This is a genomic window from Streptomyces ardesiacus (assembly GCF_003112575.1).
Taxonomy (GTDB): domain Bacteria; phylum Actinomycetota; class Actinomycetes; order Streptomycetales; family Streptomycetaceae; genus Streptomyces; species Streptomyces ardesiacus.
Genome location: NZ_BEWC01000008.1, coordinates 165,185 through 222,855 on the forward strand (window position 1 = coordinate 165,185; position 57,671 = coordinate 222,855).

General features: G+C 73.4%; 43 protein-coding genes and 2 pseudogenes (2 of these 45 running past the window's edge). 18 read left to right on the forward strand and 27 right to left on the reverse strand.

Annotated elements, in window-relative coordinates; translation table 11 throughout:
* The 9 genes and pseudogenes from Sdi02f_RS25870 to Sdi02f_RS25910 all read right to left on the reverse strand — a co-directional run.
* Positions 1-79 (reverse strand): annotated as a pseudogene (locus Sdi02f_RS25870) (GH12 family glycosyl hydrolase domain-containing protein) (its annotated part extends 701 nt beyond the left edge of the window); the annotation flags it as partial.
* A 227-nt stretch (positions 80-306) separates the two neighbouring features.
* Positions 307-1,332 (reverse strand): LacI family DNA-binding transcriptional regulator, encoded by a 1,026-nt coding sequence (locus tag Sdi02f_RS25875; RefSeq protein WP_108934112.1) that lies wholly within the window; start codon positions 1,330-1,332, stop codon positions 307-309.
* Between the two features lie 34 nt (positions 1,333-1,366).
* A complete protein-coding gene (locus Sdi02f_RS25880) occupies positions 1,367-3,301 on the reverse strand; it encodes an SWIM zinc finger family protein (RefSeq protein WP_108934113.1) in 1,935 nt (644 codons plus the stop codon).
* Positions 3,298-7,128 (reverse strand): vWA domain-containing protein, encoded by a 3,831-nt coding sequence (locus tag Sdi02f_RS25885; RefSeq protein ID WP_108934114.1) that lies wholly within the window; start codon positions 7,126-7,128, stop codon positions 3,298-3,300. Before Sdi02f_RS25885 ends, Sdi02f_RS25880 begins: the two co-directional genes overlap by 4 nt.
* Positions 7,129-7,132: 4 nt before the next feature.
* On the reverse strand, positions 7,133-8,302 hold the full coding sequence (locus Sdi02f_RS25890; protein ID WP_030401796.1) for an ATP-binding protein: 1,170 nt from the start codon (positions 8,300-8,302) through the stop codon (positions 7,133-7,135).
* A gap of 52 nt (positions 8,303-8,354) precedes the next feature.
* Entirely contained in the window at positions 8,355-13,580 is a 5,226-nt protein-coding gene (locus Sdi02f_RS25895) for a hypothetical protein (protein WP_108934115.1), read from the reverse strand.
* A complete protein-coding gene (locus Sdi02f_RS25900) occupies positions 13,577-14,431 on the reverse strand; it encodes a DUF4132 domain-containing protein (protein ID WP_053663220.1) in 855 nt (284 codons plus the stop codon). Before Sdi02f_RS25900 ends, Sdi02f_RS25895 begins: the two co-directional genes overlap by 4 nt.
* 123 nt (positions 14,432-14,554) lie before the next feature.
* Positions 14,555-15,637 carry a DNA polymerase III subunit beta family protein gene (locus tag Sdi02f_RS25905; RefSeq protein WP_031081814.1) on the reverse strand — a complete coding sequence of 361 codons (1,083 nt, stop codon included), beginning with the start codon at positions 15,635-15,637 and terminating at the stop codon, positions 14,555-14,557.
* Positions 15,638-15,811: 174 nt separating this feature from the next.
* On the reverse strand, positions 15,812-16,396 hold the full coding sequence (locus Sdi02f_RS25910; protein ID WP_053638176.1) for a DinB family protein: 585 nt from the start codon (positions 16,394-16,396) through the stop codon (positions 15,812-15,814).
* 288 nt (positions 16,397-16,684) lie between these two features.
* Between Sdi02f_RS25910 and Sdi02f_RS25915 the strand changes: the two genes are divergently transcribed.
* The gene (locus Sdi02f_RS25915; protein ID WP_382210659.1) at positions 16,685-17,518 is read left to right on the forward strand and encodes a serine hydrolase; all 834 of its coding nucleotides are present in this window, start codon (positions 16,685-16,687) and stop codon (positions 17,516-17,518) included.
* A gap of 127 nt (positions 17,519-17,645) precedes the next feature.
* Here Sdi02f_RS25915 and Sdi02f_RS25920 read toward each other — a convergent pair whose 3' ends face one another.
* Together Sdi02f_RS25920 and Sdi02f_RS25925 are read right to left on the reverse strand one after the other, a co-directional pair.
* Positions 17,646-18,575 carry a M56 family metallopeptidase gene (locus tag Sdi02f_RS25920; protein ID WP_108934116.1) on the reverse strand — a complete coding sequence of 310 codons (930 nt, stop codon included), beginning with the start codon at positions 18,573-18,575 and terminating at the stop codon, positions 17,646-17,648.
* On the reverse strand, positions 18,572-18,943 hold the full coding sequence (locus tag Sdi02f_RS25925) for a BlaI/MecI/CopY family transcriptional regulator (RefSeq protein WP_031081806.1): 372 nt from the start codon (positions 18,941-18,943) through the stop codon (positions 18,572-18,574). The genes Sdi02f_RS25920 and Sdi02f_RS25925 overlap by 4 nt, the downstream gene beginning before the upstream one ends.
* A 116-nt stretch (positions 18,944-19,059) precedes the next feature.
* Between Sdi02f_RS25925 and Sdi02f_RS25930 the strand changes: the two genes are divergently transcribed.
* From Sdi02f_RS25930 to Sdi02f_RS25940, 3 genes are all read left to right on the forward strand, one after another.
* On the forward strand, positions 19,060-19,746 hold the full coding sequence (locus tag Sdi02f_RS25930) for a DedA family protein (protein WP_030401788.1): 687 nt from the start codon (positions 19,060-19,062) through the stop codon (positions 19,744-19,746).
* Entirely contained in the window at positions 19,743-20,348 is a 606-nt protein-coding gene (locus tag Sdi02f_RS25935; RefSeq protein ID WP_030401787.1) for a phosphatase PAP2 family protein, read from the forward strand. The genes Sdi02f_RS25930 and Sdi02f_RS25935 overlap by 4 nt, the downstream gene beginning before the upstream one ends.
* A 195-nt stretch (positions 20,349-20,543) precedes the next feature.
* A complete protein-coding gene (locus Sdi02f_RS25940) occupies positions 20,544-21,209 on the forward strand; it encodes a fasciclin domain-containing protein (RefSeq protein ID WP_031081805.1) in 666 nt (221 codons plus the stop codon).
* A gap of 72 nt (positions 21,210-21,281) precedes the next feature.
* Here the strand turns inward: Sdi02f_RS25940 and Sdi02f_RS25945 are convergent, their stop codons facing one another.
* The 3 genes from Sdi02f_RS25945 to Sdi02f_RS25955 all read right to left on the reverse strand — a co-directional run bounded on the left by Sdi02f_RS25945 (position 21,282) and on the right by Sdi02f_RS25955 (position 23,616).
* Positions 21,282-22,451, reverse strand: coding sequence for a Gfo/Idh/MocA family protein (locus tag Sdi02f_RS25945; RefSeq protein WP_401514209.1), 1,170 nt, complete (start codon positions 22,449-22,451; stop codon positions 21,282-21,284).
* 68 nt (positions 22,452-22,519) lie between these two features.
* A complete protein-coding gene (locus tag Sdi02f_RS25950; RefSeq protein WP_053663228.1) occupies positions 22,520-22,786 on the reverse strand; it encodes a hypothetical protein in 267 nt (88 codons plus the stop codon).
* A gap of 386 nt (positions 22,787-23,172) precedes the next feature.
* Entirely contained in the window at positions 23,173-23,616 is a 444-nt protein-coding gene (locus Sdi02f_RS25955; protein WP_051783433.1) for a winged helix-turn-helix transcriptional regulator, read from the reverse strand.
* 118 nt (positions 23,617-23,734) lie between these two features.
* On the opposite strand from Sdi02f_RS25955, the gene Sdi02f_RS25960 reads away from it, so the two are divergent.
* Positions 23,735-24,640 (forward strand): aldo/keto reductase family oxidoreductase, encoded by a 906-nt coding sequence (locus Sdi02f_RS25960; protein ID WP_053638327.1) that lies wholly within the window; start codon positions 23,735-23,737, stop codon positions 24,638-24,640.
* 139 nt (positions 24,641-24,779) lie between these two features.
* Here Sdi02f_RS25960 and Sdi02f_RS25965 read toward each other — a convergent pair whose 3' ends face one another.
* Positions 24,780-26,309 carry a YncE family protein gene (locus Sdi02f_RS25965; RefSeq protein ID WP_108934118.1) on the reverse strand — a complete coding sequence of 510 codons (1,530 nt, stop codon included), beginning with the start codon at positions 26,307-26,309 and terminating at the stop codon, positions 24,780-24,782.
* A gap of 765 nt (positions 26,310-27,074) precedes the next feature.
* Between Sdi02f_RS25965 and Sdi02f_RS25970 the strand changes: the two genes are divergently transcribed.
* The 6 genes from Sdi02f_RS25970 (at position 27,075) to Sdi02f_RS25995 (ending at position 34,855) form a co-directional block, all read left to right on the forward strand.
* Positions 27,075-28,076: an Lrp/AsnC family transcriptional regulator gene (locus Sdi02f_RS25970; protein WP_030401780.1), complete on the forward strand. Its 1,002-nt coding sequence runs from the start codon at positions 27,075-27,077 to the stop codon at positions 28,074-28,076.
* A gap of 145 nt (positions 28,077-28,221) precedes the next feature.
* Positions 28,222-29,172 carry a polysaccharide deacetylase family protein gene (locus Sdi02f_RS25975; RefSeq protein ID WP_108934119.1) on the forward strand — a complete coding sequence of 317 codons (951 nt, stop codon included), beginning with the start codon at positions 28,222-28,224 and terminating at the stop codon, positions 29,170-29,172.
* Entirely contained in the window at positions 29,169-30,497 is a 1,329-nt protein-coding gene (locus Sdi02f_RS25980) for an MFS transporter (protein ID WP_053663233.1), read from the forward strand. The genes Sdi02f_RS25975 and Sdi02f_RS25980 overlap by 4 nt, the downstream gene beginning before the upstream one ends.
* Positions 30,488-31,321 (forward strand): SDR family NAD(P)-dependent oxidoreductase, encoded by an 834-nt coding sequence (locus Sdi02f_RS25985; protein WP_108934267.1) that lies wholly within the window; start codon positions 30,488-30,490, stop codon positions 31,319-31,321. The genes Sdi02f_RS25980 and Sdi02f_RS25985 overlap by 10 nt, the downstream gene beginning before the upstream one ends.
* Positions 31,318-33,552: a 2-dehydropantoate 2-reductase gene (locus Sdi02f_RS25990; RefSeq protein WP_108934120.1), complete on the forward strand. Its 2,235-nt coding sequence runs from the start codon at positions 31,318-31,320 to the stop codon at positions 33,550-33,552. The genes Sdi02f_RS25985 and Sdi02f_RS25990 overlap by 4 nt, the downstream gene beginning before the upstream one ends.
* Before the next feature lie 265 nt (positions 33,553-33,817).
* Positions 33,818-34,855, forward strand: coding sequence for a DnaJ C-terminal domain-containing protein (locus Sdi02f_RS25995; RefSeq protein ID WP_108934121.1), 1,038 nt, complete (start codon positions 33,818-33,820; stop codon positions 34,853-34,855).
* 41 nt (positions 34,856-34,896) lie between these two features.
* On the opposite strand, the gene Sdi02f_RS26000 is transcribed toward Sdi02f_RS25995, so the two are convergent.
* Together Sdi02f_RS26000 and Sdi02f_RS26005 are read right to left on the reverse strand one after the other, a co-directional pair.
* Positions 34,897-36,369 carry a sensor histidine kinase gene (locus tag Sdi02f_RS26000; protein WP_055468190.1) on the reverse strand — a complete coding sequence of 491 codons (1,473 nt, stop codon included), beginning with the start codon at positions 36,367-36,369 and terminating at the stop codon, positions 34,897-34,899.
* Positions 36,356-37,036 (reverse strand): response regulator transcription factor, encoded by a 681-nt coding sequence (locus Sdi02f_RS26005; RefSeq protein WP_053638170.1) that lies wholly within the window; start codon positions 37,034-37,036, stop codon positions 36,356-36,358. The genes Sdi02f_RS26000 and Sdi02f_RS26005 overlap by 14 nt, the downstream gene beginning before the upstream one ends.
* A 128-nt stretch (positions 37,037-37,164) precedes the next feature.
* On the opposite strand from Sdi02f_RS26005, the gene Sdi02f_RS26010 reads away from it, so the two are divergent.
* Together Sdi02f_RS26010 and Sdi02f_RS26015 are read left to right on the forward strand one after the other, a co-directional pair.
* Positions 37,165-38,739 (forward strand): glycosyltransferase family 39 protein, encoded by a 1,575-nt coding sequence (locus Sdi02f_RS26010; RefSeq protein WP_108934122.1) that lies wholly within the window; start codon positions 37,165-37,167, stop codon positions 38,737-38,739.
* 491 nt (positions 38,740-39,230) lie between these two features.
* Positions 39,231-39,767 carry a hypothetical protein gene (locus tag Sdi02f_RS26015; protein ID WP_234319718.1) on the forward strand — a complete coding sequence of 179 codons (537 nt, stop codon included), beginning with the start codon at positions 39,231-39,233 and terminating at the stop codon, positions 39,765-39,767.
* A gap of 58 nt (positions 39,768-39,825) precedes the next feature.
* Here the strand turns inward: Sdi02f_RS26015 and Sdi02f_RS26020 are convergent.
* From Sdi02f_RS26020 to xylB, 6 genes and pseudogenes are all read right to left on the reverse strand, one after another.
* A pseudogene (locus Sdi02f_RS26020) lies at positions 39,826-40,140 on the reverse strand (transposase); the annotation flags it as partial.
* A gap of 186 nt (positions 40,141-40,326) precedes the next feature.
* A complete protein-coding gene (exaC, locus tag Sdi02f_RS26025; protein WP_030401771.1) occupies positions 40,327-41,850 on the reverse strand; it encodes an acetaldehyde dehydrogenase ExaC in 1,524 nt (507 codons plus the stop codon).
* 136 nt (positions 41,851-41,986) lie between these two features.
* The gene (locus Sdi02f_RS26030) at positions 41,987-43,282 is read right to left on the reverse strand and encodes a GAF domain-containing protein (RefSeq protein WP_234319697.1); all 1,296 of its coding nucleotides are present in this window, start codon (positions 43,280-43,282) and stop codon (positions 41,987-41,989) included.
* 93 nt (positions 43,283-43,375) lie between these two features.
* Positions 43,376-43,981, reverse strand: a complete 606-nt coding sequence (locus tag Sdi02f_RS26035) for an N-acetylmuramoyl-L-alanine amidase (RefSeq protein WP_030401769.1) — start codon at positions 43,979-43,981, stop codon at positions 43,376-43,378.
* Positions 43,982-44,375: 394 nt separating this feature from the next.
* A complete protein-coding gene (locus tag Sdi02f_RS26040; RefSeq protein ID WP_031081793.1) occupies positions 44,376-45,584 on the reverse strand; it encodes an ROK family transcriptional regulator in 1,209 nt (402 codons plus the stop codon).
* 251 nt (positions 45,585-45,835) lie between these two features.
* Positions 45,836-47,281: a xylulokinase gene (gene xylB, locus Sdi02f_RS26045; RefSeq protein WP_108934123.1), complete on the reverse strand. Its 1,446-nt coding sequence runs from the start codon at positions 47,279-47,281 to the stop codon at positions 45,836-45,838.
* A 157-nt stretch (positions 47,282-47,438) separates the two neighbouring features.
* Here xylB and xylA point away from each other — a divergent pair, with 157 nt between their 5' ends.
* Positions 47,439-48,602 (forward strand): xylose isomerase, encoded by a 1,164-nt coding sequence (gene xylA, locus Sdi02f_RS26050; protein WP_030401766.1) that lies wholly within the window; start codon positions 47,439-47,441, stop codon positions 48,600-48,602.
* Positions 48,603-48,798: 196 nt separating this feature from the next.
* On the opposite strand, the gene Sdi02f_RS26055 is transcribed toward xylA, so the two are convergent.
* Together Sdi02f_RS26055 and Sdi02f_RS26060 are read right to left on the reverse strand one after the other, a co-directional pair.
* Positions 48,799-50,067, reverse strand: coding sequence for an SWF or SNF family helicase (locus Sdi02f_RS26055; RefSeq protein WP_108934124.1), 1,269 nt, complete (start codon positions 50,065-50,067; stop codon positions 48,799-48,801).
* Entirely contained in the window at positions 50,064-52,892 is a 2,829-nt protein-coding gene (locus tag Sdi02f_RS26060; protein ID WP_245962244.1) for an SCO1167/SCO6262 family helicase, read from the reverse strand. Before Sdi02f_RS26060 ends, Sdi02f_RS26055 begins: the two co-directional genes overlap by 4 nt.
* Positions 52,893-53,216: 324 nt before the next feature.
* On the opposite strand from Sdi02f_RS26060, the gene Sdi02f_RS26065 reads away from it, so the two are divergent.
* Positions 53,217-53,399, forward strand: a complete 183-nt coding sequence (locus tag Sdi02f_RS26065) for a tail-anchor membrane protein (RefSeq protein ID WP_031033852.1) — start codon at positions 53,217-53,219, stop codon at positions 53,397-53,399.
* A gap of 100 nt (positions 53,400-53,499) precedes the next feature.
* On the opposite strand, the gene Sdi02f_RS26070 is transcribed toward Sdi02f_RS26065, so the two are convergent.
* Positions 53,500-54,423, reverse strand: coding sequence for a hypothetical protein (locus Sdi02f_RS26070; protein WP_108934125.1), 924 nt, complete (start codon positions 54,421-54,423; stop codon positions 53,500-53,502).
* A gap of 230 nt (positions 54,424-54,653) precedes the next feature.
* Between Sdi02f_RS26070 and Sdi02f_RS26075 the strand changes: the two genes are divergently transcribed.
* Complete coding sequence (locus Sdi02f_RS26075) at positions 54,654-55,559, forward strand: oxygenase MpaB family protein (RefSeq protein ID WP_108934126.1); 906 nt, start codon at positions 54,654-54,656, stop codon at positions 55,557-55,559.
* A 59-nt stretch (positions 55,560-55,618) separates the two neighbouring features.
* Here the strand turns inward: Sdi02f_RS26075 and Sdi02f_RS26080 are convergent, their stop codons facing one another.
* Positions 55,619-56,218: a class I SAM-dependent methyltransferase gene (locus tag Sdi02f_RS26080; RefSeq protein WP_108934127.1), complete on the reverse strand. Its 600-nt coding sequence runs from the start codon at positions 56,216-56,218 to the stop codon at positions 55,619-55,621.
* Between the two features lie 153 nt (positions 56,219-56,371).
* Here Sdi02f_RS26080 and Sdi02f_RS26085 point away from each other — a divergent pair, with 153 nt between their 5' ends.
* Positions 56,372-57,151, forward strand: coding sequence for an MHYT domain-containing protein (locus tag Sdi02f_RS26085; protein ID WP_108934128.1), 780 nt, complete (start codon positions 56,372-56,374; stop codon positions 57,149-57,151).
* A 59-nt stretch (positions 57,152-57,210) separates the two neighbouring features.
* Positions 57,211-57,671, forward strand: the start of a protein-coding gene (locus Sdi02f_RS26090; RefSeq protein WP_108934129.1) for a sensor histidine kinase. The gene runs 2,131 nt beyond the window's last position; only the first 461 of its 2,592 coding nucleotides appear in the window; it begins with the start codon at positions 57,211-57,213; its stop codon lies beyond the right edge, outside the window.

The window sequence follows — 57,671 nt, forward strand, 5'->3', positions numbered from 1 at the left end:
GGGCGGAGGCCGTGAAGGCCGCGCCCAGGGCGCCCAGGAATCCGCGTGAGGGGCGGGGGCGGAGCCGTAACTGTCCCATGGGGCCTCTCCAGGGGTGCGGGGGTGGGGGGAAGAGGGCCGGTGCGGGAGCGCTCCCAACTCCCCACTGATGGGAGCGCTCCCACTCACCGGTTGATTGAGGACTGTAGGAGCGGTTCATGTTCCTGACAAGACTGTGCGCGCCGGCATTGTCGAACGAACTTCGAAGCCGCAGGTGGGGAGGCGGAAGTCGGGCCGCCCGGGAGCGCTCCCGGGCGGGTGGATCGATCAGGCCGAGTCCCGGATCACCAGTTCGGTACGGAGGATGAGGTGCCGCCAGGCGACGGGAGACTCCTCCATCTCCTCCTGCAGCAGCCGCACCATCGCGCGGCCGATCTCCTGCAGCGGCTGGCGGACCGTCGTCAGCGGCGGGTCCGTGGGGCGGTCCGGGTGGAAGTCGTCGAAGCCGATCACCGCGACGTCCTGCGGCACCCTGCGGCCCGCGGCGCGCAGCGCGTTGAGCGCCCCGGCGGCCAGCGTGTCCGAAGCGGCGAGAACCGCGTCGAGTTCCGGGTGCCGGGCGAGCAGGGCGGTCATCGCCCGGTGCCCGCTCACCTCCGTGAAGTCGCTCGCCTCGACGACCAGCGACGCCCCGGCCGCCACCCCCGCCGACTCCAGTGCCTCCCGGTACCCGCGCAGACGGCACTGGGCGACGTACATGTCGAGCGGCCCGGTGACGGCGCCGATCGTGCTCCGGCCGGCGTCCAGCAGATACCTGACCGCGCCGCGCGCACCGCCCGTGTTGTCCGCGTCGACATACGTGACGCTCTCCTCGCGGGAACGCCGTCCCAGCATGACGGTGGGCAGTCCCGCCTCGGCGAGCATGTCCGGCAGCCGGTCCTTGGCGTGCACGGACATGAGCAGCACCCCGTCGACCCGGCCGCCGCGCGCGTACTCCACGAAGCGGCGGCGCTCGGTGTCCGAACGGACCAGCGTGAGCAGGAGCTGCGCCGGGGTGTCGGTGAGCGCGTCGCCGACGGCGTGGACGACCTCGGTGAAGAACGGCTCCCCGAACAGCCGCCAGTCCGGTTCCGTCATCACCAGTGCGACGGCGTCGGCGCGGTGCCCCGCCAGGGAACGGGCCGCGAGATTCGGGACGTACCCCAGTTCCGCGATGGCCCGCTGCACGGCGCGGCGCGTCGAATCCCGAACGCCCGCCGCGTTGTTGACGACCCTCGAGACGGTGCCCCGGCCCACGCCGGCCAGGGCGGCCACCTCCTCCAGCGTCGGCGTGCCGGGACGCTGCCTGCCCATGTCCGCCCGCCTTCCCCCACGAGATCGTCCGATACTACGGTGATCCGTCCCGGCCCGGCGGGGCGATCGCGGGGCCGGGGCCGGTTCGGGGGCGGTCGGCAGGTGCGGGCTCGGGAAGGCCCACCCCCCAGGCGGCGGCGCACAGGGCACGGTCGACCTCCTCCGTGTACAGGGCCGCGCCGAGCCACGCCCGGGCGAAGCGTCCGGTGTCGGCGGGGAGCAGCCGGCCGAAGGGGTCGCGTGCCCGCTGCGCGGCGGTGTCGTGCAACTCGGCCAGCAGCTCACCGGCGGTGCCGAGGCCGTACCGGCGCAGGCGCGCGGCCTCGGACTCCCGGCTTCCGGGGAAGGCGAGCACGCGGCGTCCCCCGGACACGGCCTGGTGGACCCGGCGCCGCAGCAGATGCACGGGAGCCTCGTCGGCGGCGGACGCCGGCTGCGCGACAGGTGCGCTCCGGGCGCCCGGTGCGGTGCCCGGCGCCGGAGTCGCGGGCAGGTCCGCACGCCGGAGCCGGTCGAGACCGAGGTCGACGTGGGCGTCCGGATCGGTCGGGTGGCTCGCCGCCAGCAGCAAGGCGCGGGGGAGCGGTGCGGGCGTGAGCCGGGCGACCACACGCAGCCGGGTGCCCCGCGCGGACGCGAGGAGCGCGAGGAGGCGGAGGTTCTCACGGTGGGGCAGGGCCGGGTCGTCGTGGGCCGCGGCGAGCCGGACGGCCAGGCCGTCGCAGTCGGCGAGGAGACACGCGCCCGCCGCCTCCTGGACCGTGCCGACGACGGTGATGTCGAGGAACAGCAGGTCCTGGCCGTCCCGATCGTCCCCCGGCTTCCGCACGGCCGCGTCGTCGGCGCTGGGCAGGCCGACGTCGCCGGCCAGCGCCCGGCCCACCTGCTCGGCCACCGGCACCGCCCACAGGCGGTCGAGCGGCTCGGCGTGCCACGACGCGCCGGAGGCGCGCACGGCCCGTACGCCCGCCCCCGCCCCCAGACGTCCCGTCGGGGAGACCGTCGCCCCGGACACGGCGAGACCCGCGCGGGACAGCTCACGGGGCGTCAGGGCGGTGTCGCCGACGCGTACGGCGCGGTCCGCCGAGCCCATGGCCCGGTCGGCGCCGCCCGGCGCCACGTCCGGAACCGTGCAGAGCCGTCCGGAGGCGTCGCAGGTCCAGGTGACGGTGCCCGCGTAACCGGTCGTCGTCAGGACCGGCTCGGCGAAGAGTCCGTACAGGCGCAGTGATCCGTCCGGCGCGTACGGCTGCCGCACCCGGCCGCACAGCGCCGCGAGTTCGGGCCCCGTGGCATCCGGGAGACGGTGGGCGAGGAACAGGACGTCGCGCAGGGCTGCGGTGAGGTCGCTCAGGCGGTGCGCGGGGTCGGCGCCGCGGGCCGCTCGCAGCGCCGTGACCACGGCGACGGCACGCCCGGCCGCGCGCGGCAGTCCGGCGAGCCGGGCGGTGTGCGCGGCCCGCAGCAACTCGGCCTGCAGCACGGCCCCGGCGCCGTCGATGCCGGCCTCCAGCACCGCGGCCGCCGCGTCCCGCAGGGCCACCGCGGCGGCGCGCTGGGCCGGGGTGGCCGATGCGGGGACGGGGCCGCCGGCCGGAGCGGGGCCGGGGGCAGGGGCGGGGCCGGTGGCAGCGGCGGGAGACGGGGCCGACGGCGGCGCCGGCTCCGGGGATTCCGCGGGGTCGGCGACCGGGGCCGCCGACGCCGCGGCGGCCCGGTGCAGGCAGTCCGGCGCGAGCAGACAGCCGCAGCGGATCGCCTCGGCCCGGGTCACGACCCCGCCGGGAGCGTGCAGTTCGAGGTCGGTGTCGTCGTCCACCGCGACGCGTACGACGTCGCCCTCCCGGACCACGGGCCGCCCGCCGATCTTGGCGACCCCCGCGTCCAGCCGCTTGCGCAGCCTGGGGGAGAGTGCCGCGACCAGCTGGGCGGTCACCGCGGGACTGACCGGCGGAAGGTGCGGGCTCATGCGATCTTCTCCCCCACCCAGCGGGCCAGTTCGAGCGGACTCAGCGCGGCGACCGGCATGCCCGCGGCGACGAGCTGCCCGGCCACCCCGGTGGAGTAGCGGGGCCGCCCCGCGTCGTCGAGGCTCGCGCAGCCCAGCAGGTGGCAGCCGGACCCGACCAGGGCACGGACCTCGGCGAGCAGCCCGCCCAGCGGAAAGCCCTCCTCGAAGTCGCTGACGACGACCACGAGGGTGCGGGAGGGCACGGTGACGAGCGTGCGGGCGTGCCGCAGCCCCGCGGCGATGTGGGTGCCGCCGCCCACACTGACCTCGAGCAGCAGCGACAGCGGGTCGTGCACGTGGTCGGTGAGGTCCATGACCTCCGTGGAGAAGGCCAGGAAGTGCGTGGACAGCGTGGGCACGCCCGCCAGCACCGACGCGGTGAGGGCGGCCCACACGGTAGACGCCTCCATGGAGCCCGACACGTCCGTGACCAGCACCAGCCGCCAGTCGGCGGCCCTCCTGGCCCGGGTGCGGAAGACGGGGTGCTCCGGGACGACCCTGACGGTGCCGTCCGGACCGCGGTGCGCCGAGGCCAGGTTGGCCCGCAGGGTGCGGGGCAGGTCGAGGCCGCCGCCCGGGCGACGGCTGGGGCGGGGGACCACGGTGCCGTGCAGCGCGGGGCGCAGCCGCGTGGCCAGCTCCCGGGTCAGCCCCTCGACCAGGCGCCGCACGAGCGGCCGGAGGGCGGCCAGCCGTGCCTCCGGCAGGCCGCCCGCGTGCCGGAGCACGGTGCGCAGCAGGTCTGCGGAGGGCCGCACGCCGTCCGGGTCGAGTTCGGCCAGGACGTCGGGCCGGCCCGAGGAGGCCGCGGCCGCCAGCACCTCCTCGCGGACGCCCGGCCCGAACAGCACCGCCAGCTCCTGCGACCACTCGCGCACACTCGGATAGGAAGCCTCCCGCCCGCCGCCCGCACCGATGCGGCCGGGCCCGGTCGCATCCCCCCGGCTGCCCTCGCCGCGCCCGCTGCCGTACAACTCGTCCAACGCGGTGGCCGGCGCGGCCGCCGCGGGGGACAGCCGGTCGGTACGGCGGCCGAGCACGAGCCGCCAGCGGTCCTCGGGGCCGAGGTGGCGATCCGCGGCGCCGGCGTCCGGGGCGGCGACGAGCGCGGCGGCGACGGGTGCGGCGCCGTCGTCGCGGTCGGGTTCGTCGGCCGCGGCCCCGTCCGGGACCGCGGCAGCTGGGAGCAGACCGAGCCCGCCGAGGAGGGTTCGGGCCGCGAGGTCGGCGCGGGTCCACAGGGCGAGCGCCGCTGGATCCACCCCACCGGTGTCGCCCGTCCGGTCGACGTCCAGGCGCTCCTCGACGACGGAGAGGAGCCGGTCGCGGGCGGCCGGACTGAGCGTGTCGAAGCCGCCGCGCAACGCCGGCAGCCGGTCGAGGAACTCCCGGTCGGCCAGCTCCGACACCCGGTCGAGCAGCGGCTCCAGCGCCGGGGCCGCCGACTCCAGCAGCGGGCCCGCGGCCGTCAGCAGCCCCGTGAGCCGGGCGGTGAGCGCGGCACGGGACGCGCGGTCGCGTGCCGCGTCGACCCAGGACGCGGCGCGTTCGCCGAGGACGTCGGGGTCCTCGTGACCGAGGAGCACCCGGACGGCCCCGGCGGCGCCGCGCATCAGCGGTGAGCCCTCCCGGGCCAACCGGGCCAGCGCGTCGGTCAGCCGGACGCCGCCGAGCACGTCCGCGCGGTGGGCCAGCTCCAGCAGGGCGTGCGCGTCCGCCGGGTCCTCCGCCCCGCCGAGCCCGTCGACCTGGCGCACCGCCGCAGCGGTGAGGAGCTCGGCCACGGCGCCGGCCCGGAGCGCCCGGTCCTCGTCGGCGCCCAGCCCCGGAACGTGCCCCGCCCGCAACCGGTCGAGCAGACCCAGACCGTCGAGGAGTTCGGGCAGCGTGGCCGCACCGGGCAGCACGTCGGCGGTCTCCGCCAGCCGTGCGTCCGCCAGCTCCGGCAGCCCGCACTCGGCCGCCTGCCGGAGACCGTCCAGGGTCTGTGCGGCGGTCGGTCCGCCGTCGTCCCGCTCCGCCCGAAACCGCTCGCGCAGGACGCCCTCGGCCGCCTGGGCGGGCGTGACACCGTGCACGCCGACCGCGGACAGCATCGCCTCGGTGGCCGGGGTCCAGCGCATCTCCCACCGTGTCGTCAAGGTCTCGGCGCCGCCCGTACCGACGACGCCGCGCGCCTCGGCGTACGGCACGCCGCACACAGTCAGGCGGCGCAGCAGCAGGTCGCGTGCGCGGTCGAGGCCGGAGCGCAGGGGGTCGAGCCGCAGCTCCCGGACTGTCCCGGCCGGCCCCGTGGTGCCCGACGCGAGGGTCCCGCGTGCGGCGCCGTTCGTCCCCCGCGTGCCCGAGTCCGCCGACGCCGGGCCGGGCAGCCCGAGGGCCGCCAGCTCCGCCTCGACCGCCGGAGCGAGGCCGCTGCGCGGCGCGCCCGGCGCGGGACGGCCGCTGCGGGTACCGACGAGGACCTGCTCCATCGCCCTGGCGACGGCCCGTCCCCTGCCGTACGGCTCACCCTGCGCGAGTACGGTCTGCACCGCCTCGACCAGCTCGCCCCGGCCCGCCGCGGGCAGACCGCGCAGCCGCGCCAGGTCCGAGGCCAGCCGCACGATCTCCCGCGCGTCCGCGGGCCCCGACGGATGCCCGAGATCGCGCAGCGCGGCACACACCCGTACGGCGGCGTGGGCCAGCGCCTCCTCCAGCGCGCCCGGATCACCGGCCGTCCGCAGCACCAGGTGCTGCCACTCGGGGTCCCGGATGCCCGCGGGGTACCCGGACCGCTCGTCGAGAAGGGCGTACGTGTACGGGATGAGGGACGTGACCCACCCGGGCCCGTCGGCCGCCGCGGCCCTCTGCCCAGGCGTGACGGAGCCGCCTCCTCCGGGTCCGGCCGCCGTGGCCGGGGAGAGCAGTGCCGGCGCGTGGAACGCGCCCACCACCAGGGCGGCCCGTGCTCCGTCCGCGGTGGCGGCGGCCAGCCGGGAACGCATCCACGCCTCACGCCGCAGATCCAGCCCGGGCACGCCTGTGGAGGCGGCGGCCTCCTCGCGCAGGGCCCACCCGGTCAGGAGCGCGGCACGGCGCAGCGCCTCCGGGCCCGAACCCGGAGCCGTCGCCTCGACGAGGCGGTCCCACAGGTCCTCGCCGGGACGGCCGGTGAGCCTCGCCCGCAGCGCCGTGGTCAGCCCGGCACGGTCCGGGGCCACGCCGCCCGCACGGCCCGGCTCCGGCACGGTGGGCGCCGTCCCGGAAACGGGTGCCGAACCGGTCTCGGGTGCCGTGGAGGTCCCGGATGCCGTGCGGTCCCCGGGTGCCGTGTCCGGCGCGGACCCGGGGCGCGGGACGCGGGGCCCTGAGTGCGTCCCCTCCCGCCAGGCCCGGTCGGCCAGCGGCAGGTCGCAGGCGACGACCGGGACGCCCTGCCGGCAGGCCCAGCGCACGGCGGCCAGCTCCGGGGAGAAGTCGGCGAACGGATAGAAGGCGGGCCCCGCCCCCTCCTCCGCGCAGGCCGCGGCCAGCGCGACCGGCGCCCGGGTCTCCGCGTGGCCCAGCCAGGGGAGCCACTCCTGCATCTCGGCCGGCAGCTCGACCAGCAGCACGTCCGGAGCCGCCCCGTCCAGCAGCGCGGGCACGGCCGCGGCCAGGGACGGAGCATGATGGCGCACACCGATGAGGAAGGGCGCCGAGGCAGCGGTGAGCGCTGCCACCGCCTCGTCCGCCGACAGCGGCCGGGAGAGGGAACGGGCGCCGGGGGAGGAGGGGCCGGGAGAAGCGAGGGAGGGGGACACGGCCTCAGCCCTCCAGGACCGTGCGCAGGTCCCACAGGGTGCGCCAGGTGGCCGAACCCTGCTCCGCGCGGCGCCGGACCGGGCCGTCCCAGTACCCGCGCAGCCGGGCCGCGTCGGCGGGATCGTCCTTGCGGACCACGCCGAGGAGATGCCCGGGCAGCAGCCCCAGCACGTCGCGGTCGCCGGGGAAGTAGGCCGCGGCGAGCGCCAGCGCGCCCGCGACCGACACGGCCTCCGCGGTGCTCATGACGGTGGAGGGGCGTTCGACCTCCCAGCCCTCCGCCGACCGGCCCTCGCGCAGGTCGCGGAAGGCGACGACCAGTGCCTCCAGGACCGCCTCGTCGACCTGGAAGGGCGCCCCCGCCCGCTCGACCGAGGCCCGTGCCTGGCTGCGGACCAGGGCGGTCTCGGCGTCCAGGTCCGGGATGGGGCCGACCGTCTCGAAGTTGAAACGGCGCTTGAGCGCGGCGGACATCTCGGAGACGCCCTTGTCGCGGAGGTTGGCGGTGGCGATCAGGTTGAAACCGGGGGCGGCGTGGGCCAGGGCGTCCTCGGTGCCCGAGAGCTCGGGCACGGCGATGCGCCGCTCGGAGAGCAGGGAGACCAGGGCGTCCTGCACCTCCGGCAGGCAGCGGGTCACCTCCTCGACGCGGGCGATGCCGCCCCGGGTCATCGCGGTCAGGACCGGCGAGGGCACCAGTGCCGTCCGGCTGGGGCCCTGGGCGAGCAACAGGGCGTAGTTCCAGCCGTACTTGAGCTGGTCCTCCGTCGTACCCGCCGTGCCCTGCACCACCAGCCCGCTGGTGCCGCACACGGCCGCCGACAGCAACTCGGACAGCATGGACTTGGCGGTGCCGGGCTCGCCGACGAGCAGCAGACCGCGTTCCCCCGCGAGCGTGACGACACACCGCTCGACCAGCGCCCGGTCGCCGACGAACTTGCCCTCCACCACCAGCCGGCGCGGCACCCCCTCGGGCGCCTCGGCGCCCTCGGGCAGGCTCAGGGCACGGCCGTCGCTGCCCATGACGAAGGTGACCACGGCACGGGGCGTGAGCCGCCAGGCCGGCGGGCGCGGACCGTCGTCGTAGGCGGCGAGGAAGGCCAGTTCGGACGCGTAGCGGTCTTCCGGCGGCACGATCTGGCGGGTGCTGTCGGGGGAGAGGGTGGTGGTCATCGACGGATCTTCCGGTCGGGACGGGCAGCGGTCACAGGGGCTTCGTGCGGGGTCACCGGCGGCGTCCCCTGCGCGTGGCACGGGTGGTGAGCTCCTCGTACGCGGGCGCGTCCTGGGAGCGCACCCGCTCCCAGGCACGGGTGAACAGCTCGGGTACCGGGAGCAGCGGAACCGCCCGGAAGCCTTCACCCACCCGGTAGAGACCCTCCTTCCACGTCTCCACCGGCAGAGCGGGCGACTTGAGGTCGAGCCAGCCGCAGGGCAGGAAGAGGGAACGGCCGGCCCGCGGCCGTCTGGCCTCGACGACCAGCCCCGTGGCGGCGAGTTCGGCCCGGGCCTTCTTCGCGCGCGCCGGCCGCCAGCCGGTCCAGCGGGCGCAGTTGCGGTCGGTCGGGTCGGGCAGGGCGAGCAACTGCAGGTAGAGCGCCGCAGCGTCCTCGCTCAGACCGTGCGCCGTCGCCACCTCGGTGACGAGCGCCGGAACGCTGAGCGTGGGGTCCTGGGCGTGTCCGGCGGCCCCTTCGGGAACCGGACCGGCGGCGAGGCTCCGCGACAGGTCACCGCCCAGGACGGTGCGCAGGGCGCGCATCCCGGAGGCCCGTGCCGTGCCCACGAGCCCTTCGACCAGCCCGAACACGGCGTCGTCCGGGCCGGTGAGGCCGGCCGGGCGCACCAGGACGGTCTCCCTGTCGCCGTGCCAGGGGCGCAGGACGAGGGCCTCACCGACCCGCGTCGTGCCGTCCGCGTCGGCGCCGCCCGCGGCGGGCAGCCCGTACGCCTTGCGGATCTCGGCGGCGGTGGTGCCTCCCTTCTCCGTCCACTCCACGTCCAGGTCGAGCAGCAGACCCGGGTCGGTCAGGCGGCGGCGCAGCGCCGCCAGACCGTCGGGCAGGGCCGCACGCAACGGGTGGCCGTGGGGAAGGGCGTAGGCGAGCGCGGCAAGGGTGTCGACGGCGCCGGTCAGCGCGTGACGGCTGGGCACCGCGGCGGGGTCCTCCGCGACCAGCCGTCCGTTCTCGTCCGGCCGTTGGACCGTGGTGCGGCTGAGCCAGGGCGTGCGTGCCGGGTTGAGCACCGCCTCGGCGGACCCGACCGGCAGGCCGTCGAGTGTGGCGGCCAGGTCCTCGGGCACGCGGACGAGGGAACCGAGCCGCTCGGCCCAGGCCCGGCCGACGGCCTCCGTGTCCGGTCCCACCGTCCACAGCGCACCGGGGTCGTCGGGCAGCAGGGCGCCGACGAGCGCCGCCCGGTCCGCGGCGGGGAGCGGGCTCAGCATGCGGTTGCCCGCGTCGAGCTGACGCGGCTTGAGCCCGGCCGTGGCCAGTGCGCCGGGGTCGAGGCGATCCGGTTGCCCGGCGAGGAGCACCGTGGCCTGGAGCGGTCCGAGGCCCCCGCGGGTGGTCGCCGCGAGCGCGGCGGGTGCCTCGGGCTGCCAGGGTGCGGCTCCCTTGTCCCGGGTCAGCCGGGTGAGTGCCGCCAGTGTGTCGGCCGGGACCGTCGTGGTGTGCCGGGTCTCCCGCTCCAGCGTGAAGTGGGCGACGGCCCCGAACGTGCCCGTCGGATCGTGGTCGAGCGCGAGCCAGTTGACCCGGTCGCGGGCGTAGTCGATGTTCCGGCAGCCGAGCACGACCACGGTGCGGCCGTTGCGGCGCAGCACCTGACCGGAGCGCTCCTGCTGCCGCTTCGGGTCGTGGGGCTCGCCCAGGACGATCTCTCGAAGCCCCTCGCCGGGAGCGGCGAGCGGCCCTTCGCAGAGCGCCTCGAACAAGAGGAGCAGCGCCTCCCGGTCGGCCTCCGGCGTGGTCGGTGCGGTGGCCCGGTAGGCCAGTGGCCGCAGCACCCCCAGCAGGTCCGGCCAGATCACGCCGATGCGGGGAACGGTGTGCTCGTCGCTGTTCCACCCGTCGCCGAGGGCGGACAGACGGGCGCGGTCGGGCAGGCGCCTGCCGTCGGCGGGCCGTCCCGCCAGCACGTGGTTCACGGCGCGGATCTGGCGGAGCGCGGTCCACTGGCCCTCGCCGCCCCACAACCGGGCCAGGCCGTCGGCCGCCTCGCGCAGGGTGCGGTCGTCGCCGTGCCGGGGCCGGTAGTCCGCGAACATGCCCTCGATCCGCTTCCGTTCCGGCTTCGGCTGCTCCACGGGGGGAGTGACGAAGCGGCTGACCGTGTCGGCGGTCTGGAGCGTCGCGCGGACCAGGGCCGTCACACCGGCGAGGAGCCGCTTGTCGGTGAGGGCGGGAAGAGCCTGGGACACGGCCCCGCGCACCACGTCCTCGGCGGACGGCACCGTGGACGGGTGCCCGGCCGCGGCCGGCCCGGCGCCCTCGCCGTGCTCACCGGCCGCTTCGGCCGCGGCCTTCGCCGCGTCCGCCTGCGCCCGGCGTTCGTCCAGTGCCCGCCTCGCCGCGCGCAGCAGGCCGGACGCCTCCTCGTCGGTGAAGGCACGCAGAACGGCCGAGGCACGCTCGTCCCGGGGCCGCAGCGCGTGCCAGAAGGAGACCGGCGGGACGAGGGCCGTGCCCGCGGCGAACTCCCCGCCCCGCTCCACCGGCGTCACCCGGCCGAGAACGCCCGTGTCGCTGCCGTCGTCCGGTGCGAACAGGGCGATCCGGCGTCGCGTGCGGGCCACGACGGGCGCGGCGCCGCCGGGCAGGCGCAGCGCACCCAGCGGGGTGACGTCTTCCCCGGGCCGGGAGGTACGCAGCGTGACGGTCCGGCCGTCGGGCGTCCCCGCGGTGGTCAGCGTCTCGCCCCCTTCCTCCACAGCCCTCACCCAGCGCCCGAGCACGGCGCCGTCGGTGCCGAACGGGCTGTGCTCCAGCCCTGGTTGCAGGGGCAGGACCTCGCACCGGTCCTGCAGCAGCACCGCGTCGTCGCTGATGCCGGCGCGGAGGAAGGCGGGCAGGGACGCGCGACTGTGCGCACCCGTCGCGGGGTCGTACTCCAGCCACACGTGCCGTCGCCCCTGCCTGCCCTGCCGCCAGTACGAGGTGCCGTCCCCGATGACGGGTCGGCTCGCCGGCAGGACGGTGTCGCCGGCGTGCAGGGTGCCGCCGCCGGTGGCCCGGCCTCCGCCGGGCAACGGGAGGGAGGGAGCCCCCGCGTCGTCGTTGCGCCACCAGTGGGAGATCCGCTCGCCGGTGAGGGTCAGGATCTCCGCCGGGCGCGTGGACCAGTAGCCGCGCTGCTTGCCGTCCTGCCACCACACCACGAGCAGTTCGCCGTCGGTGTAACGGAACTGCGGGCGCTGCCAGCGGTCCAGGCCGGGCGGGAGCCTCAACTCGTGGTCGAGCACGATCCCGTCCGGGCCCACGACGACCACCTTGTGTCCGCGGTTGAGGATCAGGCAGGGCCACGCCTCGTTCACCATCAGGGAGGTGTCGCGGTCCCCGTGGGTCCCGGGACCGGATCCGTTCCCCTTCCCGGTCCGGGCCCGCGTCTCGGCGTCGAGCAGCCGCAGGGCCTCTTCGAGGGCGGGCCAGCCCAGTTCGTCGAGGATGCCGGCCCGCAGCGTACGCCCGAGCAGCGGCGCCGCCTCGTACCCGGCGGCGCGGGCGACGGCCTCGGGATTGACCCGGGGAGCCACCGACCGGTAGGGGGCCAGCCGGTGCAGCGCCTCGCGCGCCCCGGGCAGGCCCACCGCGCCGGAGAGCGCACCGACGGCGCCGTCCAGCCACTCGCGCAGCACTCCGCCGAGTACGGGATGGCCGGCGAGATGGTCCAGCACCTGGCCGGAATGCCGCTCGTGCCCCGCGGACCCGACCGCCCGCAGGAGCAGGGGGCGAAGCCGCGGGTCCGCCGCGACGGCGGCCAGGTCGCGCCGTCCGGGCCGGGTGTCGCGCACCCAGCGGTCCAGTCCGAGGTGGACCTCGACGTCGGGAGCGGGCACGGCCAGGGGGACGCCCTGTGCCGCGCACAGGTCGAGCAGCGCGATGTCGACGCCCGCGTGCCGGCGGCCGGTGAACAGGTCGACCGTCCGTCCGTCGGCACGCAGCCGGGGCGCCATCCGGGCCACGAGGGCAAGAGTGGCCGGGGAACTGTCGCACACCGCGGCACCGCGCTTGCGGTGGGCGGCCCAACGGCTCAGCCAGTCCGCCGCGTCGACGTCCTGCGCCGCCCCGACCGCCGTGCCGCTGCCGGCCGCCGCCTCACCGTCCTCACCGCCCGTCCTGCCTCGACCGGGCCCACTGTCCTCACTGTCCTGAGCGTCCTCGCCGGTCAGCAGCCGGTCGGCGCCGCATTCGGCCAGCAGCTCCAGCCAGAAGTCGTCGCTCTTCGTGCCGTGGTCCAGACCGGCCGGCATGATCTCCAGCAGCCGCTTCCTGACGGCGGGCCGCCGTTCGGCGAGGACCCGCAGGGTCGCCCGGTAGGCGGTCCAGAAGGAGGCGGGGGCACGGACCGCGGCGGGCGAGGCGACCAGATCGGCGACGAGGTCGCACTCCGCGTCCGTCCTGGGCAGCCCGGCCGCCTTGATCAGCACGCGCGCGTCCTGCGGCAGCGACGCGTAGGGCGGCATGCCGGCCGCACAGCGTTCCACGGCGAGCTGACGGAACTGCGCCCACGCCTCGGTGGCGTCCAGCCGGGCGGCGAGATCCTTCACGTGCTGCTTCAGCGCCTTGACGGTCAACGCCCCGGCGAACGCGAACTCCAGGAACACGGCACGCTGCCGCTGCTCGTCGACGGCGAGCGCGTGCACCCGCTCCGCGTCACGGGCCTTGCCGAAGAAGGCGGCCGCGTACGTGGTGTTGTCGAACTGGAGGAAGATCCGTGCGGCCTGCTCGTAGAAGGTCGGCAGGAAGTGCGGCACGGCCCGGCCGAGCCGCTCACCGAGCTTCTCGAAGCCCTCCTTGGCGGTGCCCGGGCGGGACTTCGCCTGGCGCGCGAGCCGCTCCACGTCCTTGACCAGGGCCAGCGCGTGGTGCCCGTTGGCCGGGTCGTTGACCAGTGCCCAGGCGGGGAAGCCGAGGGCCTCCCGCCTGACCTGCCCGACCTCGGGAGTCTCGGCGTCCCGTACCAGCCCGAGGAAGTCCAGAGCCAGGTCCTCGGCCTCCCCGAGGGTGCCCGGCACCAGCCGCACGACGCTGCGCTCGCCCAGCGCGGCATGGGTGTACGTACGGACGGTGAGGGTGTCGGCGTCCTCCCGGGCGCTCATGCCCGGCGGCAGCAGCGCCCCGGCTTCGAGCAGGGCGGAGGCGGAGGCGGTGGCGTCGGCGGAGCCGGGGCCCGTGCGCCCGACGGTGCCGCCGCGGGCCGTCGTGGGGGTGTCCGTGGCGCTCATGCGGCCCGCTCCTCGTCCTCGATGTCGCGGCCGGCGTACAGCGCGGCGGCCATGCGCATGCCCTCCGACCAGGCCACCGGGCCCACCCGGCCCAGCTTCAGCACCTGTCCGGCGGCGTCGGTCCACATCAGGGGGCCGGTCTCCGTCTCCTCGTAGCCGTCGTAGTCGCCGACCCACACGCGGGCCTCCACGCTCCGGCCGTCCTCCCAGACGGAACAGACGGCGTACCCGCCGCGTACCCGGTGACCGAGCTGGGCGGCTCGGCCGTGCAGGAAGCGCAGTTCCTTGAACACTCCGCCCGCGTACTCCTCGACGGAGCCGGCCTCGGCGTCGAGTGCGGCGGGGCGGTGCCACACCTCGCGGAAGAGCTGCTGCGCCCGCTGCTCGACGCCGAGCTCGACGGCGAACTCCCGCAGCTCCTCCAGGTCTTCGAGAAGCACGGGATGCGGAAGGCGGACCAGGTCGGGAGCGATGCGCACCGTGTCCCCGTCGAGGTCGACGAGGCCGAGGCCGCGCTCGGGGTCGGCGTCCCGCAGGAAGCCGGCGACCTCGCCGTCGGCGCCGGTGACCACGAGGTCGTGCAGGGCCGAACGCCAGGCCGGGTCCGGCCACACCCGGGTGAGCACGGCGAGGGGCACGGGCAGCGAGCGCACCATCCAGCGCTCCACGTCGCTGAGGCACTCGCGCTCGTGCCGCTCCAGCCACTCGGCGAGCTGCCGCAGTCCGACCACCGCGGGGTCGTCCGCGAGCTTGGGCGGAACCGACTTCAGCCGCCGTCCGGCGGCATTGCGGCACACCACCTTTCCGTCGTCCAGGGCGACCTCGTAGTCCCCGGCCGTCACCCACCCCATGAGTGCCTCCCCGCACCGCAGTGATCAAGTGCTGACGACTTTAGGCGAGGCCACTGACAACGCCGTGGGCACCGGGAACGGAGGCCGGGGACGGACCGAGGGGGGAGGGCGGCCGGCTCGCCGTCAGTGGTCCAGACGGACCGGCATCAGCAGCGAGAACGTCCCCTCGTCGTCCGTCCGGCGGATCGCCAGCGGCGCGGTGGGGGCGGGCCCGAACTCCAGGAGGAGGCGGTCCCGGTCCCCGGCGGAGAGCGCGTCCAGCAGGAACGCGCGGTCGACCCCGACGCCGTCCCCGTCCTCGTCACCGTCCCCGCAGACGGCCACCGTGCCGCCGTCCGTCGCCGCCAGCACGCTGACCTCACGCGCGGCCGGGCCGGACCCGCCCGCCTCGGCCGTGCGGACGGGTCCGGTCTCCAACGCCTCCCGGAGCGCGGGCACATCGACCACGACCCGCTTGCCGGCCGGCAAGCGGACCAGTCGGCGGTAGTCGGGGAAGTCGTGGGCCAGGCGCTGTCCGGACACCTCGCGTTCCCCCGCCTCCAGCGTCACGCGGCCGGCCGCCACGGTGAACAGGGCGGATTCCCCGTCGCCCAGCAGCGCGCGCATCGCGTCGACGAGCGGGGCGGGCACGACGACCTGTTCACGCGGTCCACCGTGTCCGGCGCAGTCCATGTGGGCGACCGCCATCCGGTACCGGTCGGTGGCCACGACACGGAGCGCGTCGTCCTCGACGTCGAAGAGCACCCCGCCGAGCATCGGGAGTTCGGGATCCTCGCCGACGGCGAAACGGACCGCGTCGAGCGCGCCCGCCAGTGCGGACGCGGAGAGGGACAGCCGGACTGTGCCGGTGCTGGTGGTCATGGGGTTCTCCCTGTGGTCGAGTTGGGCTCGGAGCGTGGAGAACGCGCCGCGGGCCTCGGTCAGCCCCCGTTCGAGACGGCGCAGGTGCGCCTGGAGCAGCCCGCGTACGAGGTCGGCCTCCGCGTCGGACCAGCCGGCCAGGACCAGCCGGACGTCCGCCAACGGCATGCCCGCCCTCCGCAGCCGGACCAGCACCCTGGCCTCGTCGAGCTGCTCCGGGGCGTACCAGCGGTAGCCGCTCACCGGGTCGACCCGGGCGGGGACCAGCACCCCGGCACGGTCGTAGAACCGCAGGGCGCTGACGCCCAGTCCGCTGTCGCGGGCCATCTCCCCAATGCTGCGCATCTCGCTCTCCACGCGGGAGACTCTGATCCCTGAACCAGGTCGAGGGTCAACCCGGAGCACATCGTGGCAGGGCCGAACGCCCATGGGGTCGACGCGTCGACCGCACCACTGCGGTGAACACGGCCCGTTCGTCACGCGGAGCGGTCCCGAGACCACCTCACGTGGAACAGCCTTCTATGCCCTGGCCGATGCGACCGATCGGGCGGCCTGCTCGATCTTCGCGCAGTAGGCGGCGCGGGCTTCCCGATCGATCTGCGTCTCGTGTTCGGGCCGCATCCCGGTTCGGCCGTCGACGCCTTCGCGCAGGATGTCGGCGTGCCCGGCATGCCGGTTGGTCTCGCCGAGGACGTGGACCAGGATGGCGAACAGGTTCGTGTGGGAATAGGGCTCCGGCCACCACGGCACGTGGCCGGGGGCGTCGAGGGGAAGCTCGTTGATCGTCGCATCCGAGTGCTCCCACGTGTGCCGGTAGGACTCGACGATCTGATCGCGGGTCTCGTCCTCGGTCGCCCACAGATCACTGCCGTCGTGGTCCTGCCACCGGGGCAGTGGTTCCGGGTGCGGGCGGTCGAAGACCTCGCCGAAGTATCTGGCCTCGACGCCGGCCATGTGCTTGACCAGCCCGAGGAGGTTGGTCCCGGTGGCTGTCAACGGTCGGCGCGCGTCGTACTCGGACAAGCCGTCGAGCTTCCAGAGCAGCGCCTCGCGGTCCCGCCGCAGTCTTCCGTGCAAGTTGTCCTTCGCGAATGCGTCGATCATGCGGCATGAGCCTGCCATGGGCTACGCATGGCCTCAAGATCCCGTACGTGGACCGCAACGACCGGCAGGGCCGAGGTCCGGCCGGGGCCTCCGCTCTGAGCCAGTGCAAAAAGCTCGCGAAATTGCCACGTGAGACAACCTCTTATGGGTTTTCTCACAAAGGGGCCCGTAACGGGAATGCAGTGACGGGGGTCACTTTTTGTGGCGGGAATTTCTCTTATTCTCTGAATTTGATTCCTTTCGTGATCACATTATTGAGGTCTGTTTTTCATGTCACTCTTGCGTCGCATGCCGAAGATGAAGGGCGCATCACTGCGCAGGAGCCGTGCGGGCGCCGGTGTGGTGCTGGCCTCCGTGACGGCCCTGTTCTCCCTGGGCGGCCTGCACGCGGTCCCGGCGTTCGCCGCCGGCACCGCGGCGCAGAGCCCGGACAAGACGCGCGTGACGGCGGCGGTGCTCAGTCTCGACGGCGGGAGCCGAAAGCCGCTGCTGAACGGCAAGGACACCGCGTACGACACCGCCAGTGTGGTCAAGGTCGACGTCCTCGCGACCCTGCTGCTGCAGGCCCAGGACGCGGGCAGGCACCTCACCGCCCAGGAACGCGCACTGGCCGAACCGATGATCCGAAACAGCGACAACGCGGCGACGAACACCCTGTGGCGTGAGATCGGCGGGGCGCCGGCCCTGGAGGCGGCCAACAAGCGCCTGGGCCTGACCGCGACCCAGGGCGGTCCCGGCGCGAAGTGGGGGCTGACGCGGACCACGGCGAGCGACCAGATCCGGCTCCTGCTCTCCGTGTTCGACGGCGCCGCCACGGCGCATCCCGCCTCCCCGCTGAACAAGGACTCCCGGACGTACATCCAGACCCTGATGACCCGCGTCGCGGACGACCAGGCGTGGGGGGTCTCGGCGGTTTCCGGATCGGGCTACGCGTTGAAGAACGGCTGGCTGCAGCGCACGGCCACCGGGCTCTGGGACGTCAACAGCGTCGGCCGGGTCACCGTGGACGGACACCGCTACCTCGTCGCCGTGCTGTCGGACGGCAGCGGGTCGATGAGCGAGGGCATCTCCGTGGTGGAGCGGGCGGCCAGACAAGCCGTGGCGGCGACGGCCCGGACCTGACGGGCCCCGGCGGGACGGGCCCAGGCGGGACGGGCCCAGGCGGGACGGACCCTGGCGGGACGGACCTCGGCCGGTCGGCCTCGCCTGCCCGGTGGGGAGTGCGCCCGCCCCGGCGGGCGCCCGGCTTTCAAGGGCGCTCTTCGCCCTGGGCGACCTCGACGGCGTGATGGAGGGCCACTACGCCGGTGGCCGCGGCCGTGGTGGGCAGGACGGCGCAGACGGTGAGGAGCAGGGCGATCCAGCGCAAGGTGTGCGAGCGGCCGGCGCCCGGCGCGAGAAGGGCGGCGACCCGCTGGGGAACGGGGCCCGTGGCGGCCCCGGGGGCGAAGTCCGGGCGGGTGGAGCGCCGGGGATTCCCCGCGAGCGCGGCGCGGGCGATGGCCCGGGCCAGGAGCCGGCGGTCGCCGATGACGTCGGCGGCGCTCTCGTCGGCGGCACGTTCCGCGGCGAGCCGGATGGTCGCGCGGGTGGCGCGAAGCGCGGGGTGGCCGTGGGCGGCGAGTTCGGCGGCCGCGAGGAAGTAGTGGTGGCCGCCCGTGTTGTGGGCCCGCTCGTGGGCGAAGAGGGCTTCCCGTTCGGCGGGGTCCAGCTCGCGCAGCATCGCGGTGGTGACGACGATCCGATGGGGTCTGCCGGGCAGCGCGTAGGCGTCCGGGTGGGGCGAGTCGACAACGCACAGGTCGCCGGCGGCGGGGCGGCGGCCGGCCTCCGCCCGAGCGGCGCGCAGGGCCCACACCTGCCGCACGGCTGAGCGGGCCAGGGTCCACAGGCCGAGGGCGAGCGCGCCGGTGGCGAGCGCGGCCGTGGGGAGGACGACGAGGTTCGAGGGTGTGTGCAGAGGGTGGATCAGGTCGCCGAGTGCCGCGAAAGGGGAGAGCTTGAGCAGTCCGACCAGCACGAGGGCGCCGAGGGCGGCCACACACGCGCCGGAGCACGCGAGATCGCACGCGGTCAGGACCCGCAGGGCGCTGACCGGAGCGAGGCGCGGGAGGGCGTGCCGGGCCAGTGCCGACAGGGCGAAGGGCAGCAGGAGCGGGACGAGGAGGAGGAAGATCACGTCTCGTCCCCCTCCAGCAGCTGGCGCAGCAGCTCCTCGTCGTCGGGGCTGAGCTGGGCGACGAACCGGGCGAGGACGGTCTCCCGGTTCGCGTCCCGGTCGAGTTCCGTGTGCATGCGCCGGGCGGTCAGCCCCGGCGCGTCCTGCACCGGGACGTAGGCGTAGCCGCGCCCTTGTCGCTCGCGGTCCACGACGCCCTTGTCGTAGAGGCGCGACAGGATCGTCACCACCGTCGTGCGGGCCAGGCCGGAGGAGAGTTCGGCCTGGACCTGCACCGGGGTGAGTGGCGCTCCGGCGGCCCACAGGGCGGCCATCACGGCGGCTTCGAGTTCGCCGGCCGGCCGGCGTTCGTCCTTCGGGTCGGTCATGGAACGGTCCTCACCCCGTTGTCGTCTACAGTGCAGTAGACGGTCTACAGAATTGTAGTCACTGGCTGGGTGCTGCCCCGACGCGCCCGCTCCACCGGATCGAAGGGGGCGCGAGGATGCCTGCACCCGTCCACCTGTCGTTGCAGCTCGCTGTCAACGTGCTCGACGCCCATTCTCTGCTGGTCGCCTTCGGCGTCCTGGGGGTGGGGGTGGTGTTGTTCGCCGAGACGGGACTGCTGGTCGGGTTCTTCCTGCCGGGCGACTCGCTGCTGTTCACGGCAGGTCTGCTGTGCACGGGCTCGGCGCAGGGGGGTGTGCACCTGTCCCTGGGACCGTTGCTGGCCGCCGCCGCGACGGGGGCGCTCGCCGGGGCACAGTGCGGGTATCTGCTCGGCCGGAAGGCAGGCGGAGCGCTGCTGGCCCGCAGCCGCTCGCAGCGGCTCCACGAGGGGGCGAAGCGCGCCGAGGCGCTGCTGGAGCGGTACGGGTTCGCCAAGGCCGTCGTGCTGGGCCGGTTCGTCCCGGTGGTGCGGACCGTGCTCAATCCGGTGGCGGGTGCGCTGGGGGTGCCGGTGCGGACGTTCACGGTGTGGCAGGTCGCCGGCGGGCTCGTGTGGAGCGTCGGCCTCACCCTCGCGGGATACGCGCTGGGCTCGTCCGTCCCGAACATCGACCGGTACCTGCTCCCGCTGGTGGCGTTGGTCGTCGTCGTGTCGCTGCTGCCTCTGCTGGCCGAGCTGTACCGGGCTCGCCGGGCCCGCCGGGCCCGCCGAGGTGGCGATTCCGAGGAGGAAAACAGGTGATGACAGCATTCGACGGGTCGTCGATCGACGGCTCCGCCTACCTGGACGTGGTGGGCGCGGCGCGACAGGCGCCGGGCTGGCTGGACGAAACGGTGTCGCTCTGGTCGGCCTACGGGCTGGTGGCGTTCGTCGTCCTCGCAGCCGTCGGCTGGTGGTTCGCGCGCCGGTCCGCAGGGACGGCCGCGGTGACGGCGCTCGCGGTGCCGGTGGTCGTGGTCCTGGCGTACGGCGTGAATGCCGTACTCAAACTGCTGGTCCGTGAGGACCGGCCGTGCCAGAGCCTCCACGTGAGGACCCTCGAGGCCTGCCCGGCGCCCGGGGACTGGTCCTTCCCCAGCAACCACGCGGCGATCGCCGCCGCCGCTGCCGTGGCGCTGTTCTTCGTCTCGCGACGGCTCGGAGCGGTCGCGGCCGCAGCCGCCGTGGCGATGGCGGCCTCGCGGGTGTGGGTGGGTGCGCACTATCCGCACGACGTCCTGGCCGGAGCGCTGGTCGGCGGGCTCGTCGCCCTCCTGGCGAGTACCGCGCTGAGCCGGTGGTCGCGGTCCGTGGGCCGGTGGATCGGCTCCAGCCGCCTCCGCCCGCTGGTGACGGCCCCGTGACGGGTGCCGGAGCAGCAGGGGAAAGATGCCGGGCGGCGCGATGTGCGCTTAGATGGTGGAGGGCCCGATCACAAGCCATGGGCCCGCCGGTGTGGTGCCTCTCCCCAACCGGCGTGCGGAGCCCTCGTCGAGGGGCTCTCGCAGCTCAGTCGAACCCAGGCCCAAGCCCTCCTCCACAGGGAACGAGGAATTGGTATGCAGTCTGTACGCATCCGTACCGCCGCTTTCACAGTGGCAGCAGCGCTCAGCCTCCCGCTGACGCTGGGCATCTCGGCATCCCAGGCATCGGCGTCCGACGCGTCACCGACGGCCACCGGCACCGCGTCGCCGTCGCCGTCGCCGGGCAATCAGTCCTTCGGCCCGGACTGTTCCATGCTGCCGCAGAGCGGCAACGGAAGCGCCGCGCAGATGGCGCACGAGAACGTCGCGACCGCAGTGGAGAACAACCCGAACCTGTCCATGCTGGCCGACGCCATCAAGAAGACCGACCTGGCGAGCACGCTGAAGGGCCTCAAGGGCAGCACCGTCTTCGCGCCCACCAACGACGCGTTCGACAAACTCGGTGCCGCCAAGCGGGACGCGCTCCTCAACGACAAGGCGCAGCTCAAGAAGGTGCTCACCTACCACGTGGTCGAGCACAAGAAGATCACCAAGTCGCAGCTGCCCCACGGCACGTTCACCACCCTCGAGGGCAGCACCCTCACCACCTCCGGCTCCGGTGACTCCTTCAAGGTCAACGGCAGCGTACCGATCACCTGCGGCAACATCCCCACGAAGAACGCCACGGTGTACATCGTCGACGGTGTTCTCCTCCCGCCGACCGCCACGCCGTCGACGCCGTCGACGCCCTCGCCCTCCTAGGCAGGTGCGTGGGGACGGCGAAGCCGCGCCGGAACACACCGGTGCGGCTTCGCCGGTACCGTGACCGGTCCTTCACCCCGTCTCCGCCGGGGCCCCGGAGGGCTGGTGCTCCTCGAAGTAGCGGACGATCTCCGGGTCGAGCGGGGGAACGTCGACCGGCGTGCTGCCCGAGCGCAGCGAGGTGGTCGCGGCGACCGCGGCGGCGACGGCTTCCCGGGCGGCCACGGGCGAGGTCTCCGTGGGACCTCCGGCGGCGGCGAAACGGAGGAACTCCTCGACGAGCGCCCGGTCCGCGCCTCCGTGGGTTTCCTCCGCCGGTACCACGACCGGTACGGAGAGGTCGGCGTCGGCGCGGTAGCCGGAGCGGCGCCGGTTCCACACGTCGACCCGCGCGGGATCGCCGTCGATGCCGTCGCCGAAGTTCTCCAGCCGCCCCTCGTCCCCGACCACCGTGTAGTTGCGCCAGTAGTCCGGCGTGAAGTGACACTGCTGGTAGCTGGCGAGCACGCCGTTGTCCAGGCGGGCCAGCATCATGCTGATGTCCTCGACGTCGACGACGGGATTGAGGTCGCGCAGCGCGGACGGCGGCCAGACGTCCGGGTCGAACCAGTCGGGCATGCGCTGACCGGGCGGCACGGTCTCCCGGGTGGCCCGGCGGGGGTTGTCGCCGTAGACGGCCAACGCGCCCTGGGCGACCACGTTGCGGGAGTAGCCCCCGGCGAGCCAGTGGATGGCGTCGAGGTCGTGGGCGCCCTTCTGCAGCAGCAGACCGGTGGTGTTCGCCCGCTGCGCATGCCAGTCCTTGAAGTAGAAGTCCCCGCCGTGGCCGACGAAGTGACGGCACCACACCGCGCGCACGCGGCCGATCGCGCCGTCGTCGATCAGTTCGCGCATCCGCCGCAGCATGGGCAGATGACGCAGGTTGTGACCCACGTAGAGCCGGGTGCGGGAGCGGAACGCGGCCTGGAGCAGCGTGTCGCAGTCGGCGACGGTGATGGTCAGCGGTTTCTCCACGAACACCGCCACGCCCGCGGCGAGGAAGAACAGCGCGGGCCGGGTGTGCAGATGGTCGGGGGTGAGCACGAACACGGCGTCCAGCTCGTCGTCGAGCATGTTCTCGTACCGGTCGTGCACCACGACGCCGGCGCCGAACAGCCGTCCGGCGTCCTCCTGGCCCCGCGGGTCCGGGTCGGCGCAGGACACGATCCGGGCGGTGCCCAAACGGTTCGCCAGCGCGGCCATGTCCGCGCGCTGTCCGATGCCGACCACGCCGACACGCAGCTGCGGAGCCGGTATCTGTTCACGGGTGCTCACTGGGCGGTCCCTTCGTTCCTGTTGAGGTGGTGCGTACGGACGGCGGCCGCGTACCCCGTCCGCGCCGCTACCGGCCGGGGCGCGGCCGGTGCCGCCAGCCAGTCGCTCAGAAGCCGGCTGTCGACCTCGTCCAGGGCCGGCCGCACCGCCCCCAGCGTCACGCTCTCGTCGCCGAGCGTGGAGGCGCGCAGCTCCGGCATGCGCAGACAGTGCTCGGTCAGCTCCCGGCGCAGCGGGTCGAGGACCACGTCGGCGGTGGCCACCGCCGAATAATGCTGAAGAGCTTACTAATTCAGGGCGGCAGGCGCGTGCGGTACGAGGTCAGGCGAGGGGACGGCGCTGCGCGTCGCCGGGAGGGAACTTGTCGTTCGCCTTCCGTTGGGACCCTGGCGGGTCCGAAGCGGCGCAGTCCGTCGGGCGGTTGGCCGCGGGTGAGGTACCCCCGGCGCGCGACGACGCGATGCGGCCCCGGCCGCACCTCTCGTGCCGGACCGCACCTCTCGTGCCGGACCGCGCCGTGCCGCGCCGTGCCGCGCCGCGCCCGCCGGCCGCGCGCGGCGTCTGGCCCGGCGTCCGGGCCGGCGACCGGACCCGCCCGACGGTCTCGCCGCCCGCGGTGACCGGGGGAGTCCGGTTCGTTCGCGCGGACTCAGGCGGAATCGTGCTGCTCCCGGTTGGTGAGCACCTGGTCCATGTTGTCCTGCGCCCACTGCCGGAGTTCGCGTGTCAGTCGGTGGAGCGAGAGGCCGAGACCGGTCAGCTCGTAGGTGACGGTGACCGGGACCGTGGGCGTCACGGTGCGGGTGAGCAGGCCGTCGCGTTCGAGGGCGCGCAGGGTCTGGGTCAGCATTTTCTGGCTGACCCCGGCCAGCAGCCGGGCGAGCTCCGAGTAGCGCATCGCCTTCGGGGCGTGCGGCGCACCGGGCCGGTCGTCGGCGTCACCGCCCAGTGCGCACAGGATCAGGACGGCCCACTTGTTCGAGATCCGGTCGAGAAGCTGACGACTGGGGCACATGGCCAGGAACGCGTTGTACTCCGCCTTGGCCTGCTCCGCCTTGCCGGTCTTCGCCGTTGTCACTGCTCCGCCTCGCATCCTCTGGGTGGGTTACGCACTCAAGAGTGCCTACTTCCCCCTGGGAAGTATCTCTCCAACACTGGTGCAAGGGACCAGGAGGCCACCGGCCCCTGACCGCAAGCGAAAGGCACCTGTGATGACCACGCCCTCCACCTCTCTTCCCGGCGGAACCTGGACGCTGGGGGACTCGACCGTCACCCGGTTCGGCTACGGCGCGATGCAACTCGCCGGTCCCGGGGTCATGGGGCCGCCGGCCGACCGCGACGGCGCCCTCGCCGTCCTGCGTGAGGCGGTCGGCCTCGGGATCACTCACATCGACACCAGCGACGCCTACGGACCGCGCATCACCAACGAGCTGATCCGCGAAGCGCTGCACCCCTATCCGGCGTCACTGTTCCTCGCCACCAAGGTGGGTGCGACCCGCGACGCCCGGGGCGGCTGGCCCACCGCCCGGCGCCCCGCAGACCTGCGCCGGCAGGTCCACGAGAACCTCGAAGCCCTCGGCGTGGACACGCTCGACCTGGTCAACATGCGGATGGGCGATGCCCGGGGGCCGCAGCCCGGCTCGGTCACCGAAGCGTTCGAGACGCTCGCCGAGCTGCGGCGAGAGGGCCTGATCCGCCACCTCGGCGTCAGCAACGTGACCCCGGAGCAGGTCGCCGAAGCGCGCTCCGTCGCCCCGATCGTCTGTGTGCAGAACATGTACAACCTCGCCCACCGCCACGACGACGGCCTCGTGGACCGCCTCGCCGCCGACGGCATCGCCTACGTGCCGTTCTTCCCCCTGGGAGGCTTCACGCCGCTGCAGTCCGAGGTGCTCTCGAAGGTCGCGGGCCGGCTGGGGACGACGCCGATGTCGGTCGCGCTGGCCTGGCTGCTGCGACGCTCGCCGAACATCCTGCTCATCCCCGGCACGTCGTCCACCGCCCACCTGCGCGAGAACATCGCGGGCGCCCAGATCCCCCTTTCCGGCCAGGACATGGCCGAACTGGACACCATCGGCCGGCCGGCGCCGACGGGGAGTGAGACAGACGGGGAGTGAGACGGCGGAGCGGTGACCGGCAGGACGGACGGCGGCCGGAGGCAGGTCCGGCCCGGGGGCAGGTCCGGCCGGGGGCTCCCGCAGTTCCCGGCCAGGGCCTGCCCGTCCGCCACGGGCCGGGAGGACAGGCCCGTACCCGTCACCCTGCCGGGGAGGGGGCCGGCGCGCCACGCGCCGGCTGCCTGCCGCCGGGGTCCGCCGTGTTCGACGCCTCCACCGTGTCCACCACGAGCCAGTACTCCGAGAGGGAGTGGACCTCGTCGCCCGCGTAGCCGAGCACGTACTGGACGTTCCCCGCCCGTTCCGGCAGGACGTCCTCCAGGACGAAGGTTCCGTCCTCGGCGACCGGGACCGAAGGCAGGTCGACGACCTCCGAGTCACTGAGCCGCTGCACCGTGAGCCGGGGTGTCCGGGTGGGTGCCGGTTCGTCCAGATCCAGCCGTCCACTCACCCTGAACGGCGCGCCGGCGACCGCCGGGCCGTGCGTCACGTCCACGAGACGCGACGGAGCCAGGGCTTCCCGGGTCTGAATCGTGTGCAGCCAGAACCTCGTGCCCTCCTCGTCGGAGGTCACCACGAAGAGCTGTTCACCGTCCCCGGAGAACTCCATGCCCCGCGGAACGACACGCCGGCCCGCGGCCTCGTCGTCGAAGCTGATGCGCAGCGGCTGCCGTTCGACCGACGGATCGGCGAACGCCAGGGTGAGGTCGGCTTCGTCGCCGGAGGCCGCGCCGCCCTGGGCGAACCACTTGCCGTCGGGACTGAAGGCCACGGCCGTCGGCGCGACACCTTCCGGCAGCGGCGCATAGCGGTTCTCGAGGAAGCGCGCGTTGTGGCCGTCGAGCAGCACGGTCCCCCGGACACCGTCGGCCACCGCGAGGACGGAGCCGTCCGCGGAGAAGCCGGCGTCCCGGAAGTCCATGCCCTCTCGCGTGCCGTCCTCGGTGAACCGGCGTTCGCCCAGGAACTCCAGCAGGTTCCCGTCCGACCCGTCCGTCACCCGGTAGATCCCCAGGTCGGGGTCGTCGGCGGGGGACCAGCGCTCCGGAGCGGTCACCAGGAGGCCTCCGGGCCCTCCCTCGAGATGGACCCGGGTGCTCGTGTACATGACCTCCCCGGCGGTGCCGCCCTCGGCCGTCGCGGCGACGCCGACACTGCCCAGTCCGTCGGTGCAGTTCCCTGGCGACGCTGCCGGACGACTGGTGAAGAACAGCCGACCGCCGGTGTGCACCAGCTCCCGCCCGCAGTCGTCGGCCGGCGCCGGAATCGGGTCCAGGGGATACAGAGACCCGTTGAAGTGCGAGTAGGCCGCGACGTGTTCCGACTGCCCCGCATAGACCTTCGAGCCGTCCGGCTCCACCGCCACGCCGGACAGGGGAGCGGCCATGTGGGCGCTCGCGACGGCGGGCCCGGCGCCCGCATAGAGCACACCGATCAGCTCGCCGTCCCGCGAACCGTCCGGATAGACCCGGTCGCCGGCGATCCACACGCGCCCGCCGGCGTCGTCCACCGTCATCTGGCTGAACGACGCGGCCGACAGCTCCGTACCAGGACCCGACGGCACCACGGCAGCCGGGGCGCTGCCCGGACCGGCGGCCCTGGCGGCCGCGGAGGCGCTACCGGGGGCCGCGACCAGCGCAGACCCGGCCAACGCACCCGCCAGCAGCACCGTCGTCAGTCTGCGGCTTCTTCCCCGCGTGTTCCTCAACACCGATCCCACCCCTGATCCCCCTGATCCCCCCGATGTCACCGCGCGCGCCACCCCGGTTCGGGCGGCGCCCGTCGTACGCAATCAGGGTCAATGATCGGAGACGAGTCGTCTCTTGTCACCGCCGCCGACCGTACGCGCGAGCCCTTCCTCGCCCTTCCCCGGCGCGGTTCCTCAGGTTCCTCGGCCTTCCCCGGCGCGCCGGACCTTGTACGGGCCGTCTGCGACGCGGTCGACGCCCTCGTCGCGTCGTGCTGGGCGGTGCCCGAGCCGGACCACCGGCGAACACGGCCCGCTCGCGCCGGCCCACGACCGCCGGCCCTGACCACGCCGTCGACGCGACGGCCGGCCCGACGACGGCGTCGGCGGGCACGGCAGCCGGTGCGGTGAAGGAATCCGTCGCCCAGGGGCCCCGAGCCGCGGCGCATCCTCGTTTCAGGTGTCCGCGGCGGTCGGCCGGCCCGCCCGTGCGCGGACGTATCGGCGCCGCCGGGGGACCGGACGGCGCATGGAGAACCGCAGGCCAGAAGAGAGAGGCACGCCGGTGAACTCTTCTGACGGCGGAGGTGGGGAAATCCTTCATGCCCTGCTCGCCCGCCCGGAAGGGCCGGAGCTGGGCCCTCTTTCGTCGGCGAGCGCTCACGATGTCTGATCGCGACCCTCTGACCAGCGGTAATGCAGGATTCCGCCATTGACTGGCGAAAAATCGCTGGTTAGCTTCATCGCATGCCCCAGGAAGCGCTCAAGGACGCCATCGACGACCTGGACCGCCGCGTCATCGCGGCGCTCCAGCTCAACGGTCGTGCGCCGTGGAGCGCGGTGGGGCGCTGGGTGGGCGCCAGCGAGACCACCGCACAGCGCCGCTACACGGCACTGCGGGAGCGAGGGCTGCTGCGGGTGTCCGGAACCCTGGAACTGGACCGGACACGGGAGGGATCCTCCATGATGGTCCGGGTCCAGACCCGCCCCGGCCGCGGGCTGGAGGCCGCGGCCCGGTTCAGCGAGAGCCCCGACGTCCGTTTCGTCGCCGTCGTCACCGGGTCGGCCGATCTCGTCGTCGACTTCGTCGCCCGCGACAACGCGGAGATGATGCGGATGCTGTTCACGGATCTTCCCGCGACCGACCTCATCACGAGCACCGAGGTGGTTCCCGTCATCCGGTCCTTCACCTCGGCGGCGATGTGGGACACCGGCCTGCTCCCGCCCGAAGCGGCCGCCGACCTGCGGCCCGCCCCGTCCCCGGGCGACCGCACCGACCGGGACCGTGCGCCACAAGCGCTCACCCCGCTCGAGCAGGAGATCGCCGGGGCGCTGCGGGAGGACGGCCGGACGCAGGTCAGCGTCCTCGCCCGGCGCCTGAACCGTGCCGAATCGAGCGTCGCCCGAGCCATGGACCGGCTCATCTCCCGCGGCATCCTGCGGTTCCGCACCCTCGTCGAACCCTCCCTCCTCGGCTTCGACGCCGAGTTCATGGTGTGGCTGTCCATCGAGCCCGGAAAGCTGGACGCCGCCGGCAGACAGCTCGCCGGGCATCCGGGGACGAAGTTCCTCAGCGCGGCGACCGGGCGCTTCAACCTCATCGGGCACATGGTGCTGCCCCGGCGCGCCGACCTCCACCCCTACACCAGCGACGTCATCGGATCGCTTCCCGGACTCATCGCCTCCGACGTGACGCTGCACCTCGCCACCTTGAAGTACTCCTGGCACCGGATGGACCGGCCCGTCTGAACACCGGTCCCGCCCTCACACCCGTCCCGCCGTCCCGCCCTCACACCCGTCCCGCCGACCCACCGGTCCCGCACACCCCCGGCCGTGCCACGGCCGTCACTCCCGTTCGTCCCCCGCCCCGGATCACCCTCCCCGTGGAGTCACCATGTCCTCAGACGACGGCAACCTGCCCGCAGAAAGCTGGCGCTGGCCCGAGCCCACGTGGCGCGGTCACGTCGACGCCGTACGCGCCGGACGGCGCCTGGTCCCCGACCGCTGGCCCGGCGGCGCCCGCGTCGCCGTCGCCGTGTCGTTCGACTCCGACCACGAAACGATCCCCCTGCGCGACGGCGAGACCAGCCCGGGCCGTCTCGCCCAGGGCGAGTACGGAGCCCGCGCCGGTGCTCCGAGGATCCTGAACCTGCTGGCGCACTACGGCGTCCCCGCCACCTTCTTCATGCCGGCCGTCTCCGCCCTCCTCCACCCCGAGGAAGCCCGCGCCTACACCGTGGACGGGCACGAACTGGCCGTCCACGGCTGGATCCACGAGCGGAACATGCTGCTCGGCCGTGAGGACGAGCGAGAACTGACCGCACGCGCCCTCGACACGCTCACGACGCTGACCGGTCAGCGCCCGGTCGGCATCCGGACCCCTTCCTGGGACTTCTCGGACTCGACCCTCGACATCATGCTCGAACTCGGCTTCACCTACGACTCCTCGCTCATGGCCGACGACGAACCCTACGAGGTCGTCGCCGAGGGCCGCCCCACCGGCCTCGTCGAGATCCCCGTCGACTGGATCCGCGACGACGCCCCGTACTTCACGATGGACCGCTACGGATCCGTCCGCCCCTACAGCCGGCCCCGCGACGTGGGAGAGATCTGGCGGGACGAGTTCGACGCCGCCCACCGCGACGGCGGGGTCTTCCAGCTGACGCTGCACCCCCACGTCATCGGCCATCGCTCACGCCTCGTGGTGCTGCGCGAACTCCTCGACCACATCACGGCCCACCAGGACGTCTGGTTCGCCACCCACGCCCAGGTGGCCGACGCCGCCCGCGGCGTACTGCACGGATCCGCCGCCGCCCGACCCGTCCCCACGGAGCCCACCCCATGAACACCAGATCCGCCATGCCCGCAGGAGCCCGGAAAGGGGAGGGCGACCCGTCCGCCCCCGGCAAACTGAGCAGCGGCCAGCGCAAGGCCATCGTCGCAGGCACCATCGGCAACACCGTCGAGTGGGTGGACTGGGCGCTGTACTCGATCTTCGCGAAGGTCATCGCCGACGAGTTCTTCCCCAAGGGCGACGGCGCGGTCGCCCTGCTGTCGACCCTCGCCGTGTTCGCGGTCGGGTTCGTCATGCGCCCGATCGGTGCCGCCGTGCTCGGTGCCTACGCCGATCGCCGCGGCCGCAAGAAGGGCATGACGCTCACCGTCGCCCTGATGGCGGGCGCCGGCTTCCTGATCGCCATCACCCCCTCGTACGAGCAGACAGGCGTCCTGTCGCCCCTGCTGCTCGTCGTCGCCCGCCTCGTGCAGGGCTTCTCCGCCGGCGGGGAGTTCGGCTCGTCCTCCGCCTTCCTCGTCGAGTCCGCCGCCCGGGGCCGTCGCGCCTTCGCCGGTTCCTGGCAGCAGGTGTCGGTGGCCGGCGGCGTCCTGATCGCCTCGCTCCTGGGCACGCTCACGACCTCGTGGCTCAGCGACGACGCCCTGCACGCCTGGGGCTGGCGCGTCGCATTCGTCGTGGGAGCCCTGCTGGGCCTGGTCGGCCTGTGGCTGCGCGTCTCGGTCGAGGACACGGAGTCCTTCACCCGGACCCAGGACAGCGGACGCACCCGCACCAACCCCGTCAAGGCGATGTTCGTCGAGCACCCCGCGGCGACACTGCGCGTCGTCGGCATCACGATCGCGGGCACCCTCACCTACTACATCTGGGTCAACTACCTGCCCACGTACGCGAACCTGACCACCGGCATCCCGCTGAGCACGGCGCTGCTCTCGCAGACCCTGTGCCTCATCGTCTTCGTGATCGCGCTGCCCTTCGCCGGAGTGCTCTCCGACCGGCTCGGACGCAAGCCGACGATGGCCGGCTTCGCCGGCGGGTTCGTGGTCCTGGCCTGGCCGCTGCTGCACCTGCTCGGCGACAGCTTCCTCAGCCTGTTCCTGGTCCAGCTCGTCGGCATGCTGCTCATCCTCGGCTACTCCGCCAACTGCGCCGTGATCATGGCCGAGCAGTTCCCCGCCGAGGTCCGGGCCACCGGCATCGCCCTGCCCTACGCCCTGGCCGTCGCCGTCTTCGGCGGCACGGCGCCGTACGTCACGACGTGGATGCACGAGAGCGGCCACAGCGACATGCTCTGGATCTACGTGTCCGTCGCCTCGCTGATCTCCCTCGCCGTCTACCTCACGATGCCCGAGACCAAGGACAAGGAATTCAAGTGACGCGCCACGTTCTCCTCACCGGCGCCACGGGCGGCATCGGCACCGCCGTCGCCGAGGCGTTCGCAGCCCAGGGGACGTTCCTCACGCTCAGCGACCACGACCCCGACGCGCTGCGGGCCACGGCCTCGCGCTTCGGCGCCGGCGCCGCGACCCTGGCCGCCGACCTGACCGACCCCCGGGCGGCGACCGTCCTCGTCGAAGAGGCATGGGCGGCCCACGGTCCGGTGGACGTCCTCGTCAACGCGGCGGGCGTCTACCCCTCCCTGGACATGGCCCGGGTCGAACCGGCGGCCTGGGACCGGCTGTTCGCCGTCAACCTGCGCGCCCCCGTCCTGACCACCGCGGCCCTCGCCCGCCTCGCCACGGCCGAGGGCCGGCCCGGCAGCGTCGTCAACATCTCCTCCGGTTCCGCCCTGCGTTCACGTCCGGGCGGCGGACCGTACGCCAGCTCCAAGGCGGCCCTCGAGATGGCCACCCGGGCCGCCGCCCTCGAACTGGGCGCCCACGCCATCCGCGTCAACGCGGTCAGCCCCGGCTTCGTCCTGGTCGACAGCGACTGCAACCCCGTCTCGGCCGCATACGCCGAGGCCATCGGCGTCAACCCGCTGGGCCGCCCCGGAACGCCCGCGGACATCGCCCGCGCCGTGTGCTGGATCGCGGGTCCGGAAGCCTCCTGGATCACCGGCGAGGTGCTCCGCGTCGACGGCGGATCGAGCACCGGAGCCCTCCACCTTCCCCGGATCTGGCAGACCGACGACACCCGCGCCCGCGCTGCTCACCCACCCCTCGCGGCCGCCACCACGACAGAGGAAGACGCCCGATGAGCGACACCAGCGACACCGCCCGGGAACGGACCGCCTACGCCGTCGTCGGCGCGGGAGCGATCGGCGGCACCCTCGCCTTCGCCCTCGCCCGCGCGGGCCACCCCGTCACCCTCGTCGACACCGACACCGCTCACGTCGACGCGATCCGCGCCCACGGACTCGTCCTCGCCGCCGCCGACGGCGGTCGCACGAGCGTCCCGGTCACCGCGACCACCCCCGACGCCTTCACCGGACCGCTCGAACGCGTCCTGCTCGCGGTGAAGGCGCAGGCCACCCGGAGCGCCGTCGAGTGGATCGCCCCCCGCCTGGCCCCGGACGGGTACGTCGTCTCCGTGCAGAACGGCTTCAACGAGGACCTGATAGCCGGGCTCGTCGGTGCCGACCGCACCGTCGCCGCCTTCGTCAACATCTTCGCCGACGTTGCCGAGCCCGGGGTGATCCAGGACGGCGGCCCGGGAGCCCTCGTCATCGGCGAACCCGGCGGTGCCCCCGTCAGCGACCGCGTCCGCGCTCTCGTCGCCGACCTGCAGAGCTGGGGTCCCGCCCGGGCCAGTGACAACGTCGAGGGGTATCTGTGGGCCAAGGCCGGATTCGGCGCCATGCTCGCCGCCACCGCCCTCGCCGACGCGCCCATGGCCGACCTGATCGACCGTCACCGTCCCGCCATGGCCCGGCTCACGGCGGAGGTCTTCGCCGTGGCCGACCGGCGCGGCGTCACGCTCGAGGCGTTCGACGCCTTCGACCCCCGCCCCTTCCGCCGGGGAGCGGACACCGCGGTGCGCGACGCCGCCTTCGACCGTCTCACCGCGTGGCTCCGCACCCAGCCGAAGGACCGCAGCGGCATCTGGCGCGACCTGGCCGTCCGCCACCGCCCCGTCGAGGTCACCACCCACTACGCCGACGTCATCGCCTACGCCGACGGGACGGGACTGCCCACGACCCTCCTGCGGGCCGTCCTGGAGGGGCTGCGCGCACTCGAGGGCGCACCGCATACGATGTCCGAAGCGCGACTCGACGCACTCGACCGGCTCACCCCGCCCCCCGCGGACCAGCTCCCTCCCGCCGACGAACAGGCCGGGGCCGTCCTGCGCTGGCTGGAGCACCACCGCGAGGACATGGTCGCCGACCTGGCCGCCTACACCGCCCGGGGCAGTGCCAGCGACGACCCGGACGCCCTGGGCGCCTGCCTCGCCTGGCTGCGCGAGTGGCTCGACCAGCGGCTGGGAACGCCGGAGACGGAAGAGATCCTCCCGCGCGCCGACGCCGGCGACATCATGATCCGCCGATACCCGGCACGCGGCGCCACGGCGGCCGACGGACGCCCGGTCATGCTGGTCGGCCACTACGACACCGTCTGGCCGACCGGCACCCTGGACGCGTGGCCCTTCTGCCGGGAGGGCGACGTCATCAGCGGGCCCGGCGTCTTCGACATGAAGGCCGGCCTCGTCCAGGCGGTCTGGGCCCTGCGCGCGCTCGACGCGCTCGGCCTGCCCCGGCCGGCCGCCTCCCTGGTGCTCAACGGCGACGAGGAGACCGGAAGCCTCGCGTCCCACGAAGCCCTCGTCGAGGAGGGCCGCGACTGCCGGCTCGCCATGGTCTTCGAAGGTGCCGCCGACGGCGCCATCAAGACCGCCCGCAAGGGGGTCGGCCTGTTCACCCTCACCGTCACCGGCACCGAGGCCCACGCGGGACTGGACCCCACCGCGGGGGCCAGCGCGGTGGACGAGCTCGCCCGCCAGATCCTGCGTCTGACGGAGCTGCGCGACCACGCGGCCGGAACCTCTCTCAACGTCGGAGTGATCGAGGGGGGCACACGCAGCAACGTCACGGCCGGCCGGGCCCACGCCCGCCTGGACGTCCGCGTGGCCACCGCCGGCGAGCAGCAGCGGATCGCACGGGCCCTCGCCGGCCTGCGCCCCGTCGACGCCCGCACCCGACTGGAGGTCACGGGGGACTGGAACCGTCCCGTCTTCGAACGCGGCGAAGGCGTCGCCGAACTCGCGGACCTGGCCAAGGCCTGCGCCCGCCGGCTCGGACACGACCTCGCGGAGGCGTCGGTCGGCGGTGCCAGCGACGGGAACTTCCTCGTGGCGGCCGGCGTACCGGTGCTGGACGGCATCGGGGCGGTCGGACACGGCGCCCACGCCCGTTCGGAGAGCACATCCGTGTCCGGGATGGTCACCCGCGCCGCGCTGGCCGCCGCCGTTCTCGCGACGCTCGCCGAGAAGTGAGGCCCACCTCGCGGCAGGCCGGCACCCCGCACCGGCCGTCCTGCCGCGAGGCACTTTGGCCTGGTCGCTGTCTGTTGTCGACAGGCGTTCATCCCCAGTGACCTACGGTCCCCGGCTGAGTACGGCTGAACGACCTTCGTCACCACGCCGGTTACGTCCGAGAGCAGACATTCGGGGTGTCCCGTTGGAGGCACGGGAACTGGAAGACCGCTACGGAGCGTCCCATACGGGCAACGGTCTGCTGACGGTGGGAGGACGGGCGATCATGGACAACGGGCCGAGCGGCGCACGTTACTTGGCCATCGTTCTGGGATTCCTCACCTTCGTCTTCAGCGCCTCGCTCCTGCTGACCGATGTCCCGAATCCCGGAAAATGGCTGGGTGCAGGCATCGGTATGGCCGGCGGCGCCACCGTCTTCGTCGGTGCCTGCATTCTGAACACCCGGTCCGCCCGCTACGGGAAGCCGTGGCTGGTCAAGGCAAGCGTGACCTTGACCAGCGATGAGGCCCGGCAAGGGGCCGTGAAGGCAGTGTCCTTCAAGGCCCGCGTGCGCTGCGCCGTGTGCGACGGCACGGGCCGAAGCGGACCGTCGTCCTGCCGGAAGTGCCGGGGGAGTGGGCTGGGCAAGTTCGGTCAGCACACGCGCCGGATCCACATCCCTGTCGGCGTCCAGGACAACAGCGAGTTGACGGTGCGGAGCATGGGGGCTCCTGGTGGCCGTCAGAATCCGAACGGAGATCTGTTGCTGGCCGTGCGGATTACCGGGGGCGGGGGAAAGGAGCCGAGGCGACAGCACGGGAAGTCGGCCGGTGAGGAAAGGCGTGACCCCAGGATTCGCCGGCCTCATGACCGTTCTGTCTCTGACGACGCGTTCCTGATCACCGTCGTGGGAAACCCCCGCCCGCACCGCCCTGGCCCGGAGCCCGCGGACCGTGTCCGGCCAGCCGGCCCGGCCACCGCGCGCAACCGCCAGGGGGACACCGAGGTGGCCTTGACGTCCGCCGGGATGGCCGTCCGGGACAAGTGGCCCCGTCCCGGCGGCGGCGCCCGCTGGAGGACGCGGGTGGACCTGCGGTGGGACGACATCGCCGGCCTGGGATTCGACTACGGCAGCCACGACTCAGTCGTATCGCTGTGGGCGGTGTCGCCACACGGCGAGCAGCGACAGCACATCGTGGATGCCCGCAGCTTCACACGCGACCAGTGGGACGAGTTGGGCCGCAGCACTTCGGCCCTGACCGGAGGCCGCCTGGCCATCGACCTCGCGAAACTCGACCACCCGGGCACAGCGCGGGACTCCTGAGCGTCTCTCGGGGCAGGGTGGTCCCGGGCAGTGCCGGAGGCTCATTCCCCGTCCGGGGCGGGAGCGCGGGGAACGCGCAGCGCGAAGCATGCTCCGAGCGTCCGGGGGGCGAGGGTGAGGGTGCCTCGGTGGCGGTGGGCCAGGTCGCGGGCGATGGCGAGGCCCAGGCCGGCGCCGCCGTGGTCGCGGGAGCGGGCGTCGTCGAGACGGACGAAGCGTTCGAAAACGCGCTCGGCGTCCTCGGTGGGCACGCCCGGTCCGTCGTCGTGCACCGTGAGGACGACCCAGGCACTCTCGTTCCGGATGGTGATCTGCACGCGGTGTGCGGCGTGGCGGACGGCGTTGTCGATGAGGTTGCGCAGCAGCCGTTCGTATGCGTCGGGGTCTCCGTGTGCGTATGCGGGAGCGCTGCTGTCGCAGGTGAGGGTCAGCGGTCGCTCGGTGAGGGGGTATTGCTCGGTCAACCGGGCAGCGAGGGCCGTCAGGTCGACGGTGTCGGGGGCGGTTGCGGGGGCGCGGGTGTCGAGGCGGGCGAGGAGCAGCAGGTCTTCGGCGAGGGCGTGGAGGCGGCGGGTCTGTCGTGCGGCGGTGGTCACCGCGGCGGGCCAGTCGGTGCGTTCCGGGTAGGCGAGCGCGACTTCCAGGCTGGCCAGCAGTGTGGTGAGGGGGCTGCGCAATTCGTGGGCGGCGTCCGCGACGAAGCGGCGTTGCTGGGCGGCGGCGTTGTCGAGGCGTTGGAGGGTGGTGTTGAGGGTGGTGGCCAGGGCGGTGATCTCGTGTCCGGTGGCGGCGGGGACGGTGACGCGTTCGCGGGGGTCGCTCGCGGTGACCGAGGCGGTGAGGGCGCGGATGGCTTCGACCGGCCGCAGCGCGGTACGGACGGCGAAGTAGGTGACGGCGGCGATCAGCACGAGGCCGACGAGTCCGGCCTGCAGCAGCAGGAGGTCGGTGGTCCTGGTGATGGCGTCGGCCGTGTTCGGGAGCACCAGCGCATAGACCCGCAGGTCGGCGTCGGCGGCGACACCCAAGGCGGCGGCTTTGGCGGTGGTCAGGTCATCGGCCCGGATGTCGCATGTCACGACCTGATGGGTCCCACCGGACACGGAGAGTTTGTCGCTGGGGTTGTAGTGGGGGTTCGCGGGGAGGCGGACGGTGGTGATGAGTTCGACCTGCTGGGCTCTCGACGGAGCGGGCATCACGTGGTGGGTGTCCGGATCGAAGTCGGCCATGCCTCCGCCGTAGGCGACGGCGCCCTGTCGGCCGGTCGCCACAACCTCGTACGGCACGGTGCTCGTGGTGTCGGGAACGACACCCTCGCGCAACTGGTCGCAGAGAGGCCAGAGCTGTGCCTTGGCTTGGTCTTCGGCGATCTGCGTGCTCCGCCGGTAGACGTCGTGGTGGACCCACCAGCCGGTGCCGGCCAGGATGACGGCGGCGGCCGAAGCGGCGGCCAGGGCGGCGCGGGCTCGTACCGAACGCGGCCACCAGCGGCGTCGCGGCTCAGTCGCGTTCACGGTCGTCCACCAGCCGGTATCCGGCACCCCGTACGGTCTGCAGGGAGTTCCGGTGGAACGCGGCGTCCACCTTCTTGCGGAGCGTGCTGACGCGCGCCTCCACAAGATTGGGGTCCTGGGCCACGTCGGGCCACGCGTGGTAGAGCAGATCCGTTTTGGAGACCGCCTGGCCCGCCCGGCGGGCCAGCAGTTCCAGCACGGCGAACTCCCTGGGTGTGAGTTCCACCCGGGTCCCGGCCCGGCGGCAGACCCGGCCGGCGACGTCCAACGAGAGGTCTCCCACGGCGAGGACGGGCGGGGCGGTCGTGCCGGCTCGTCTGGCCAGGGCCCGCAGCCGTGCGACGAGCACCAGGTAGGAGAAGGGTTTGGCCAGGTAGTCGTCGGCCCCCGTGTCCAGGGCCTCCGCCTGGTCCCACTCCCCGTCCTTGGCGGTGAGTACCAGGATGGGCGTCGCGTTTCCCTCCCGGCGCAACTGGGCGCAGACCTTGTAGCCGTTGAGTCCGGGCAGCATCAAGTCCAGTACGACGAGGGAGTATTCGCCGGTCCGGGCCATCCACAGTCCCTGCCGGCCGTCATGGGCGAGGTCGACGCTGTAGCCCTCGGCAGTCAGGCCGGTGTGCAAGGTGTGGGCGAGGTCCACCTCGTCTTCGACCACGAGAATGCGCATGCGCTGCAGCCTGGCACAGTGCCGGCCGGCCTTCCTGATCGGCCGGTCAGGTTGGGTCAGCATCCGGTCAGTGACGTCCCGGCACGCTGGCGAAGTGTCGTCGCCACTGCTGAAAGGTCCTGTCACCGATGTCCCTGGATGAACGCGCCCTCGCTGGGGCCAGGACGGCTTCCCCTCCCGCACCCGCCCGTCGGCGATCACCGGGCCCGGCCCAAGCCGTTGTCGTCATCGCGCCCGTGTTGCTGACCATCGCTCTGGGCCTCTGGGGCATCCGAAGGAAGAACACCATGTGGGGGGACGAGTCCGTCACCTACCAGCTCGCGCACCGCGATCTTTCGCAGATCTGGCACACGGCCCAGCACGTTGATCTGGTCCATGCCCTCTACTACACCGTGATGCACGGGGTGTTCGGTCTCTTCGGCGGAGGACTGCTGACGTTGCGGCTGCCGTCCGTGCTGGCGATGTCCGCGGCGGCGAGCGCGGTCGGGCTTCTGGGGCTGCGTCTGGCGGGGCCCCGGGCGGGGCTGTTGGCCGGGCTGGTGTTCCCGGTCCTTCCCCAGGTACAGAAGTACGCGCAGGAAGGCCGCTCGTACGCCATGGTCTGTGCCCTGGTCGCCTGGGCCACCTACGCGCTCGTGGTCAGTGTCCCGCATCGCGCCCGGTGGCGGTGGGCGGTCTACGGCTCCACCATGCTGCTGGCCTGCCTGCTCCACGAGTTCGCGGTCCTCGCCCTGGTCGCACACGGCGTCACCCTGGTCGTCTCCCGTGTTCCACGACTGGTGCTGAGGACGTGGAGCGTGACCGCCGCGGGCGTTGTGGCCGGGCTGCTGCCCCTGGCGATGTGCAGTGCGGGGCAGGCGGAGCAGGTGTCCTGGATCGGCGGACCGGTGCGGCTTCCCGGGTTCCTGACTGTGGCGGTCGTGGGCGTGCTGTGTGCCCTGGCGCCCGTGAGGGCGAGGGGGCCCATGCGGCTCCGCGCGCTGGCTGTACCGATCGTTGTGCTGCCGGCCCTCCTGCTGCTGACCGCCTCGCTGGTCAAGCCCCTCTTCGTCGACCGGTATGTGCTCTACAGCAATATCGGAATCGCCTTGCTGCTGGGCGCCTGCATGGACTACCTCCACCGGCTGCGGCAGTCCCCCCGCTCCGCGGGGAGCACGGCGCTTGCCGTACTGACCGCGGTCGCCGTACTGGCCGCGCTCGTTCCGACGAGCCTTTCACTGAGGACGCCCCAGAGCCGGTCCAATGACGCCACCGCCGTCGGCGCCGCCGTACGCAAGGAGGGCCGCCCCGGCGACGGGCTGCTCTATCTGCCCGACCGGCACCGGATGTGGATCGGGGCCGTCCCCGAGGACACCCGTCTCCTGACGGATCTGGCCCTGGCACAGGACCCCGTCTCGTCGAACACACTTGAAGGTGTGGAGCTTCCCGCCCGGGACATAGCGGCACGCATGCTGGAATTCGACCGGATCGTCGCGGTCCGCGACCCGGCAGGTGCGCCCTCGCCGGCCAACCCGCAGGAGCAAGCGAAAACGAGCACCCTGCGGTGCCACTTCCGCGAACACGGAACAACCCATGTCAACGGGGCGCGCATCACCGTCTATGTCCGAAACCACGGCGACCCCGGTCGAGCGGACTGGCCGGGCCGGCGGCCGGGGCTTCCCGGCCCTCCTTGGCGCAGCGGCGGGCGTTGGCGGTGCGGGTGAAGGCGGCGAGCCGCTCCGGATTGTCCGGCCTGCGCGGCCACGTTCGCCGGGCGGGTCGCCCGGCCCCCGGGTACTCATCGGGCATCGCGTCCCGCTGGGTCGCAGGAGGCGGAGCATTCCCTCGCGCATCCACAACGAGGAGCCGAGCCCCGACCTGCACCCGACGCTGACTCCTGCCCTTCGCTCGCACTGAGCGGCGCGTGGTCAGCTACTGGTCCTGCCACTACCGCTGGGAGGAGCGACGGTGGAGTGCCCCCTTGTCTGCCCCCGCACGTCTTGTGTCCCGACGACGGGGGCAACAGAGTGAGATGCTTATGCCGAGCCATCCGAGGTGGGACGCCTTGCACCAGCACGAGCGCATGCACAGGGAATCGACCGCAGGGGCACCCGCCAGGGCACCGCGGCGGTCTGCTCCGACCGGTCCAACCGGTGACCTGCCGCGGGAAACGGGCGGCCCCCTGGGCCCGTCGGCAGTGACCGTCCTGCAGCGCATGGCGGGCAACGCCGCGACAACGCGTGCGCTGGCGGCCGACCGCGGTCGCACGCCACGTGGCACAGACCCGACCGTCCAGCGCGCCGAGAACGACGACGCCGGCGGGGGCACCGCAGCCGGCGCGGCGGAGACGAAGAGCGTTGCCGAGGGCGAAGTCAAAAGTGTCGGCCCGGGCGGCACGATCACCTATCCCTCGGTCACGAGCTGCTTGACCATCACCGTCTACCTCCGGGACGGCGGCAAGGTCGGCGGTCATGCCAGTCTGTTCAAAGCGGCCGGTGGCATGTACTCGGACCAGATCCTGCCGGCGATCAAGGCACAGGTGGGCAAGAGCAGGGTGGAGAGGATCGACGTCAGTGGTGCCATCTCGTCGTGGAACCCCGCGTACTTGAAGACTGCCATCGAGAATTCCAGCACGGTCCCGGAGCAAAAGAACGACCCGGAAGGTATCCGTGCGGTCGTGTCCAGCGTCTTGGGCAGACAGGCCAAGAAGGTCTCCGTACAGGAGACTCCGGACGGCACGCTGACCAGGTGAGAGGGCAAGAGACTGCCGCCCTCCTACCGCCGGCGGTCCCGATTGCGATGCGCCGGGGGTTGGCGCGGTACTGGAGCTGACGCAGGTTACGCCGGACGGCGGTGATCAGGTCGTGGGGGTCGGCGAAGGCACGGTTGGCTGTGGTGGTGCGTCGTAGGACGGACCGGATGCCTTCGACCGGGTTGAGGTCGGTTGCGTAGGGCGGCAGTTGGACGACGGTGAGCCAGTCGCGGTCGGCGATGCAGCGGCGCATTCCGGCCGTCAGGTGGGTGTTGAGATTGTCCCAGACCAGCACGATCGCGCCGCCGAGCTGCTGGTGGGCGGTCTGGATCAGGTCGCGCTGGTCCTTCCAGGAGAAGCTCTTGCGCCCGTCGGGCCGGACGTCCGGGAGCAGGCCAACCACCTCGCCGAGCAGTCCATGCAGGAATGGGACCGCGTCCAGGACGCCGCGAGGGAGGATCTGGGGGGGGCACGGCGTAGACCGGGCCCTGCTCTGAGCGGATCGAAGTGAAGGCGCCTGACCGGCAAAGGGCCAGGTCAGGCGCCTTCTTTCGTGCCGTTAGAAGAAGCCCAGCTTCTTCGGCGAGTAGGAGACCAGGAGGTTCTTGGTCTGCTGGTAGTGCTCCAGCATCATCTTGTGGTTCTCGCGGCCGATGCCCGACTGCTTGTAGCCGCCGAAGGCGGCGTGCGCCGGGTACGCGTGGTAGCAGTTCGTCCACACGCGTCCGGCCTGGATCGCCCGGCCCGCGCGGTAGGCGGTGTTCATGTCGCGGGTCCACACTCCGGCGCCGAGACCGTACAGGGTGTCGTTGGCCGTCTTGACGGCGTCGTCGAAGTCGTCGAAGGACGTGACCGACACGACCGGGCCGAAGATCTCCTCCTGGAAGATCCGCATGCGGTTGTGGCCCTCGAAGATCGTCGGCTGGACGTAGTAGCCGCCCTTCAACTCGCCTTCGTGCTCGATCCGCTCACCGCCGGTGAGTACCTTGGCGCCCTCCTGCCGGCCGATGTCCAGGTAGGAGAGGATCTTCTCCAGCTGGTCGTTGGAGGCCTGTGCGCCGATCATCGTGTCGGTGTCCAGGGGGTGGCCCGGCTTGATCAGCTCGGTGCGGGCGACGGCCGCCTCCATGAACTCGGCGTAGCTGCCCCGCTGTACGAGCGCACGGGACGGGCAGGTGCAGACCTCGCCCTGGTTGAGCGCGAACATCGTGAAGCCTTCGAGCGCCTTGTCGCGGAAGTCGTCGTCCCGCGCCCAGACGTCGTCGAAGAAGATGTTCGGCGACTTGCCGCCCAGCTCCAGCGTGACCGGTTTGATGTTCTCCGAGGCGTACTGCATGATCAGCCGCCCGGTGGTGGTCTCTCCGGTGAACGCGACCTTCGCCACCCGGGGGCTCGACGCCAGCGGTTTGCCCGCCTCCACGCCGAAGCCGTTGACGACGTTCAGGACGCCGGGCGGCAGCAGGTCCGCCACCAGGCTCAGCCAGTAGTGGATCGAGGCCGGGGTCTGCTCGGCCGGTTTCAGGACCACCGCGTTTCCGGCCGCGAGGGCGGGGGCGAGCTTCCAGGCCGCCATCAGGATGGGGAAGTTCCACGGGATGATCTGCGCCACGACCCCCAGCGGCTCGTGGAAGTGGTACGCCACGGTGTCGTCGTCGACCTCCCCGAGCGACCCCTCCTGGGCGCGGACGGCGCCCGCGAAGTAGCGGAAGTGGTCGATGGCGAGAGGGATGTCCGCGGCCAGTGTCTCGCGCACCGGCTTGCCGTTCTCCCAGCTCTCGGCGACCGCCAGGCGCTCCAGGTTCGCCTCCATGCGGTCGGCGATCTTCAGCAGGATGCCGGAGCGCTCGGTCACCGACGTACGACCCCAGCCCGGAGCGGCCTCGTGCGCGGCGTCGAGTGCCCGCTCCACGTCGTCCGCCGTGCCGCGGGCGATCTCGGTGAACGGCAGGCCGTTCACCGGCGACGGATTCTCGAAGTACTGGCCGCGCGCGGGCGGCACGTACTCCCCGCCGATGAAGTGGTCGTAGCGCGACTGGTAGGAGACGATCGCGCCCTCGGTGCCGGGCGCCGCGTAACGGGTCATCCTGTGTGCCTCCCTCAACGAGCGCTGCCCGCCGTTGGACAGCTCCGGGCGAGCCTAGGAAGCGGGACGTTGCAGTGACGTTGCGTACGCCGTGGTCACCGCCCGCTCTCCCGGCGGCCCGCCCTCGGGCGGGCGTTCACCACGGGTCCGCCGCCGTCAGCTCCGACTCCAGCGCCGCGAGCCGCGAGCCGGTCGCCGCCGTGGGCCGGACCGCTGCGAGCGCCCGCCACACGTCGAGATCGTCCTCGCCCCACGGGGCGTGTGCCCAGTCGGCCAGCAGGTCGGGATCGGCACAGGAGATCAACGCGGCCCGCAGACCGTCGGCGAGGCGGCGCCTGAGCCGTGTCACCGCCGGGGCCTGGGAGCCCGGCAGCAGGGGACCGGCGTACGCCGTCGCGGCCGCCGAGACCGCACCGGCCCGCAGTCGGCGCTCGACGACGGCGGCGTCCGACTCGACGGGCATCGTGAGCCGGTAGGGCCGCGAGGCCAGCCGGCCCGGTCCCAGGATTCCGCGCAGCCTGGCCAGTTCGGCCCGCAGCGTCACCGGGGGCACCGTTTCGTCCTCGTACAGCGCACACAGCAGCTCGTCGCCGGTGAGGCCCTCCGGGTGGTGGGCCAGCAGCAGGACGATCTCGCTGTGCCGCCGGCTCAGCCGGACCCGGCGGCCGTCCGCGCTCAGCAGGGCTTCGTCACGGCCCAGCACGGTCAGCTCGGCCGACTCGGTCCCGGGCCGCTCGGGAGTGAGCAGCGCCAACTGGGACTCCGCGGCACGCGCCACGGCCTGGACGAAACCCAGGCTGTGCGGGTGGGCCAGGCCGTCTCCGCCGGTGATGTCCACGGCACCGAGCACCCGCCCGGTGCGGGGGTCGTGCACCGGAGCGGCGGCGCAGGTCCAGGGCTGGACCCGGCGTATGAAGTGCTCGGCCGCGAAGACCTGTACCGGTCGGCCGACGGCCACCGCCGTGCCCGGCGCATTCGTGCCGACGGCCGACTCCGCCCAGCGGGCCCCGGGCACGAAGTTCATCCGGCCCGCCCGGCGCCGGGTGGCCGGATGCCCCTCGACCCACAGCAGCCTGCCGTGCGCGTCGCACACCGCGAGCAGATGCTCGCCGTCGGCCGCGAACGTACCCAGGAGCTCACGGACCAGCGGCATCACCCGCGCCAGCGGGTGTTCGGCCCGGTAGGCGCCGAGGTCGCCGTCCATCAGCTCCACGCTCGCCGCGCTGTCCGGGCCGACCCCCGCCTTGACGGACCGCCGCCACGAGTCCGCCACCACCGCACGCACGGGCCGAGGCACCGTCCCGGCCTCGGTGAACGTCTCGTGGGCCCGACGCAGCGCCCGGGCCCGCTCCACGGGGTCGGCCCCCGGTTCCAGAGCCAGCCATGAATCGGTCAACTCGGCCTCCCCGGACGGTGCGGCGGTTTGGGACATCGTGACTCCGCGGACAGGGACGGACAACCACTTCGTCCACCCGGATCACCCGAATGTGGCGTTCCGAGAGGGCGGGACGAGACGGCGAGTGGGTCAGGCAAAGTTGACCAGTCTGATGTAGCGGGTCCAGTCCCAGAAGGGCCCCGGGTCCGTGTGGTCGCTGCCGGGCACCTCGTGGTGCGCGATGATGTGCGTGCGGTCCTTGGGGATGCCGTAGGCGGTGCAGATCGCCGCGGTGAGCCGGGCCGACTGCTCGTACAGGGCGTCGGTGAAGTACTCGGGGCGGTCCACCCACCCCTCGTGCTCGATCCCGATGCTGCGGGTGTTGTAGTCCCAGTTGCCCGCGTGCCAGGCGATGTCCGCCTCACGCACGCACTGCGCCACGTGTCCGTCGGAGGACCGGACGACGTAGTGGGCGGACACCTGTTTCTCCGGATCGCGGAAGATGGACAGGGTGTCGGCGTACGTCTCCTGTGTCACGTGGATGACCACGTAGTCGAGGGGATAGGACGTGGGACGGTTCGACCGGCTGTAGTTGGACGCGCTCGCCGGCTGCCACTCGGCGGAGGGGTAGTCGACGGCACGGGCCTGTGCGGCGGCCCGTGTGCCGGAGAGCAGGGCGTACGGGACGGTGGCCAGTGCGGCGCCCTGCAGGAGCCGGCGCCTGGTGGGAACGGGTGCTGTCCTTTCGCTGTCCATGGGGATGCCCTTTCGTCGGTGGGGCTCTGGGCCCGGTGGGGGGTGGGTGCTCCGCTGCCCGACATGACGGAGCGCGTGGCTGCGGAGCAGAACGCCGACGCGGACGTCCGGCCGCCCCGTGGGCGAGGTGCGTCCGCGTGAATCACCGTACGGGGATCGGGCGTTGCGCAGTAGAGCGCCGCGCCGTTCCGTGGACAGCCACCGCCTTGTGGAGAGCGTCCTCACTCGATCGAGTGAATAAGGTGGGGGAAGAACGCCGGAGTTTCCTCGGCGTCACGGTTCAGCCGTCGCCGCAGCGGTCCTCGCCCCGACGGTCGTCGCGGCGGGTGGACGGCGTGCGGTGCGGCGCCGGCACTCCCGTCGTGGCCGCCGCGGAGGGTCGTGGCGGCGAGGGTCAGGCCCGTTCCGCCAGCGCGCCCGGGTCGTCCAGCACGGCCCGCACCACGGAGTGCGCGGCGCCGAGCAGTGGTCCCTGCGGACCCAGGTCCGACACGGAGACCGGGCAGGCCGGGCCGGCCGTGCGCCCGGCGAGTTCGTCGCGCAGCGACGGCACCAGCCACGGGGCCAGTCCCGCCAGGGCGCCGCCCAGCACCACCACCTCGGGGTCCAGCAGGTTGACCGCACCGGTCAGGGCGATACCGAGCGCCGTGCCCGCCTCGCGCAGGGCGCGCCGAACGTCCTCGTCGCCCTCGGCGGCACGCCCCGCGAGCAGCCCGACCCGGTCTTCCCCGGCCTCCACGCCCGCCGCGCGCAGGACCGCCTTCTCGCCCGCGTACTGCTCCAGGCAGCCGCGCCCGCCGCACGGGCACTCGGGCCCGTCGGGACGGACCGGGACATGGCCGAGCTCACCGGCGAACCCGCGGGTGCCGCGCAGCAGCCGGCCGTCGAAGACCACGGCCGCACCGATGCCCACCTCGGCCGAGACGTGCAGGAAGTCCCCGGGGGTGCCGTCGCCGAGCCACAGTTCGGCGAGCGCCCCGAAGTTGGCTTCGTTGTCCACGGTCAGCGGCAGATCCGCGGGCAGCAGCGCGCCGAGGTCCGCGTCGTGCCAGTCCAGGTTCGGCGCGCGTACGACGGTCCGGCCGTCCCGTGCCACCAGACCAGGCACGGCGACCGCGAGTCCGGCCGGCCACAGTCCCTCGGTCCGCGCCTCCGAGACGACCTGTCCCACCAGGCCGGTGAGCTGCTCCAGCACCGGTTCCGGAGAGCGGCCCCGGTTGCTCCCGTGCCGCACGGCACGCGCGCGTACCCGACCGCGCAGGTCCATCGCGCAGACCGCGAGATGGTCGACGCCGACCTCCGCCCCGATGCCGGCCGGGCCCTGCCCGCTGACGGCGAGCGCGGACCCCGGCCGGCCGACGCGGCCGGGGCGCTCGGGGCCCAGTTCCTCCAGCAGGCCGGAGCGGACGAGTTCGTCCACGAGCGTGGACACCGCGGCTCGCGTCAGCCCGATCCGTGAGGCCACGGCGGCCCGGGACAGCGGGCCCTCGGCGCTCACGGCGTGCATCACCCGCGCGAGGTTGCGGCGGCGCATTCCCTGCTGCGTGTCCGGCAGGGCGCGCCCGGGGCGGGGCGGGTGGGCTTCGTGCGGCGGTGCGGTCATTCCTCCGTCAGTCCTCGGTCGGTCGTCGCTCGGTTCCGCCCCGGCCCGCGGTCCCGCCGAAGCGGGGCGCGACCGGTGCCCGGGAACGGAACCCAGCGGCTGACCACTGGTCGTGGTCCACGTGCCGGCGGCCGACGGAGGGGCGCTCCGGTCGCGTCGCCCCTCCCGCACGCCCTCGTTGCCGCGGCGCCCGCAGGAACGGCTCATGTTCCGTCGGTCAGTACGGTGGCCCCGCTCGTGCGAGCGCGTCCTCAGCGGGAGGCCGCGTCCCGTTCCAGCAGCGGTGCCGCGTCGGAGAGTACCCCGGTGATCCTGTTCAGCGTCGCCTCGTCCCGTTCCACGGCCTCCAGCACCGGCCCGGCGGCCGTGTCCCAGCGGCGGGCGACCGCGGCCGCGTCCTCGCCGGTCAGCAGGCCGGCCGCCTGTGCCGCGGCGCCGAGCGCGACCAGCTCCTTGGCCTCCGGAATCTGCACCGGGCGCCCGGACAGTCGCCGTACCGTCTGCTGCCAGGCCGTCCCCCGGGCGCCGCCGCCGATCAGCAGCAGGGGCGCGGCCGGGTCCGCGTCGGCGTCGAGGACGAGGTCGAGCGCGGCGAGCAGCGAGTGGACTGCGCCGTCGTAGGCGGCCTGGAGCAGCTGCCCGGCGGTCGTGTCGTGGCGCAGCCCGTGCAGGAGGCCGGAGGACTGCGGGAGGTTCGGGGTCCGCTCGCCGTCCAGGAACGGCAGGAGCGTGGCGCCGGTGCCGGGTTCGACGGCTTCCCGGTCCAGGTTCAGCAGGGCCGCCACGCGGTCGACGGCGAGCGTGCAGTTGAGGGTGCAGGCCAGCGGCAGCCAGTCGCCGCGCGCGTCGGCGAACCCCGCCACGGTGCCGGTCGGATCGGCGGGCCGGTGCTGCGACACGGCGTACACCGTGCCCGACGTGCCGAGGCTCATCACCGGGACCCCGGGGCGCAGCCCGAGCCCCAGTGCGGCGGCCGCGTTGTCCCCGGTGCCGGCGGCGACCAGGGTGCCCTTGGAGAACGGCAGGCCGTGGCCGTCGCGCACGGTGCCCGCCACCTCGCCGGGCCGCACCACCCGGGGCAGCAACGCCGGATCGAGGCCCACGTGCGCGAGGATCTCCTCGTCGTAGGCCTCCGTGCCCGACGCCCACCAGCCGGTGCCGGAGACGTCGCCGCGGTCGGTCGTGCCCTCGCCGGTGAGGCGTTCGGTGAGGTAGTCGTGGGGGAGCCGTACGGCCTTCACCGCGCGGACCGCCTCCGGCTCGTGTTCGGCCAGCCAGGCCCACTTGGTGACCGTGAAGGACGCGCTGGGCACGCTTCCCGTGCGCTCCGCCCAGGCCTTGGCCCCGCCCAGCTCGTCGATCAGGCGGCGGGCCTGCGGGGCCGAGCGCACGTCGTTCCACAGCAGGGCGGGGCGCACCGGCTCGCCCTGCGCGTCCAGCGTGACCAGGCCGTGCTGCTGACCCCCGACGGACACCGCGGCGGCCTCACGGGCGGCCTCGCCGCACTGGCTCAGGGCCTCGCCCAGCGCGTCCCACCACTGACGCGGGTCGCTCTCGCGGCCGGCCCCGGAGGACACCGTGTGGGGTGCCTGGCCGCTCGCGACGACCCGGCCGGTGGCCGCGTCGACGACCAGCGCCTTGGTGGACTGGGTCGACGTGTCCACGCCGACGACGAGCGGACCCTCGGCTGCTGACATCGGGCTTCTCTCCCTCTTCCGCGGGTCCTGGGACCCGGACTCACTCCTTCGGGGACACCTTGTCCCTTCCCAGGACGGTGTGTGCATACTAATTTGTAAAGCGCCATGACGAAATAGTCGGGGCAGCGATCGACGGCAGCGAGTGAGGAGCCGCGGAATGAACTACCAGCCCACTCCCGAGGACAGGTTCACGTTCGGTTTGTGGACGGTCGGCTGGCAGGGCCGTGACCCGTTCGGTGACGCCACCCGGCAGGCCCTGGACCCGGCGGAGTCCGTACGGCGCCTGTCGGAGCTGGGCGCCTACGGCGTCACGTTCCACGACGACGACCTGATCCCCTTCGGGTCGAGCGACACCGAGCGGGAGTCGCACATCAAGCGGTTCCGGCAGGCGCTGGACGCGACCGGCATGAAGGTGCCGATGGCGACGACGAACCTGTTCACGCACCCGGTGTTCAAGGACGGCGCCTTCACGGCGAACGACCGGGACGTGCGCCGCTACGCGCTGCGCAAGACGATCCGCAACATCGACCTCGCGGTCGAGCTGGGCGCGAGCGTCTACGTCGCCTGGGGCGGCCGGGAGGGCGCGGAGTCCGGCGCGGCCAAGGACGTGCGCGACGCCCTGGAGCGGATGAAGGAGGCCTTCGACCTGCTGGGCGAGTACGTCACCGAGCAGGGCTACGACCTCAAGTTCGCCATCGAGCCGAAGCCGAACGAGCCGCGCGGCGACATCCTCCTCCCCACGGTGGGTCACGCCCTGGCGTTCATCGAGCGCCTCGAGCGGCCTGAGCTGTACGGCGTGAACCCGGAGGTCGGCCACGAGCAGATGGCCGGTCTCAACTTCCCCCACGGCATCGCCCAGGCGCTGTGGGCGGGCAAGCTCTTCCACATCGACCTCAACGGCCAGTCGGGCATCAAGTACGACCAGGACCTGCGGTTCGGCGCGGGCGACCTGCGGGCCGCGTTCTGGCTCGTCGACCTGCTGGAGCGGGCGGGGTACGCGGGCCCGCGGCACTTCGACTTCAAGCCGCCGCGGACCGAGGACCTCGACGGCGTGTGGGCGTCGGCGGCGGGCTGCATGCGCAACTACCTGATCCTCAAGGACCGGGCGGCCGCCTTCCGCGCCGACCCGCAGGTGCAGGAAGCCCTGGCCGCGGCCCGGCTCGACGAGCTGGCCCGTCCGACCGCCGAGGACGGTCTCACGGCCCTGCTGGCCGACGAGAGCGCCTACGAGGCCTTCGACGTGGACGCGGCCGCCGCGCGCGGTATGGCCTTCGAGCACCTCGACCAGCTCGCCATGGACCACCTTCTCGGCGCCCGCTGACGGGGCACGTCACCATCGGCACGCTCCGGCCCCCTCCCTCGCGGAGGGGGCCGGAGCTCGTGAGGGGTGCCAGCGGTCCGCACGGCCGAGTGCGACGCGCGGGAGGCGAAGAGACCGCGCGGGAGGCAACGAGACGGGGCGGGAGGCGACGAGACGGGGCGAGGCGGCGAGGCGCAGGACGGGGAATCAGGGCCCGTCAGGGCTCGTCCCCCGCGCCGAGGGCCGCCGAGGCCAGAGCCGTCGCAGGATCCCGGGTGGCGCCGCCGACGGGGACCCACCGGCCGTGCTCCTCGCGGTACGGCCACCAGCGTCCGTCGCGGCCCAGGCGGAGCTGGTGCGGTGCGCCGACGACGGTCCACCGGTTGGCCCGCGCCCGCAACCGCGGCCGTTCGTCCTCCTCCCAGGCCGAATCGAGTGCCGCACGCGCGCGGGCGAGCGTGTCGCCCTCCACCGGCCACTCCTCCTCGAGCACGGACAGGGCGGCCGCGCCGCCGATCCGCCACGCGCGTACGGCGACGGCCAACTCCTCGCGTGTACGCCCCGATCCCTCGCCCAGTCGCCCCAGCACGTCCGGCCCGGGATCTCCCGCGGCCAGACGCACCGCGTCCTGTGTCACGGTCGGCTCCGGTCCCACGTCCCGCCGGCCGAGGCCGCTGCTGAGGGCGTCGGCGAGCAGGCGGTGGGCCTCCGTCGCGGCCAGGGAGGCCAGAAGGGCCAGGCGTGCGGGGTCGACGCCGGGTGGGGGCGCCACCTCCGACTCCAGGGACGGTGGCACGCCCGGACCCTCGGGAAGACCGGGCGGCACGGGCAGCGGAGGCAGGACCTGCCCCGTCGCGTAGGCCTCGGCGGCGTCCACCCCCTCCGCCCGGGACGCGGCCTCCTTGCCGGGTGCGGAGCCGTGTGTCTGCAGAGCGTCGAGGACGACGCCGGCCGAGCGCCCCCGCATCAGCAGCAGCACGAAGGGGTCCTGGTCCAGCAGCCTGGCGACCTGGTAGCAGAGCGCCGCGGTGTGCCCGCAGTGGTCCCAGGCGCCGCAGTCGCACTCCGGTTCCAGGTCGCCCATGCCCGGCAGCAGATCGATGCCCGCCGCCGCGGCGTCCTCCACCAGATGCGGCGGCATGTCGCGGTCCAGCAGCGCCGCCACATGCGCGGACCGCTCGATCGCCATGTCGACAAAGCGGTCCCATTGGGTGTCGGAGAGCCGTTCCAGCAGCACGTCGGCCCGGTGCGCCGTACGGTCCCGGTCCTGGACGACGGCGGTGATGCGTCCGGGCCGCACCGAGACCGCGCCGACCGCTCCCGCGCGCGCGAGGCGCCGGCCCGTCTTCACCTGAGCCGTGTCCATCGCCGCGTCCTCCAGCGCCTTGAGCCAGGCCCGGCCCCACCAGGTCTGCGCGAAGCCGCGTCCCTGTGCGGGCGGCAGTGCGACGAACGTCCGTTCCTCGTCGTTGTCGTACCGGGTCATCGCGTGCCCCCTCGCAGCTCGACCAAGTCGGCCAGTTCCGCGTCCGTCAGTTCCGTGAGCGCTGCCTCACCCGCGCCCAGAACTGACTCGGCGAGTTCCTTCTTGCGGTTCAACAGCGCGGCGATGCGGTCCTCGACGGTCCCCTCCGTGATCATCCGGTGCACCTGGACGGGCTTGGTCTGGCCGATGCGGTAGGCGCGGTCCGTGGCCTGGGCCTCGACCGCCGGGTTCCACCAGCGGTCGTAGTGCACGACGTGCTCCGCGCGCGTGAGGTTCAGCCCGGTGCCCGCGGCCTTCAGGGACAACAGGAAGACCGGGACCTCGCCGTCCTGGAACCGCCGTACCAGTGACTCCCGAGCGGTGACGGGCGTGCCGCCGTGCAGGAACAGCGACGGCACGCCGCGCGCGGCCAGATGCTGTTCGAGGAGCCGCGCCATCTGCACGTACTGAGTGAAGACCAGCACGCTCGCCTCCTCGGCGAGGATCGTGTCCAGCAGTTCGTCCAGCAGCTCGAGCTTCCCGGAGCGGCCGGTGATCTTCGGCCGGTCCTCCTTGAGGAACTGGGCCGGGTGGTTGCAGATCTGTTTGAGGCTCGTCAGCAGCTTCACGATCATGCCGCGCCGCGCCATGTGGCCGGCCCCGGAGATCTCGGCGAGCGCCTCGCGCACGACCGCCTCGTACAGGCCCGCCTGCTCCGGGGTCAGCGCCACCGGATGGTCGGTCTCGGTCTTGGGCGGAAGCTCCGGCGCGATGCCGGGGTCCGACTTGCGGCGCCGCAGCAGGAAGGGCCGTACGAGCCGGGCCAGTCGCTCCGCCGCGGCCGGGTCCTGTCCGCCCTCGACGGCCTGGGCGTACTGCCGGCGGAAGGTGCCCAGGCGGCCCAGCAGTCCCGGGGTGGCCCAGTCGAGGACGGCCCACAGTTCCGAGAGGTTGTTCTCCACCGGTGTGCCGGTGAGCGCCACGCGGGCGCGTGCGCCGATGGACCGCAGCTGCCGCGCGGTCTCCGAGTACGGGTTCTTCACGTGCTGGGCCTCGTCCGCCACGACCATGCCCCACGGCACGGCCGACAGCCGGCCGGTGTCCAGACGCATGGTGCCGTAGGTGGTCAGCACGAACTCGCCGTCCGCCAGGTCGTCGAGTCCGCGCCGGGGGCCGTGGAAGCGGCGCACCGGCGTGCCGGGCGCGAACCGCTCGATCTCCCGCTGCCAGTTGCCCATCAGGGAGGTCGGGCAGACCACCAGGGTGGGACCCGCTGCGTCCCCGTCCGTCTGCCGGTGCAGATGCAGGGCGATCAGCGTGATGGTCTTGCCGAGCCCCATGTCGTCGGCGAGACAGCAGCCGAGCCCCAAGGACGTCATGCGCACGAGCCAGCCGAGACCGCGACGCTGGTAGTCGCGCAGCGTGGCGTCGAGGGCGGCGGGCTGCGCCACCGTCTCCTGCGACTCGGGGTCGGCGAGGCGCTCCCGCAGGGTCGCCAGCCACCCCGTGGGGCGCACCTCCACGCGGCGTCCGTCGACCTCTGCCGAGCCCGTCAGGGCCGCGGCGAGCGCGTCGACCGGCGTGACCTTGTGGTCCTGCCGGGCGCGGGCGCGGTGGGCCTCCTCGGGGTCGACGAGCACCCACTGGTCGCGCAGCCGCACGACGGGGCGGTCGGCCTCGGCGAGCCGGTCCAGCTCCTCGCGCGTGAGGCCCTGGCCGCCCACGGCGAACGTCCAGTTGAAGGCGAGCAGTGCGTCGGCGGACAGGAACGACCGGCCGGCCCCCGACGCGGCCGCGCGGTGGGCCGGGTCGTCGTCGGGCGGTCCGACCTCGGCATGCTCGGTCAGGCCGCGGGCCAGCTCCCTCGGCCAGTGCACGTCGACCCCGGCACCGGCGAGCGCCCGGGACCCGGCCCCGAGAAGCTCGGTGATCTCCTCGTCGGTGAGCTCGACGGAGTCCGGTACGGCCGCCGACAGCAAGGGCGTGAGAGAGGGCCAGGCCCGGGCCGCCCGGCGCAGGGAGAGCAGGGCGTCCATCCGCGCGCGCGTGCCGAACGCGTCGCCCACCGTGCCGGCCCACACCTGGGCGGTGTCCGCGACGAGCGCGGGGTCGCTGACGCTGTGCACCTGCGGCACCACCCGGAACGTCGGCCGGGCGTCCGGGGAGGCCGACGCCGGCAGCCCGCGCACTTCGATGCGCAGCGACAGCCGCACCCCCGTGTCGTGACCCGCGGCGACGTCCAGGGCCCAGTCCCGCAGTCCGGGCGACCGCCGGGGCTCCGCCGAGGCATAGGCGGGCCCGGCGGTCAGGAGTCCGGCGGCGGGGGAGCGGGGCAGCGTGTCCGCGACGGCGTCCAGGAAGGAGCGCACCAGGCGTTCCGGGTCGGGCAGTCGCAGGGGATCGCCGTCGTTCACCGGGACCGCGTGCGCCTCGGGCGGCATGGCCGCGGCGAGGTGGCGGATCCGCTCGGTCCCCTCCGCATCCAGGGGGCCGGCGCGCCAGACGTCGTGGTCGGCCGCGGAGAGTCCGGGAAGCAACAGGCCGCGCGCGACGAGGTGGAGCGCCTCGAGTGCGACCGCGCCCCAGAAGACCGACGCCCGGTGGCCGTCGGCGTCGGCACGCGCGCGTGTGAGCACGGGCAGGGCGGCACGTACCGGGATCAGCACCGCCGGCACGGTCACCGCTTCCACGCCGTCCCCGTCGGGCAGTACGACCGTCAGGTCTCCCGGGGTGCCCGACGGGTGCGTGCCGGGCACTTCGCCGTCGGGCCGCCAGAACGCGACCGTGCCCGTGCGGTCCGGGTCTCCGGGGAGGAAGGCGGCACAGCAGCCGGCGAGTGTGGTGATCTCGGACGGGGTGGGGAAAGCGTTCTGTACGGCGATGGCGATGGCGATTCCTCAAATTTGATCAGTCGGGATGCGGCGGCCGATGGTATCCGATCGGGGTGGGTTCAGATTGAGATTTAGACGTGATATGGGTCACGCTTCGAGGGGAGGGTTGCTCCGGTGCCCCTCCGGAATCGGTCGCCGACGAGTGCTCGGCCGTCGAGTTCTCGGGGGTCTCTGGGGGTCGGCCCTCAGGGGGTTCTCAGGGTCGGGGTGCGGAACCGCGGGGAGCGCGAACCCGTTCTCAGGACAGAGAGCGGCAGTGGCCGCGAAGGAGGCGACACCATGTCGAACAACGCCAAGGTCGCAGCAGGAGGAGTGGCGGTCGGGCTCATCCTGCTGATCTGGCTGCCCTGGTGGGCGGCCCTGCTGATAGTCCTGGGAGTCCCGGCCGCCGCCTACCTCGCCCTGGACCCCTCGCAGCGGCGCAGGCTGCGTCGTGTCTCGCGCAGGGAGATAGGCCGTTGAGGCGCTGACGCCGCGCCGGCCCCTCGTAGCGCGGGAGCGCGGCGTCCGGGACCCCTCGGGTGAGGAGCGGCGCGGTGGGAGCCGGGCAGGCCGTCCCTGCTCAGCTCGGCCGCACGGCCATCCTGTCGAGGGCGGCCAGGAGCCCCGGCAGCGACGGTCCGCGGCCCACCGGCAGCACCTCGCCGGGTTCCTCGTCGAGCAGGATGAACGCGATGTCGTCGGTCCTGGCGACGAGTGACCAGCCGGGGCCGTCCGCGCGCAGCGTCCGCGCGTCCCCCGGTGCGAACGAGGACCGCACCCGGCCGAGCGGCGGCGGCGTGTCGACGTAGGCACGGGCTTCCGCGAGAACCCGCCGGACGCCTTCGTGTCCGGAGGGCCCCGCGCCGTTCCCGTCGTCCGCGGCCGTAACCGTGGCCTCGTCCGCGAGCTCGGCCCGTGCGGCTTCGCCGGTGCCCGCGTCGCCTTCCCCGCTGACGTCGGGGGTGCCGGCCGCCGAACCGGCGCCTCCGTCGGGCGTGGGGAATTCCGCGTCGTCGATCTGCTCCCGCCACTGCGCCCACTGCAGGGCGATCTCGTCGGCCCCCAGCCGCCGCTGGGCCGGGCCCCAGACGGTGGTGTCCGGCGGACGCAGCGCGGGCTGGTCGGCGGACTCGGGTCCCGGATCGTGCGGCACGGGCACGCCGGGTGCCGCCACCGCGACCGCGAGGGGCCAGCCGGGCAGCGCGGTGACGACCGTGCGCTCGTCCGGAGACAGGTCGTACTCCATGCCGCAGTCCCAGGACGCCACGGCGACCGCGACCAGTGAGACGTCGTCGACGACGACGGTCCACCGGGCGCCGTCCCCGTCCTGACCGAGCACCAGGCCGTAGCCGTCGGCCAGCGGGGGGAGACCGAGCGCGGCGCACGCCTCCGGGTAGTCGTCGCCGAGCACACTCGGGAACTTCGCCGGCGTCAGCAGTACCGCCGTGAGTATGTAGAGCGCATCGTCCGCGGCGGCGACGGTGTCCTCGTCCGTCCCGGCCATCCCAGCCTCCCCATCGGTTCGTCCAATGGCGGGCACCCTAGTGCGCCCGGGAAGCCCTTGTCACGACTTCCAGACGCACCCGAGCTGCAGCTTTCCGGTTGGACGGGGGCGAAACGACCACACGGCACAGGGGAGCGCGGTTCGGTCGTTCGCCGCCTCCCCCTTGTCTGTGGGTGCATCTCCGGCTACTCAACGTAGAGTTGGAGCCCCGACGGCAGAAGGGGGCGGCCATGCTGCGGCGCTTCGAACTACTGGCACGGATCCGGGACATGGATCCCTACGAGGACGCCTCCGAGATCTATCGGCTGTCCTCGGCCTACGAGTTCCCCTGGGACTTCGCCCGCGCCCTGGAACTGGCGCTCTACCGCACCTACGCCGTGCCGAGCATCGGCCGACTGCTCGCCGAAACGGCCGAGTTCACCGAGAGACCACAGAAGCGGTACGACGACACGGCGCTGCTGCTCGACGCCGTCGTCGAGCACGGCTTCGACAGCGAGCAGGGCCGCACGGCGATCCGGCGCATCAACCGGATGCACCGCAGCTACGACATCAGCAACGACGACATGCGCTACGTGCTGTGCACGTTCGTCGTGATCCCCAAACGCTGGATCGACGCCTACGGGTGGCGCCGGATGTCGCGCCACGAGACGGTCGCCTCGGCCGTCCACTACCGCACGCTGGGACGGCACATGGGCATCAAGGACATCCCCGGTTCCTACGAGGAGTTCGAAGCCTGCCTCGACGCCTACGAGGAGGCCCACTTCGCCCGGGACGAGGGCGGGCGCCGTGTCTCCGACGCCACACTGGACCTCATGGCCTCCTGGTATCCGCGCCCGCTCGCACCGCTCCTGCGCGCCGGGACGCTCGCCCTGCTCGACGACCCCCTCCTGCGCGCCTTCGGCTACGCCGCGCCGAGCCCCGTCACCCGTGCGCTCGTGCGCCGCGCGGTCAGGCTGCGCGGGCGCGCGGTCCGTCTGCTGCCGCCGAGGAGTGCTCCGCATCATGCCCGTCAGAACAGGGAGATCAAGGGCTATCCGAACGGCTACCGGCTCGCGGAGCTGGGCACCCACCCGGTCCCCGGTCTCCGGGGCTGTCCGGTCCGCCACGTCGACACACAGGCGGACTCCGTGGGCTGAACCGAAGTCCCGGAAAACCACGAGGCGTCCACCGTGGCCGTGACCGGACGGGGAACGACTCAGCCCGCGCGGACCGCCAGGGCCAGGAAGCGGGCGTCCTCGTCGTCATACGCCGTCATGTCCCACCCGGAACCGGCCAGCAGCGGACGGAGATTGGCCTCGGCCCGCAGGTCGTCCGGAGTGAGCTGCCGGCCCTGCCGGGCCGCGAGCGCCGCCCGGCCGACCGGGTGGAAGAGTGCCAGCACACCACCGGGACGCACGACGCGCGCCAGCTCCCGCAGATTCCCGGCCGGGTCGGGCAGGTGCGCGACGAGACCCGCCGCGAACACCGCGTCGAGCGACCGCGAGCGCAACGGCAGCGCGGCCACGTCGGTCAGCAGCAGCCGCCCCTCACGGTCCCTCCCGGCCCGTACGGCGGCCTCGAGCATCGCAGGCGTCAGGTCGGCGCCCACGACCAGCCCCGACCGCCCGACGGCCGCACGCAACGGGGGCAGGGCGCGCCCGGTGCCGCATCCGGCGTCGAGCACGCGATCACCCTCCCGGAGCCCCAGTCGGGCGACCGCGGCCGCGTAGGCCGGTCCGTCGTCGGGGAACCGGCGGTCCCAGTCGGCGGCCCGGGAGCCGAAGAATTCCTGGACGTGTGTGTGGTCGTCGCTCATGCCTCGCATGATCCCCCGGGGCGCACGGAAGATGCGGCAGCGCACATGTTCGAGCGTGACGCGATCGTTCCAGCACCCCTCTGTGTCAGATAGCAGCACCTTTCGAAATGCGCCCCCGTTGTGTGCCCGCTCCCGGACTACCGTCCCGGGGCCATGGGACACCTGGACCACGCCGCCCTCGGGTGGCTGACCCCCGCGCTGTCGTACGCGATGGCCTGTACCGGTGCGGCCCTCGGGCTGCGCTGCACCGTGCGCGCCCTGGCCGCCACCGGACGCACGCGCCGCAACTGGCTCCTGACCGCGGCCTCGGCGATCGGCACGGGCATCTGGACGATGCACTTCGTCGCCATGCTCGGTTTCCGGGTCGGCGGCACCGACATCCGCTACGACGTACCGCTCACCCTCGTGAGTCTGCTCGTCGCCGTACTCGTCGTCTGCGCCGGTGTCTTCGCCGTCGGATACGGCCGCAACCGTGTGCGAGCACTTCTGTTCGGCGGTCTCACCACGGGGCTCGGCGTCGCGAGCATGCACTATCTCGGCATGGCGGCCATGCGCCTGCACGGCGAGGTGCGCTACGACCCCGTGCGCGTGGGACTCTCCGTGCTCATAGCCGTGGCGGCCGCCACCGCGGCCCTGTGGGCCGCGCTCAACACCGAGTCACCCCTCGCGGTCACGCTCGCCTCGCTGATCATGGGAGCGGCGGTGAGCAGCATGCACTACACGGGCATGTTCGCGGTCGGCGTGCGGGTCACGCCCTCCGGCGAAACGCTGCCCGGGGCCACGGCGATGCAGTTCATCTTCCCCCTCGCCGTCGGCCTCGGGTCCTACCTCTTTCTGACCTCGGCCTTCGTCGCGCTGTCGCCGACGGCAGGAGGACCCGGGGCGTCCGCCCCGGCCCGGCCGAACCAGCCCACCGGGACCACCGCTCCGTAACGGCGGATCCGGGCGTCAGGGCCCGACGACAGCGCACCGACGTCCCGAACGAGGAAACCATGCGTCCATCCCGTACCGGCCCCGCCCGTACCGTGCCCGGAGCAAGCGGCCGGCCGCCGCTCCAGCCACCCCCGCGCGGCCGTCGCGCGCACGCCGGACCACCGGCGGACGAGGGCCCGGAACGGACCGCGGACGAGGCACCCGGCGCGCCTGCCACGCGCGCGTGGCGCGGGCGCCTGCGGCCCCGCACCGTGCGCGCACGGATCGTCTGCCTCCTCATGGTGCCGGTCGTCTCCCTGTTGGCCCTGTGGGCGTACGCCACCGTCACCACAGCCCAGGACATCTCCCGGCTGCGGCAGGTCCAGCGCGTGGACGCCCGGGTCCGGGCGCCCGTCAGCGCCGCCGTCGCCGCCCTGCAGACCGAGCGGCTCGCAGCCGTCCGGCACGCCGCCGACGCCTCCTCGGTGCCCGACGCGGACTACCGCGAGCTGAGCGCGCGCACCGACCGCGCGGTCGGAAA

Coding starts and splice junctions, on each gene's coding strand:
- Sdi02f_RS25875 (WP_108934112.1), bottom strand. CDS start 1,332: ATGGGCAGGCAGCGTCCCGGCACGCCGACGCTGGAGGAGGTGGCCGCC.
- Sdi02f_RS25880 (WP_108934113.1), bottom strand. CDS start 3,301: ATGAGCCCGCACCTTCCGCCGGTCAGTCCCGCGGTGACCGCCCAGCTG.
- Sdi02f_RS25890 (WP_030401796.1), bottom strand. CDS start 8,302: ATGACCACCACCCTCTCCCCCGACAGCACCCGCCAGATCGTGCCGCCG.
- Sdi02f_RS25895 (WP_108934115.1), bottom strand. CDS start 13,580: ATGAGCGCCACGGACACCCCCACGACGGCCCGCGGCGGCACCGTCGGG.
- Sdi02f_RS25900 (WP_053663220.1), bottom strand. CDS start 14,431: ATGGGGTGGGTGACGGCCGGGGACTACGAGGTCGCCCTGGACGACGGA.
- Sdi02f_RS25905 (WP_031081814.1), bottom strand. CDS start 15,637: ATGCGCAGCATTGGGGAGATGGCCCGCGACAGCGGACTGGGCGTCAGC.
- Sdi02f_RS25910 (WP_053638176.1), bottom strand. CDS start 16,396: ATGATCGACGCATTCGCGAAGGACAACTTGCACGGAAGACTGCGGCGG.
- Sdi02f_RS25915 (WP_382210659.1), top strand. CDS start 16,685: ATGCCGAAGATGAAGGGCGCATCACTGCGCAGGAGCCGTGCGGGCGCC.
- Sdi02f_RS25925 (WP_031081806.1), bottom strand. CDS start 18,943: ATGACCGACCCGAAGGACGAACGCCGGCCGGCCGGCGAACTCGAAGCC.
- Sdi02f_RS25930 (WP_030401788.1), top strand. CDS start 19,060: ATGCCTGCACCCGTCCACCTGTCGTTGCAGCTCGCTGTCAACGTGCTC.
- Sdi02f_RS25940 (WP_031081805.1), top strand. CDS start 20,544: ATGCAGTCTGTACGCATCCGTACCGCCGCTTTCACAGTGGCAGCAGCG.
- Sdi02f_RS25945 (WP_401514209.1), bottom strand. CDS start 22,451: ATGGCCGCGCTGGCGAACCGTTTGGGCACCGCCCGGATCGTGTCCTGC.
- Sdi02f_RS25955 (WP_051783433.1), bottom strand. CDS start 23,616: ATGCGAGGCGGAGCAGTGACAACGGCGAAGACCGGCAAGGCGGAGCAG.
- Sdi02f_RS25960 (WP_053638327.1), top strand. CDS start 23,735: ATGACCACGCCCTCCACCTCTCTTCCCGGCGGAACCTGGACGCTGGGG.
- Sdi02f_RS25970 (WP_030401780.1), top strand. CDS start 27,075: ATGCCCCAGGAAGCGCTCAAGGACGCCATCGACGACCTGGACCGCCGC.
- Sdi02f_RS25975 (WP_108934119.1), top strand. CDS start 28,222: ATGTCCTCAGACGACGGCAACCTGCCCGCAGAAAGCTGGCGCTGGCCC.
- Sdi02f_RS25980 (WP_053663233.1), top strand. CDS start 29,169: ATGAACACCAGATCCGCCATGCCCGCAGGAGCCCGGAAAGGGGAGGGC.
- Sdi02f_RS25990 (WP_108934120.1), top strand. CDS start 31,318: ATGAGCGACACCAGCGACACCGCCCGGGAACGGACCGCCTACGCCGTC.
- Sdi02f_RS25995 (WP_108934121.1), top strand. CDS start 33,818: ATGGACAACGGGCCGAGCGGCGCACGTTACTTGGCCATCGTTCTGGGA.
- Sdi02f_RS26005 (WP_053638170.1), bottom strand. CDS start 37,036: ATGCGCATTCTCGTGGTCGAAGACGAGGTGGACCTCGCCCACACCTTG.
- Sdi02f_RS26010 (WP_108934122.1), top strand. CDS start 37,165: ATGTCCCTGGATGAACGCGCCCTCGCTGGGGCCAGGACGGCTTCCCCT.
- Sdi02f_RS26015 (WP_234319718.1), top strand. CDS start 39,231: ATGGCGGGCAACGCCGCGACAACGCGTGCGCTGGCGGCCGACCGCGGT.
- exaC (WP_030401771.1), bottom strand. CDS start 41,850: ATGACCCGTTACGCGGCGCCCGGCACCGAGGGCGCGATCGTCTCCTAC.
- Sdi02f_RS26030 (WP_234319697.1), bottom strand. CDS start 43,282: ATGTCCCAAACCGCCGCACCGTCCGGGGAGGCCGAGTTGACCGATTCA.
- Sdi02f_RS26035 (WP_030401769.1), bottom strand. CDS start 43,981: ATGGACAGCGAAAGGACAGCACCCGTTCCCACCAGGCGCCGGCTCCTG.
- Sdi02f_RS26040 (WP_031081793.1), bottom strand. CDS start 45,584: ATGACCGCACCGCCGCACGAAGCCCACCCGCCCCGCCCCGGGCGCGCC.
- xylB (WP_108934123.1), bottom strand. CDS start 47,281: ATGTCAGCAGCCGAGGGTCCGCTCGTCGTCGGCGTGGACACGTCGACC.
- xylA (WP_030401766.1), top strand. CDS start 47,439: ATGAACTACCAGCCCACTCCCGAGGACAGGTTCACGTTCGGTTTGTGG.
- Sdi02f_RS26055 (WP_108934124.1), bottom strand. CDS start 50,067: ATGACCCGGTACGACAACGACGAGGAACGGACGTTCGTCGCACTGCCG.
- Sdi02f_RS26065 (WP_031033852.1), top strand. CDS start 53,217: ATGTCGAACAACGCCAAGGTCGCAGCAGGAGGAGTGGCGGTCGGGCTC.
- Sdi02f_RS26070 (WP_108934125.1), bottom strand. CDS start 54,423: ATGGCCGGGACGGACGAGGACACCGTCGCCGCCGCGGACGATGCGCTC.
- Sdi02f_RS26075 (WP_108934126.1), top strand. CDS start 54,654: ATGCTGCGGCGCTTCGAACTACTGGCACGGATCCGGGACATGGATCCC.
- Sdi02f_RS26080 (WP_108934127.1), bottom strand. CDS start 56,218: ATGAGCGACGACCACACACACGTCCAGGAATTCTTCGGCTCCCGGGCC.
- Sdi02f_RS26085 (WP_108934128.1), top strand. CDS start 56,372: ATGGGACACCTGGACCACGCCGCCCTCGGGTGGCTGACCCCCGCGCTG.